Source organism: Actinomadura sp., from assembly GCF_044508335.1.
Lineage (GTDB): Bacteria > Actinomycetota > Actinomycetes > Streptosporangiales > Streptosporangiaceae > Spirillospora.
Genome location: NZ_JBIQHY010000056.1, coordinates 1 through 40,444, shown reverse-complemented (window position 1 = coordinate 40,444; position 40,444 = coordinate 1). Strand labels below are relative to the sequence as shown.

Annotated in this window: 36 protein-coding genes and 1 pseudogene; 20 read left to right on the top strand and 17 right to left on the bottom strand. The window is 71.2% G+C overall.

Annotated features, from left to right (window positions below):
- Positions 1-38 precede the first annotated feature (38 nt).
- Positions 39-1,271, top strand: a complete 1,233-nt coding sequence (locus tag ACIWVC_RS19740) for a TetR/AcrR family transcriptional regulator (RefSeq protein WP_396449646.1) — start codon at positions 39-41, stop codon at positions 1,269-1,271.
- Between the two features lie 178 nt (positions 1,272-1,449).
- Positions 1,450-2,922, top strand: coding sequence for a serine hydrolase domain-containing protein (locus ACIWVC_RS19735; protein WP_396449643.1), 1,473 nt, complete (start codon positions 1,450-1,452; stop codon positions 2,920-2,922).
- A 123-nt stretch (positions 2,923-3,045) separates the two neighbouring features.
- On the opposite strand, the gene ACIWVC_RS19730 is transcribed toward ACIWVC_RS19735, so the two are convergent.
- The gene (locus ACIWVC_RS19730; RefSeq protein WP_396449644.1) at positions 3,046-3,813 is read right to left on the bottom strand and encodes a pyrroline-5-carboxylate reductase family protein; all 768 of its coding nucleotides are present in this window, start codon (positions 3,811-3,813) and stop codon (positions 3,046-3,048) included.
- A gap of 12 nt (positions 3,814-3,825) precedes the next feature.
- Complete coding sequence (locus ACIWVC_RS19725; protein WP_396454410.1) at positions 3,826-4,671, bottom strand: ABC transporter ATP-binding protein; 846 nt, start codon at positions 4,669-4,671, stop codon at positions 3,826-3,828.
- Between ACIWVC_RS19725 and ACIWVC_RS19720 the strand changes: the two genes are divergently transcribed.
- From ACIWVC_RS19720 to def, 4 genes are all read left to right on the top strand, one after another.
- Positions 4,648-6,162, top strand: a complete 1,515-nt coding sequence (locus tag ACIWVC_RS19720) for a prolyl oligopeptidase family serine peptidase (protein ID WP_396454409.1) — start codon at positions 4,648-4,650, stop codon at positions 6,160-6,162. The two genes, ACIWVC_RS19725 and ACIWVC_RS19720, sit on opposite strands and share 24 nt — an antisense overlap.
- 69 nt (positions 6,163-6,231) lie before the next feature.
- Positions 6,232-7,644, top strand: a complete 1,413-nt coding sequence (locus ACIWVC_RS19715) for an amidase (protein WP_396449677.1) — start codon at positions 6,232-6,234, stop codon at positions 7,642-7,644.
- Positions 7,641-8,348, top strand: coding sequence for a pyridoxamine 5'-phosphate oxidase family protein (locus tag ACIWVC_RS19710; RefSeq protein WP_396449678.1), 708 nt, complete (start codon positions 7,641-7,643; stop codon positions 8,346-8,348). Before ACIWVC_RS19715 ends, ACIWVC_RS19710 begins: the two co-directional genes overlap by 4 nt.
- A gap of 29 nt (positions 8,349-8,377) precedes the next feature.
- A complete protein-coding gene (def, locus tag ACIWVC_RS19705; protein WP_396449679.1) occupies positions 8,378-9,037 on the top strand; it encodes a peptide deformylase in 660 nt (219 codons plus the stop codon).
- A 145-nt stretch (positions 9,038-9,182) separates the two neighbouring features.
- On the opposite strand, the gene ACIWVC_RS19700 is transcribed toward def, so the two are convergent.
- Positions 9,183-10,088 carry an alpha/beta hydrolase gene (locus tag ACIWVC_RS19700; protein WP_396449680.1) on the bottom strand — a complete coding sequence of 302 codons (906 nt, stop codon included), beginning with the start codon at positions 10,086-10,088 and terminating at the stop codon, positions 9,183-9,185.
- A gap of 316 nt (positions 10,089-10,404) precedes the next feature.
- Here ACIWVC_RS19700 and ACIWVC_RS19695 point away from each other — a divergent pair, with 316 nt between their 5' ends.
- The 12 genes from ACIWVC_RS19695 to ACIWVC_RS19640 all read left to right on the top strand — a co-directional run bounded on the left by ACIWVC_RS19695 (position 10,405) and on the right by ACIWVC_RS19640 (position 24,745).
- Positions 10,405-11,451, top strand: coding sequence for a hypothetical protein (locus ACIWVC_RS19695; protein WP_396449681.1), 1,047 nt, complete (start codon positions 10,405-10,407; stop codon positions 11,449-11,451).
- An 11-nt stretch (positions 11,452-11,462) separates the two neighbouring features.
- On the top strand, positions 11,463-12,503 hold the full coding sequence (locus tag ACIWVC_RS19690) for a thiamine pyrophosphate-dependent dehydrogenase E1 component subunit alpha (protein ID WP_396449682.1): 1,041 nt from the start codon (positions 11,463-11,465) through the stop codon (positions 12,501-12,503).
- On the top strand, positions 12,496-13,473 hold the full coding sequence (locus ACIWVC_RS19685; RefSeq protein WP_396449683.1) for an alpha-ketoacid dehydrogenase subunit beta: 978 nt from the start codon (positions 12,496-12,498) through the stop codon (positions 13,471-13,473). Before ACIWVC_RS19690 ends, ACIWVC_RS19685 begins: the two co-directional genes overlap by 8 nt.
- Positions 13,474-13,508: 35 nt before the next feature.
- On the top strand, positions 13,509-15,596 hold the full coding sequence (locus tag ACIWVC_RS19680; RefSeq protein WP_396449684.1) for a hydantoinase/oxoprolinase family protein: 2,088 nt from the start codon (positions 13,509-13,511) through the stop codon (positions 15,594-15,596).
- A gap of 2 nt (positions 15,597-15,598) precedes the next feature.
- Entirely contained in the window at positions 15,599-17,350 is a 1,752-nt protein-coding gene (locus ACIWVC_RS19675) for a hydantoinase B/oxoprolinase family protein (RefSeq protein ID WP_396449685.1), read from the top strand.
- A 34-nt stretch (positions 17,351-17,384) separates the two neighbouring features.
- Positions 17,385-18,779 (top strand): 2-oxo acid dehydrogenase subunit E2, encoded by a 1,395-nt coding sequence (locus tag ACIWVC_RS19670; RefSeq protein WP_396449686.1) that lies wholly within the window; start codon positions 17,385-17,387, stop codon positions 18,777-18,779.
- Positions 18,780-18,932: 153 nt separating this feature from the next.
- Positions 18,933-19,799 (top strand): LLM class F420-dependent oxidoreductase, encoded by an 867-nt coding sequence (locus tag ACIWVC_RS19665; RefSeq protein ID WP_396449687.1) that lies wholly within the window; start codon positions 18,933-18,935, stop codon positions 19,797-19,799.
- A gap of 177 nt (positions 19,800-19,976) precedes the next feature.
- Positions 19,977-21,209: an ABC transporter substrate-binding protein gene (locus tag ACIWVC_RS19660; protein ID WP_396449688.1), complete on the top strand. Its 1,233-nt coding sequence runs from the start codon at positions 19,977-19,979 to the stop codon at positions 21,207-21,209.
- A gap of 68 nt (positions 21,210-21,277) precedes the next feature.
- Positions 21,278-21,970 carry an ABC transporter ATP-binding protein gene (locus ACIWVC_RS19655; protein WP_396449689.1) on the top strand — a complete coding sequence of 231 codons (693 nt, stop codon included), beginning with the start codon at positions 21,278-21,280 and terminating at the stop codon, positions 21,968-21,970.
- Complete coding sequence (locus tag ACIWVC_RS19650) at positions 21,967-22,725, top strand: ABC transporter ATP-binding protein (RefSeq protein ID WP_396449690.1); 759 nt, start codon at positions 21,967-21,969, stop codon at positions 22,723-22,725. Before ACIWVC_RS19655 ends, ACIWVC_RS19650 begins: the two co-directional genes overlap by 4 nt.
- Positions 22,722-23,606, top strand: coding sequence for a branched-chain amino acid ABC transporter permease (locus ACIWVC_RS19645; protein ID WP_396449691.1), 885 nt, complete (start codon positions 22,722-22,724; stop codon positions 23,604-23,606). Before ACIWVC_RS19650 ends, ACIWVC_RS19645 begins: the two co-directional genes overlap by 4 nt.
- A complete protein-coding gene (locus ACIWVC_RS19640; RefSeq protein WP_396449692.1) occupies positions 23,606-24,745 on the top strand; it encodes a branched-chain amino acid ABC transporter permease in 1,140 nt (379 codons plus the stop codon). The genes ACIWVC_RS19645 and ACIWVC_RS19640 overlap by 1 nt, the downstream gene beginning before the upstream one ends.
- Before the next feature lie 81 nt (positions 24,746-24,826).
- Here ACIWVC_RS19640 and ACIWVC_RS19635 read toward each other — a convergent pair whose 3' ends face one another.
- Together ACIWVC_RS19635 and ACIWVC_RS19630 are read right to left on the bottom strand one after the other, a co-directional pair.
- On the bottom strand, positions 24,827-25,768 hold the full coding sequence (locus ACIWVC_RS19635) for a PDR/VanB family oxidoreductase (protein ID WP_396449693.1): 942 nt from the start codon (positions 25,766-25,768) through the stop codon (positions 24,827-24,829).
- 1 nt (position 25,769) lies between these two features.
- Complete coding sequence (locus tag ACIWVC_RS19630) at positions 25,770-26,495, bottom strand: MSMEG_1061 family FMN-dependent PPOX-type flavoprotein (RefSeq protein ID WP_396449694.1); 726 nt, start codon at positions 26,493-26,495, stop codon at positions 25,770-25,772.
- A 215-nt stretch (positions 26,496-26,710) separates the two neighbouring features.
- On the opposite strand from ACIWVC_RS19630, the gene ACIWVC_RS19625 reads away from it, so the two are divergent.
- Positions 26,711-27,535, top strand: a complete 825-nt coding sequence (locus ACIWVC_RS19625) for an IclR family transcriptional regulator (RefSeq protein ID WP_396449695.1) — start codon at positions 26,711-26,713, stop codon at positions 27,533-27,535.
- On the opposite strand, the pseudogene ACIWVC_RS19620 reads toward ACIWVC_RS19625, so the two are convergent.
- The 10 genes and pseudogenes from ACIWVC_RS19620 to ACIWVC_RS19575 form a co-directional block, all read right to left on the bottom strand.
- A pseudogene (locus tag ACIWVC_RS19620) lies at positions 27,535-27,842 on the bottom strand (CoA-transferase); the annotation flags it as partial. The gene ACIWVC_RS19625 and the pseudogene ACIWVC_RS19620 sit on opposite strands and share 1 nt — an antisense overlap.
- Before the next feature lie 129 nt (positions 27,843-27,971).
- The gene (locus ACIWVC_RS19615; RefSeq protein ID WP_396449696.1) at positions 27,972-29,099 is read right to left on the bottom strand and encodes a glycerate kinase; all 1,128 of its coding nucleotides are present in this window, start codon (positions 29,097-29,099) and stop codon (positions 27,972-27,974) included.
- A gap of 67 nt (positions 29,100-29,166) precedes the next feature.
- Positions 29,167-30,858, bottom strand: coding sequence for a glyoxylate carboligase (gene gcl / locus ACIWVC_RS19610; RefSeq protein ID WP_396449697.1), 1,692 nt, complete (start codon positions 30,856-30,858; stop codon positions 29,167-29,169).
- Positions 30,851-31,747, bottom strand: coding sequence for a 2-hydroxy-3-oxopropionate reductase (locus ACIWVC_RS19605; protein ID WP_396449698.1), 897 nt, complete (start codon positions 31,745-31,747; stop codon positions 30,851-30,853). The genes gcl and ACIWVC_RS19605 overlap by 8 nt, the downstream gene beginning before the upstream one ends.
- A gap of 14 nt (positions 31,748-31,761) precedes the next feature.
- The gene (locus ACIWVC_RS19600; protein WP_396449705.1) at positions 31,762-32,577 is read right to left on the bottom strand and encodes a hydroxypyruvate isomerase family protein; all 816 of its coding nucleotides are present in this window, start codon (positions 32,575-32,577) and stop codon (positions 31,762-31,764) included.
- An 8-nt stretch (positions 32,578-32,585) separates the two neighbouring features.
- Positions 32,586-33,503 carry an NAD-dependent epimerase/dehydratase family protein gene (locus ACIWVC_RS19595; protein WP_396449699.1) on the bottom strand — a complete coding sequence of 306 codons (918 nt, stop codon included), beginning with the start codon at positions 33,501-33,503 and terminating at the stop codon, positions 32,586-32,588.
- Positions 33,500-34,303 (bottom strand): SDR family NAD(P)-dependent oxidoreductase, encoded by an 804-nt coding sequence (locus ACIWVC_RS19590; protein ID WP_396449700.1) that lies wholly within the window; start codon positions 34,301-34,303, stop codon positions 33,500-33,502. Before ACIWVC_RS19590 ends, ACIWVC_RS19595 begins: the two co-directional genes overlap by 4 nt.
- A 24-nt stretch (positions 34,304-34,327) precedes the next feature.
- On the bottom strand, positions 34,328-35,185 hold the full coding sequence (locus tag ACIWVC_RS19585) for a polysaccharide deacetylase (RefSeq protein WP_396449701.1): 858 nt from the start codon (positions 35,183-35,185) through the stop codon (positions 34,328-34,330).
- Between the two features lie 15 nt (positions 35,186-35,200).
- The gene (locus ACIWVC_RS19580; protein ID WP_396449702.1) at positions 35,201-36,097 is read right to left on the bottom strand and encodes a polysaccharide deacetylase family protein; all 897 of its coding nucleotides are present in this window, start codon (positions 36,095-36,097) and stop codon (positions 35,201-35,203) included.
- Positions 36,094-37,530, bottom strand: a complete 1,437-nt coding sequence (locus ACIWVC_RS19575; protein WP_396449703.1) for an APC family permease — start codon at positions 37,528-37,530, stop codon at positions 36,094-36,096. The genes ACIWVC_RS19580 and ACIWVC_RS19575 overlap by 4 nt, the downstream gene beginning before the upstream one ends.
- 100 nt (positions 37,531-37,630) lie before the next feature.
- Here ACIWVC_RS19575 and ACIWVC_RS19570 point away from each other — a divergent pair, with 100 nt between their 5' ends.
- A complete protein-coding gene (locus ACIWVC_RS19570; protein WP_396449704.1) occupies positions 37,631-38,329 on the top strand; it encodes a GntR family transcriptional regulator in 699 nt (232 codons plus the stop codon).
- A gap of 265 nt (positions 38,330-38,594) precedes the next feature.
- On the opposite strand, the gene ACIWVC_RS19565 is transcribed toward ACIWVC_RS19570, so the two are convergent.
- Together ACIWVC_RS19565 and ACIWVC_RS19560 are read right to left on the bottom strand one after the other, a co-directional pair.
- Positions 38,595-39,392: a hypothetical protein gene (locus ACIWVC_RS19565; RefSeq protein ID WP_396454408.1), complete on the bottom strand. Its 798-nt coding sequence runs from the start codon at positions 39,390-39,392 to the stop codon at positions 38,595-38,597.
- Between the two features lie 2 nt (positions 39,393-39,394).
- Positions 39,395-40,444: hypothetical protein (locus ACIWVC_RS19560; RefSeq protein ID WP_396454407.1), on the bottom strand; the 1,050-nt coding region annotated here is incomplete at its 5' end.

The following is a 40,444-nucleotide window of genomic DNA, read 5'->3' as shown; positions in this document are numbered from 1 at the left end:
GGCGGCTACTCCTGAACGGACCTAACATTCCCCACGTGATGCCGACCGAGGACAAAGCCGAGATGACCCCGGCCACACCGGCGGACACCTCTCCCGCACGGGCCAGGCGCCCCCGCGACCGCAAAGCGCAGATCGTGTCCGCTGCCGCGGATCTGTTCCACCGCTCCGGCTACCACACCGTGACGATGGAACAGATCGCCGGCGCGGTCGGCATCACGGCCGGAGGCCTGTACCGCCACTTCCGCAACAAGGAGCAACTGCTCGCCCGCACCGTCGACGACGGCCTGGCGGCCTTCGAGACCGCCGTCACCGACACATCGCCCGGAGACATCGACGCCCTCCTGGACGTCATGGCCACGATCACACTGGACCGACGTGACCTGGGCGTACTGTGGCAACGCGAATCCCGGAACCTGCCCGCGGCAGACCGGGACCTGCTCCGCGCCCGCTTCCGCCACATCGCACGACGCACCGCGGCGGTCATCCACGCGGCCAGGCCCGAACTCGCCCCCGCCGACGCCGACCTGCTGACCTGGGCGCTGTTCGCCGTCTTCGCCAGCCCCTCGCACCACGCGGTACAGCTTCCCCGCACCCGCTTCCACGCCCTGCTGCGCCGCCTGGGCGGCACCGTCGTCGGCGCCGAACTCCCCGCCGCCCGCGACACCGGCGCACCGAGACCCGGCCCCAACGCCGGGCTTCCCCGCGCCTCACGCAGGGAATCGGTCCTGGACGCCGCCGCACGCCTGTTCGGAGAACACGGCTACCAGGCCGTCAGCATGGACGACATCGGCGCCGCCGCCGGCATCAGCGGCGCCGCAATCTACAAGCACGTGACGGGCAAACCCGAACTCCTGGTCGCCGCCCTCACCCGCGCCGCCGACGCCCTGCACATGGACGCCTCGCGGATCTTCGCCGCCGCGTCCACCCCCGGCCAGGCCCTCAGCAGCCTCCTGCGGTCCTACATCGACCTGACCCTGACCTCCAGCCACCTCACCGGCGCCCTGATCACCGAACTCGTCCACCTGCCCGACGACCAGCGCCACACCATCCGCCGCCTGCAACACGACTACGTCGGCGAATGGGTCCAGCTCCTCACCACCCGGACACCCGGCCTCACCGAACCCGAAGCCCGCGTGATCACCCAGGCCGTCCTCGCCATCGTCAACGACCTGGCCCGCATCCAGCACCTGCGCCGGCGCCCCGACCTCGCCGACGACCTCGCCGCCCTCGGCCAAGCCGTCCTCACACCGCCACGACCAGCCACGCCCTGACCCTGGGGTCGGCCGGCCATATCTCGCTCGCCTCGCGGAAGGAGGCCGCTTTCATGACTGCCCGCACCGATGACCCGCAGGTGGCGCTCGCGACCGGCGAGGCCACCGTCAACCGGCTGCTCGACGCCAAGCTAGGCGGCTGACCGCCGTGCCCAGGCCGCCCCTCCGGACACGTGCGGTGCGGTGGACCGCCGCGCTCGCCGCGGCGACGATCCTCGGCCTGGTCTGCGCTCCCGCCGGGCACGCCGAGGACGGTCCCGACACCGCGGCCATCGACCACTTCGTCCGCGAACGCCTGGCCTCGACCAGGCTGCCGGGGCTGGCGCTGGCCGTCACCCGCGGCACCACGACCGTCATGCTGCGCGGCTACGGCCACGACGGGCGCGGCGATCCCCTCACCCCCGACCCGCAGCTGCACATCGCCTCGCTGAGCAAGTCCTTCACCGCGTTCGCCGTCATGCGCCTGGCCGAAGCGGGACGGATCGACCTGGACCGGCCCGTCCGCCGGTCGCTGCCCGGGTTCCGCCTCGCCGACCCGGCCGGCGACCGCATCACCGTCCGGGAACTGCTGAACCAGACCAGCGGGCTCGGCGACCGAGGCTTCCCCCAGATCGCGCGCGACGAAGTCACCAGCCTCGCCGGACGAGTCGCCGACCTCAGGCACGCGCACCTGGTGGACGCCCCCGGCCGCGCGTTCCACTACAGCGACCTGAACTACCAGGTCCTCGGCAGGCTGCTGGAGGTCGTGACCGGGCGGCCGCTGTCGGCGGTGCTGCGCGACGAAGTGTTCGCACCGCTCGGCATGAGCGCCACCCTCGCCGTCCCCACCAGCCAGGACGGCCCCCGCGCCGCCCCGCGCCTCGCCCAGGGCGGCATCCTGCTGTACGGGTTCCCCGTCGGCCGGCCCGAACTCCACGGCCTGCTCGCCGGGTCCAGCGGAGTCATCACCACCGCACGCGACATGACGGCCTGGCTCGTCCAGCACGCCACCGGCACCGCACCCGACGGGCGGCGGCTCCTCAGCGCGGCGGCGATCCGTACCCTGCACACCCCGCCGTCCGGCGTGGACGGCGGCTACGCGATGGGCTGGCTGGCGCGCACGCCCCACCGGATCGAGCACCACGGCGTGCTGGCCACCTACAGCGCCGACCAGGTCGTCCTGCCCGGCAGCCGCACCGGCATCGCCCTGCTGTACCCCGCCCAGAACGCGCTCGCCGACACCGAGGGCATCAAGGAGGGGATCGTCGCGCTGGCCACGGGACGCCACCCACCGGGCGCCCGCTTCCCCGACGGGCGCGTCACCGCCGTGCTGCTCGGCGCCCTCACCATCGGCTCCGCCGCCCTGCGCGTCCGGGCCCTGACCCGGATCCCCCGCTGGACGGCCACGGCACGCGCCAGGAGCAGGTGGCGGACACTCGCACTGACCGTGCCCCAGATCGCCTGGCCACCGGCCGTCGCCGCCCTGGCCGCCGCGCTCCCCTGGCTGATCGGGCGCACCGCCGGCCGCGTGTTCTCCCACACCCAGCTGTTCCTGGCCATGCCCGCGATCGAGATCTGGCTGATCTCCGCCGGAATCCTCGGCATCGTCCTCAGCACGGCCAGAATCGCCGCCCTCGCGCGCCGCCCACAGCGGGACGACCGCGGAGACTAGCGGCGAGGAACCCGGTCATGGACTTGGAGGACGCCGCCTGCCGGGCACGGTTCCTCAGACCTGCCGCCGCGAGCTCCTCGACCGCGTGTTGATCCGGAACCAGCGTCACCTGCTCCTCGGTACTCAGGTCGAAGAGATGACTGCCTCGCCTGTGTAAGGAAGGCTGAGCCGTTCGAGGACATTGCGCGCCGCGTCGTTGAACGCGCTGCGGATGCCGTGCCGTTCGAGGGTCGCCACACCGCGTACCGTCGACTCTCCGGGCGAGCCCACCTCGCGCCGGACGGCGCCGGTGTCGCCGCGCCGCTCGATGAGCAGTTCCGCCGTGCCGGCCAGCGTGTCGAGGAACATGTCGGTGGCCTGCTGCAGCGGCAGGCCGTAGCAGACCGCCGCGTCGATGGCGGCCTCCGCGATGAGCGCGATGTAGGCGGGCATGACGCCGCTGGTCGCCGTCGCGAGGTCCATCTGGTGCTCCGGCAGGACGACGACCCGCCCGAGCCGGCTGAGCAGCGGCATGGCCGCCTCGCCGCCTGCCGCGACCGCGACAACGCCGCGGCGGACCTCGACCGGCGTGTTGGGCATCGTCCGTACGACGGTCGCTCCGGGGTAGGCATGGCGCAGCTGGGCGACGGTCGTCGGGCCGAGTACGGAAATGATCATCTTTCCGGTCGCATCGACCCCTCGGGCGATCTCCTCGAGCTGGTCCGGCCGGTGGGCCAGGACCACGGTGTCCGCCTGGTCGAACAGCTCCTCGTTGTCGCGGAGCGCCGCACCGCCCAGCTCGGCGACGAGCGCGGCCGCGCGGCCCGAACCGGAGTCCGTGGCCAACACCGGCTCGCCCCAGCCGCGGGCCATCGCCCGCGCCATGTTTCCCGCACCGACGAAACCAATCATGGAAACTCCCTGTCACTCCGTTGAGATGGTCGTTCCTGGGGCGGCGGCCACGAGCTTCTTCGTGTACCAGTGAGTCGGGCTGGACAAGAGTTCCGCTGTCTCACCGCTCTCTACGATCTTGCCTTCGCGGAGGACGATGGCGCGGTCGGTCATCTGGCGGGCGACCGCCAGGTCGTGGGTGATGAACAGCATGGTGATCCCGTTCTGCCGCCTCAGGTTCCGGAACAGTTCGAGAACCTGCGCTTGGACCGAGACGTCGAGCGCGGCGACGGGCTCGTCGCAGATGAGCAGATCAGGGTCCGTGGCGATCGCCCGGGCGATCGCCACGCGCTGCCGCTCCCCTCCGGACAGGTCCGATGGGCGGCGGCCGGCGTAGCCGACGGGGAGGCCGACCAAGGCGAGAAGGTCGGTGTGGTCGGGTACGGGGCGGCCGTCCGCGCGGAGTGCGCGGTGCTTGATCGCTTCCCGCAGGGTCGAGCCGATGCTCAGGGACGGGTTGAGGGAAGAGTAGGGATCCTGGAAGACGATCTGCACCCTTGGGGGGTTTCTTCGCGCGCCCTTAGGGCTCATGCCGGAGCCGAAGCGTATCTCTCCGGAATCTGCGCTTTCGAGGCCGAGAAGAATACGTGCGATGGTCGTCTTTCCGGAACCGGATTCTCCGAGTAGGCCGAGGGATTCGCCGGTGCGTATCTGGAATGACACGCCGTCCAGCGCGACCGTAGTGCGGGACGACCCGATGATGGGCCGAGTCCGGAAGGTCTTGCGGAGGTTGCGAACCGTGAGGAGTTCGTCCCGCCGGTTTCGCGCTTCGGCCTGCTCTGTTCGTCCGCGGTCGTGCGTTGCGCGGGTGGCGTCCATCTCGTCGGCGATGTCCCCTTCGAGCCCGCGACCGCGTTCGGACGCACCTGGTGGTCGGCGGACTGCCGCCGGCTCTACTGGCACGCCGGAGACCGCGGCGACAGGCACGTCCGGCTGTTCCGCATGGACGCCGCCACCGGGAAGGTCGAGTGCCTTCTGGAAGAACGGTCCGACACCCACGTCCAGACGCACCCGATCCGCTACCACGCACCCAACGTCCTGGAACTGTCGAGCGGCGACATCGTCTGGTGGTCGCAGCGCGACGACTGGGGCCACGCCTACCTGCGCGCCGCCGACGGCACCCTCCGGCAACTGACCCGCGGTCCCTGGCTGGTGCGCGAGACGCTGGCCGTGGACGAGCGGCGCCGGGAGCTGATCTTCACGGCCTCCGGCCGCGAACCCGGCCTCGACCCCTACCTGCGGCAGATCTACCGGGTCGGCCTCGACGACGGCCAGATCAGCAGGCTCACCGATGACGAACTCGACCACGAGGTGACCGTCTCACCCGCGGGAACCTACCTGCTCGATGTGGCGTCCGGCCTCGACCGGCCGGCCGTCAGCCGCGTCCTCGACACCTCCGGCGAGGTCGTCGCCGACCTGGAGACGGCCGACGCCGACGATCTGTACGCGGCGGGTTGGCGGCCGCCCGAGCGCTTCTGTGTGAAGGCGGCCGACGGAACGACCGACATCTACGGGGTCCTGTATCCGCCGCACGACCTCGACCCCGCCGCCGGCTATCCCGTTCTCGACAACTTCTACCCGGGGCCGCAGGTCAAGGCCGCGCCCGTCAGGTTCCCCCAGTCGGGCGAGTTCGTCCCGACCGGCGAAGCCGCCGCGATGGCCGCGCTCGGCTTCGTCACCGTGGTCATCGACGGGCGGGGCACGCCCTACCGCTCCAAATCGTTCCAGGAGCATCAGCGGCGCGACCCGCGGCGGACGGCGTTCATCGATGACCATGTCGCCGCGATCGAACAACTGGCCGCCACCCGGCCGTGGATGGACCTCGACCGGGTCGGGGCGTTCGGCACGTCCGGCGGCGGATACGCCTCGGCGCGGGCGATGCTGCACCGGCCGGACTTCTACAAGGCGGCGGTGTCCACCGCGGGCGACCATGACGACCTCGTCTACCAGCCGGCATGGGGGGAGAAATACTTCGGTCTCCCCGCCGAGACCGACTACCGCGCCCGGTCGAACGCGGCCCTCGCGGAACGGCTCGAAGGCCGTCTCCTGCTGATCCACGGCGAACTCGACGACAACGTCCTGCCCGCCCAGACGCTCAGGTTCGCCGAAGCCCTCATCCGCGCCGACCGCGACTTCGACCTCCTGCTGGTGCCGAACGCCGATCACACGATGGTGGTCCACGGCGCCTACACCACCCGGCGGCGCTGGGACTACCTGGTGCGCCACCTCATGGGAGCCGAACCGCCGGCCTACCGGATCACCCCGTTCCCGCTCGACTTCGGCGCGCTCGCCGACCTTCTCGGCGGCTGACGCCCTCTCCCGGCGGCCCTCATGCATCGGACCGCCCGAACGCCCTAGCGCAAGGGACGACCACTGATCATGACCGTACCTTCTCTCATCTCGCTCACCATCACCGAAGCGGCCCGGCTGATCCGCGATCGCGAACTGTCCCCGGTCGAGCTCACCGAGGCGTATCTGACCAGGATCGACGAGGTCGAGCCCATCGTCCGCGGCTTCGCCTTCATCGACCGCGATCACGCGATCGCGGAGGCACATCGCGTCGCGGACGAACTCGCCCGCGGCGGATGGAAGGGTCCGCTGCACGGCATCCCGGTCGGCGTCAAGGACATCATCGACACCGCCGACCTCCCGACGCGTTACGGCTCGAAGGCGTTCGACGACAGGCGCCCGCAGCGCGACGCCTTCGCCGTGACCCGCCTGCGGCAGGCCGGAGCCGTTCTCATCGGCAAGAACACCACGCAGGAATGCGCCGTCGGCATCGCCTGCGCGCCGACGACCAACCCGTGGGACACGGGCCGCGTGGCGGGCGGATCCAGCGGCGGATCGGCCGCTGCGGTGGCCGCCGGCGAGTGCGCCGTCTCGGTCGGTTCCGACACCGGCGGCTCGATCCGCATCCCGGCCGCCTTCTGCGGCGTGGTGGGCCTGCGTCCCACGGGCGGAGTCGTCTCCCGGAGCGGTGTGCTGCCCGCGGCCACGTCCTTCGACCGGGTCGGGCCGATCGCCCGGACCGCCGGGGACGCCGGCATCCTGCTCGACGCGCTCACCGGACACGACCCGGCGGATCCGGCGAGCGACACGGCGGCCCTCGCCCACCAGCGGCGCGGCGCGTCCGCTCCGCTGCGCGGAGCGCGGATCGGCGTCATCCGCGAGTGGGCCGAGGACGCCGACCCGGCGGTGGCCGAGGCTTTCGCCACCGCTGAGGCGATCATCAGGGAGCACGGCGCCGAACTCGTGGACGTCACCTGCCCGCTGCCTGAGATGGTCATGCCGACCTATCAGGCGGTGGCGTTGCATGAGCTGGCGGCGCAACACATCTCGACGGTCCGGACAAGGTCCCACCTGTACTCGCCGGAGGTTCTGGAGGTCATCCGCGCCGGCGAAGGCGTCGACGCCGACTCCCACGCGCGGGCGAAGGCGGACCTCGGGCGGATCTCTCGAGCTTGGCGAAGCCTGTTCGCCGACCACGATCTCGCGGCCTGCGTCGCGCCGACCGTCCCCATCACCGCCTGCACACCCGAAGAACTGCCGGCGCTCGAAGCGCGGGCCGGTGCCTTCACCATCCCCGTGAGCCTCGCCGACCTGCCCGTGGTGACCCAGCCGATGGGCCGGCCGGGCGGGCTTCCGGCCGGCGTCCAGTGGATCGGCCCGCCCTTCGAGGAGAACCGGCTCCTCGGCTTCGCACGAGAGTACGAACAGTCGACCGACTGGCACCTCACCCCGGCGCCGATCCCCGGAAAGGACGTTTCCTCGCCCATGGAGGCAAGCTCGTGAACGACCCTGGCGAACCGTCCGGCCGCAAGTACCGGCCCGCCAGCGAACGTGTCCGGCTCAAGCGTCGTCCCGCCCGTGCGGACTACGACCCGGCGGCGGTGCGCGAGGTGTTCGACGAGGCGCTGATGTGCCACGTCGGGTACACCATCGATGCCGTCCCATACGTCATGCCCATGCTCTACGTACGGGTGGGCGACCGCCTCTACCTACATGGCTCGGCCGCCAACCGGACCCTTGAGACCGTCGCGTCCGGAGCACCCATCTGCGCTGAGGCGACGCTGCTCGACGGGCTTGTGATGGGACGCTCGGCCTTCGAGAACTCGGTGAACTACAGATCCGTGATCGCCTTCGGTCACGGATCCCCGGTCGACGACGTGGACGCCAAACGCGACATCCTGATCGCTCTGCTCGGCCGTCTTCTCCCGCCGGGGCGGCTGGAAGAGGTGAGACTTCTGGCCCCCAGGGAACTGGCGCGCACGAAAGTCGTCGAACTGGTTCTCGAGGAGTGCTCCGTCAAAGTGCGGAACGGGCCCGCGGGCGACGGCGAGCAGGACCTGGACGCCCCGGTGTGGGCGGGCGAAATCCCGTTCGGATCGGTCATGGGGCCTCCCGTCCACGACGGCAGGAGGCCGTGGACCGGCGACGCCCCCGCCTACCTCGACGGTTGGGCGGGTCCGCCCAACCGTCGAGCCGGCACGCCGTAGGAGAAGTTCCGCTGGAAAGCAGGTGATCAATGCCGGAGCGGTCCGGTGACGTCGCCGCGGATCGCCGAGTGCGGGTCCAAGGCGAACCCGTGGACTCCTATCCGCGGATCGCACCCGAAACGAAGCGGGGTGCCGTCCGCTCCATCACCCTCGTCGGTGACGAGATCCTGGAGCGTCCGTGCCAGGAGGTCACCCAGTTCGGCACGGGCTGGCTGTCCAAGCTCATCGATGACATGTTCGCCACCAACCACGTGGCCGAGGGCGCGGGGCTCGCCGCCAACCAGGTGGACGTTGGCCTGCGGCTGTTCGTCTGGGACATGACCGATGAGTGGGGCGTCCGTCATGTCGGGCACATCGCCAACCCTGTGCTGCAGGACGGGGCGCTCACGCGAAGTGCCCTGATCGAGGAACGGGAAGGGTGCCTGTCCGTCCCCGGCCCCTACCGCGTGGTACCCCGCCTCGATCATGCCGTCGTCGCAGGCCGTGACAAGAACGGTGACCCACTGGTGATCGAGGGCCGCGGCTACTTCGCCCGCTGCCTTCAGCATGAGATGGACCACCTCCAGGGGCGCCTCTATCTGAGCCGACTGTCCAAGCGAGAGCGAAGGTCCGCCATGCGGGAGATGGCCGAATCCAAGGACGAGGTCCTTGCAAGACGTGCCGCATCGGCCGCCGCAATCGGCAAATGACCGCCCGACCATCGACGATGACGGGCTTCCACCGTTCCACGGACACCCGATCTGTCAATACACGAGTTCGCTGAACGATACGCCGCAAGTGAGGTCGTGGCGCCATCCCCACGTGATGGCGCCACGGTCGTATGCGTCGCGGCCGCTACAGGTGCTCGGTGAACCACTCGGCGGCCACGGCGGCCGTCTGCCGACGGACGTCGACGTCCTCGTAGAGGGTCAGGTGGGTGGAGCGGGGCACGACGTGGAACTTCTTGCGCGGCCCGGGGATCTGCTCGAACGCTTCGGCGGCCAGGTCCCAGTGGGTGTGGTCGTCCCCCTCGGCGACGCACATGAGGGTGGGGGTGGAGACGAGCCGGGTGAGGAAGGGACGGACGCTGTAGGCGAGGAGCATCTCGGTCGACTGGGCGGTCGCGCTCCCCTCGTATCCCGGGGCCTCCGACGCCTTGATACGGGCGAAGGTCTCGCGGCTGGCCGGGAAGGGGAACGTGCCGACGGCGCCGAGTTCGACGGGCTGGTGGTCGATGTAGGTGTGCTCGCCGGTCCGGTACAGCTTGGCGCGGGCCTGGTCCAGGGCCTGCTGAAGGACGCGCAAGCTCACGGTGCCGTGGGAGAGACGCAGGTTGTCCCAGCCGTCGATGACCGGGACCACTGAGCACACGGCGCGCACGCGCGGGTCGATGGCGCCGAGGATCAGGACATGGCCGCCGCTGTAGGAGATGCCCCAGGCGCCGATCCGGTTCTCGTCGACGGTGTCGAGGGCTTGGAGGTAGGAGACCGCGTTGCGGTAGTCCTCGATCTGCCGCCACGGGTCGATGTGGCGTCGCGGCTCGCCGGTACTGCCGCCGAAGTGGCGGTAGTCGATGACCAGGGCGGCCACGCCCGCCTGCGCGAAGACCTCGGCGAACAGCGGCTGGGCCACCTCCTTGACGTAGCACCATCCGCCGGCGAGCACCACGGCGGGGTGGGGTCCGGGGCCGTCCGGCATGTAGAGCAGCCCGCTCATGCGCTCGCCCTCGCTGGGGACGGTGACCTCCTGCGGCTCTGGCATTCCGACTCCTCGATCGTCTGTATGGCATGCTTCTGGTCTATGCGGGCAGGTGCACGAATTATGAACATATCCCATGTTCGGCGATCCGGTCGCCTGGGCCCCCGGGCGACCGGATCGCCCGGGTGGTCGGTTCCCGGGGCGGCGCCTTGCCGAATCTTTGCTGTTGGTCATGCTCATTTGAGCGGGCGATCCGTCGGCGCAGCCGGGTCGGGGGTGCCCTGCGGCGGCCGCGGACGGCCGTCGCACCCTTGACACTCCCTGCGGGATGTTTTCATAATGCGTGCATGAGTTCACAAATCGCGCAGAGGATACTGTCGTGAACGGCCCACCGATCCGGATCGGCCTGTGCGGGCTCGGCAGCATCGGCCGCGCGGCCGCGCGCCTTCTGCTTGAGCATCGAACGGGATTCGAGATCGTCGGAGCTGCGACCAAGGAGCCCGAGGCCCTGGGCCGTCCGCTCCACGAGGTCGTCGGGTCGTCCGTCCCCGGCGGGCCCGCGGTCGTGGCCGACATGGAGGAGGTGCTGGCCGCGGCCCCGCACGTGATGGTCTACGCGACGGGCTCGTTCCTGAAGGAGACCGAGGACGACATCGTCGACTGCGCGTGGGCCGGCGTCAACGTCGTCTCCCCCTGCGAAGAGCTGGCGTTCCCGTTCAACCGCTGCACCGAGGCGGCGGCGCGGATCGACGCGGCGGCGCGGAAGGGGGGCGCGTCCGTCCTCGGCACCGGGGTGAACCCGGGCTTCCTGTTCGACTCGTTGGTCGTGGCGGCGACCGGCGTGTCCTGGGACGTGCGCGCGATCCGCGGGCGGCGCGCCGTGAACGTGGCCGGCTTCGGGGAGAACATCCACCGCCGTCTGGGCATCGGCTACACCCCTGAGGAGTTCGACGAGGGCCACCGGGCCGGCACGATCGCCGGCCATGTCGGGTTCCCCGAGTCGATCGAGCTCGTCTGCGAGCGCCTCGGCCTGTGGTTGGACGGGCCGGTCTCCGAGACGTTCGAACCGTTCGTCGCCGCGACCCCCGCCCCGACCCGGTACGGGCACGTGGAGGCGGGGCGCACCGAGGGCTTCCTCCAGCGGGCCACCGGGCACATCGGCGGCGACCTCTTCATCGAGATCGAGCTGATCCTGCACCTGCGGCCGGAGGAGGCCGGGTTCGCGACCGTCGACACCCTCACCATCGACGGCCTGCACACCGTCAACCTCACGCTGTCGCCCGGCATGGACGCCATCCCGGCCACCTCGGCGCAGCTGGTCAACAGCATTCCCGGGGTCCTGCACGCGGCGCCCGGCCTGAGGACCGTGAAGGATCTGCCGGTCGCCGCCGCCTGGCACGACCTGCAAAACCACCCGTTTCGCTGAAGTGAGCTCTCATGACCCAAATCGCCTCGCCCCCGCACCCGCCGGAAGGGTCCTTCAGCGGCCTTCCGATCGATGAGGCGGACCTTCCCACCGCCCATGAGCTCTACCGCGGCATGTCGATCGTGCGCGCCGTCGAGCTGGAGATCGAGAAGATGCACCGGCTCGGACGCATGTCGGGGTCGTTCCATTCCTCGCTGGGACAGGAGGCGGCGGCCGTCGGAGTCTGCTCGGTGCTGCGCGTCGGCGACATGGTCACCAGCACGCACCGCGGACACGGGCACGCGCTCGCCAAGGGCGTGCCGATCGAGGGCGTCTTCGCCGAGCTCTTCGGCCGCTCGGCCGGCGTGAGCGGGGGACGCGGCGGCTCTATGCACCTGCACCACCGGGCCAGCGGGTTCCTCGGTGAGAACGCCATCGTCGCGGGCGGGCTGCCATGGGCGGCCGGCGCGGCGTGGGCCCGCAGGCGCCGGGGCGGCGATGACATCGCGGTGGCGTTCATCGGCGACGGCGGCTTCGCGCAGGGCGTGACCCACGAGACGCTGCTGCTCGCGCGGTTCTGGAAGAGCCCGTGCCTGATCGTCTGTGAGAACAACGGGCTGGCCCACTCGATGCCGTCCGACCGCCTGTTCGGCGCCCCGGGGACCATCGCCCGCACCGTCGAGGGCGCCGGGATCACCTCGCGCTACGTCGACGGCCGGGACGTGGTCGCCGTCGCGAAGGTGGCCCGGGAGCTGGTCGCCCATGTGCGGGCGGGATCCCCGGCCTTCCTGGAGTGCGGGGTGTTCCGCGTCCGACCGCACAGCCTCTCCGACCCCGACTACCGGTACCGGCCCAAGACGGCCGGGCGGGACTGGCTGGCGCTCAACGACCCGATGGCCAACCTGCGGACAAGGCTGGAGCGGTTCCCCGGCAATGAGGTCGCGCGGATCGACGCCGAGGTGGCCGCGGACGTCAACGCGGCGCTGGCTCGCGCGGAGGCCGGTCCGCGACCCCCCGTGACCGACGCGAAGTCATTCGTCTACACCTCCCCGGAGCTGCAGAACCGTGCGTGAGCTCAAGTACGCCGAGGCGGTCCGTGCCGCCCTGGAGGCCGAGATGGAAGCCGACGAGAGCGTCGTGATCATGGGGGAGGAGGTCGGGGCGCTGGGCGGGGTGTTCACCGTGACCCAGGGGCTGGTCGAACGGTTCGGGGAGCACCGGGTGCTGGACTCGCCCATCTCCGAGGCGGGCATGGTGGGCTTCGCGATCGGGGCCGCGGCCGAGGGCATGCGGCCGGTCGTCGAGATCATGTTCTCCGACTTCGTCCTGCTGGCGCTCGACCAGATCGTCAACCTCGGAGCGAAGATCCGCTACATGAGCAACGGGCAGTTCAGCGTGCCGCTGACCATCCGGATGCCGGGGGGCGGGGGGACCAACCACGGCCCGCAGCACTCGCAGAGCCTGGAGAGCCTGTTCGCGCACGTCCCGGGCCTGGTGGTGGCGATGCCGAGCAACCCGTCGGACGCCTACTGGATGCTCCGGGAGGCTGTGCGTTCCGACGATCCCGTGATTTTCTTGGAGAGTAAGAACCTATATTTCCGCACGTCGGGTGACATCGACACCCGCACCGGACCGGAAGGATTCGCGGCGAGCGTCGTGCGGCCGGGGGACGACCTGACCGTGGTGACCGCCGGCCGGATGGTCGAACGCTGCGTGCTGGCGGCGGAGGAACTCGCCGCCGAGAACGTGGCGTGCGAGGTCGTCGACCTGCGCTACCTGTGGCCCATGGACACGGCCTCGATCGAGGCCTCGCTGCGGCGCACGGGGAAGCTCGCCGTGGTCTCCGAGGCTGTCGAGTTCTGCGGCTGGGGCGGCGAGGTGGCCGCCTGGGCCGGCGAGCACTGCTTCGAGAGCCTGGACGGGCCCATCGTGCGCGTCGGGTCCGAGCGGGTGCCCATCCCGTACGGCCACGAGCTGGAGGACCAGGTCGTGCCCACCACCGAACGCATCGTTGCCGAGCTGCGCAAGCTCGCCGATTACTGATCGTCGCCGCGGCGACCTATGAGCAGGAACAGACCATGAGGTTTGCAGTCGATACCGGTGGCACCTTCACCGACCTCGTCGTCGAGGACGAGGGCCACCTGAGCGTCCACAAGAGCTCGACCGTGCCGTCCGACCCGGTCCAGGGCATCCTCGACGCCTTCGACGTCGCCGCCGCCGAGCGGGGCTGTTCGCGGCGCGAGCTGCTGGGCCGGGGGAGCATGCTCGTCCACGGCACGACCCGGGGGTTGAACGCCGTCCTGACGAAGAGGGTCGCACGCACGGCGTTCCTCACCACCGAAGGGCATCCGGACATCCTGCTGCTGCGCGAGGGCGGCAGGCACGACATCTTCAACCAGCGGCAGCCCTATCCCGACCCCTACGTCCCGCGTTCGCTGACCTTCGAGGTGCCCGAACGCGTCGGCGCCCAGGGGGAGGTGGTCCGCGCACTGGACGAGGAGGCGGTGGCGGTCCTCGCCGAGCGGATGCGGCGGGAGAACGTCGAGGCCGTCGCCGTCTGCCTGCTGTGGTCGATCGTCAACCCCGTCCACGAGCTGCGCGTGGGCGAGCTGCTGGACGAGCTGCTGCCGGGTGTACCGGTGACGCTGTCGCACCAGGTCAATCCGTGCGTGCGCGAGTACCGCCGGGCCTCGGCGACCGCGATCGACGCCTCGCTGAAACCGCTGATGACCGCGTACATCAGCGGGTTGCAGGGGCGGCTGCGCGACGCGGGCTTCGCCGGGAGGGTGCTCATGGTGACCTCCGCGGGCGGCGCGCTGGACGCCGAGGACGTGGCCCGGGCGCCGATCCACTCGCTCAACTCCGGCCCCGCGATGGCGCCGGTGGCGGGGCGCTTCTTCGCCGACCTGGACGCCGCGGCCCCGATGGCGATCGTCGCCGACACCGGCGGGACCAGCTACGACGTCAGCGTCGTCCGGAACGGACGGATCCCGTGGACGCGCGAGTCCTGGATCGGCGAGCCGTTCCGCGGCCACATGACCGGCTTCCCGTCCGTCGACGTGCGCAGCGTCGGCGCGGGCGGCGGCAGCATCGCCTGGGTGGACGGGGGCGGGCTGCTGCACGTCGGCCCGCAGAGCGCCGGCGCCGTTCCCGGCCCGGTCTGCTACGGGCGGGGCGGCACCCGTCCCACGATGACCGACGCCTGCCTCGTCCTCGGCTACCTGGACCCCGGCTACTTCCTGGGCGGGCGCTCGGCGCTCGACCTGGACGCGGCGCGCGAGGCGATCAGGGAGCAGATCGCCGAGCCGCTCGGGCTGGACGTGCTGGAGGCGGCGGCCGCCGTCTACCGGCTCGCGACCGAGCGGATGGTCGGCGCCATCGAGGAGATCACCGGGCAGAAGGGCATCGACCCGGCGCAGGCCGTCCTCGTCGGGGGCGGCGGTGCGGCCGGGTTCAACACCGTGGCCATCGCGCGCCGGCTCGGCTGCCGCGAGGTCATCGTCCCGGTCATGGGCCCGGCCCTCAGCGCGGCCGGGGCGCTGATCTCCGAGCTGTCGCGCGGCTTCGAGAGGACCTTCCGGACCACCTCGGAGGACTTCGACTTCGCGGGCGTCAACGCGGTGCTGGAGGAACTGGCGGCCGAGGCCCGCGGCTTCGTCGACGGCCCCGGCGCCGGGGCCGTCGAGACGTCCGTCGAGTTCTCCGTCGAGGCGCGGTACCCGAGCCAGGTCTGGGAGCTGGAAGTGCAGCTCGGCGAGCAGGGCTCCCTGGACGGCGAAGGGCTCGAACGGCTGAAGAAGGCGTTCCACGAGGTTCACCGGGACACCTTCGCGGTCGACGATCCCGGCTCGCCGATCGAGTTCGAGAGCTGGCACGCCAGGGCGCGCTGCCGCATCACCGACCCGGTCCTGCCGGAGGCCGGCACGGGCGACGCCGTCCGGCGCGAACGCGACATCCACCTGCCGGGCACCGGGCTCGTCCGGGCGGACGTCTGGCGCCTGGACTCGGTGCCCGTCGGCCTGGAGCTGCGGGGCCCGGCGGTCGTCGAGTCGGAGACCACGACGATCGTCATCGACGACGGTGCCACATTCACCCGCCGCGGCAGCGGAACGATCCATGTCGTGCCCGGGGCGCCCGCCGCCGCGGCCGAGCGAGGGGGGAAGTGACGATGGACGGCGTCCGCATGGCGGTGATCAGCAACCGCCTGAACGTGGTCGTGGAAGGCATGATGAACACGGTCTTCCGCTCCAGCCGGTCGGGGGTGCTGAACAGCGCCCACGACTTCTCCTGCTGCATCGTGAGCGCCGACCACGAGCTGGTGATGGGCGCCGAGAGCCTGCCCATCCACATGATGAGCGGGCCCGACCTGATCTCGAAGGCCGTCCTGCGCTTCCATCCCGAGATGCGGCGCGGGGACGCGTATCTGCACAACTCGCCGTACAACGGCAACTCGCATGCCGCCGACCACGCGATGCTGGTCCCGGTCGTCGACGATGACGGCGTCCACCGGTTCTCCGTCCTCGCCAAGGCGCACCAGGCCGACTGCGGCAACTCCCAGCCGACGACCTACATGGCCGGCGCCCGGGACGTCTACGAGGAGGGCACCCTCCTGTTCGACGCCTGCCGCGTCCAGACCGACTACCAGGACAACGACGACATCCTGCGCATGCTGCGGCTGCGGGTCCGGGTGCCCGAGCAGTGGTGGGGCGACTATCTCGCGCTCCTCGGCGCCGTGCGCCTGGGCGAGCGCCGGATCACCGAGCTGGGCGAGGAACTCGGCTGGGACGTCCTCCAGGAGTTCGTGGACGAGTGGCTGGCCTACAGCGAAGGCCGCATGCGGGCGGCCATCGCCGGGCTGCCCGCCGGACGGCTCACCCTGACCACCCGGCACGACCCCTTCCCGGGGATCCCCGAGGGCGTCGACATCAAGATCGACATCGACGTCCGGCCGGAGGAGCAGGAGATCGCCATCGATCTCACCGACAACGTCGACTGCCTGCCGAACGGCCTGAACCTCACCGAGTCGACCGCCGCCACGGCCGCCCTGATCGGCGTCTTCAACTCCATCGGCGAGGACGTCCCGCCGAACGCCGGGAGCCTGCGCCGCATCAGCGTCGCGCTGCGGGACGGCTGCGCGGTGGGCGTCCCCTCCCACCCGCACAGCTGCTCCGCGGCGACCACCAACCTCGCCGACCGGGTGACCAACGCCGTGCAGCGCGGGATGGCGGAGCTCGTCGAGGGCATCGGCCTGGCCGAGTGCGGAGCCGTCATCCCCGCGGCGGCGGCGGTGGTGTCCGGCACCGACCCGAGGTCGGGCGGCAAGCCGTTCGTCAACCAGATCTTCCTCGCCGTCACCGGCGGGGCCGCCACCCCCTGGACCGACGCCTGGCTGACGATCTTCCACGTGGGCTGCGCCGGGATGCTGCGCCGCGACAGCGTGGAGATCGCGGAGATGACGCACCCGATCCGCGTGGAGCGGCAGCGGCTCGTCCCCGACACCGAGGGCGCGGGCCGGTTCCGCGGCGCGCCGTCGGCGGTGGTCGAGTACGGGCCGGTCGGCACGTCGATGACGGTGGCCTACGGGTCCGACGGCGCGGTGTACCCCGCGCGCGGCGTGCGCGGCGGGCTCGCGGGCGGTCTCACCCGGCACCTGCGCCGCGACGGGTCGGGCCGGCTGACCGACCTGCCGTCCCAGGGCCTGGTCGAGCTGGCGGACGGCGAGCGCATCGTGTCGATCACCGCGGGAGGCGGCGGCTACGGGCCGCCCACGGACCGAGAGCCCGAACGGGTCCGCGACGACGTGCGCGAGGGGTGGATCACCGCGGAGCGCGCCCGCGACGTCTACGGCGTCGTCCTGCGCGCGGACCTGTCGATCGACGAGGCGGCGACCGCGCGGCTGCGCGCGGGCTCCGCGTCCTAGCCACCAGGGCCCCGCCTTGAGAGAGGACTCCGCCATGGCGGTCCCCGTCACCATGCCGCAACTGGGTGAGAGCGTCACCGAGGGCACCGTCACCCGCTGGCTGAAGCAGGTGGGCGAGCACGTCGAGGCCGACGAGCCGCTGCTGGAGGTGTCGACCGACAAGGTCGACACCGAGATCCCGGCCCCCGCGTCGGGAGTCCTTCAGTCGATCAGCGTCCACGAGGACGAGACGGTCTCCACCGGCACCGAACTCGCCCGGATCACCGCCCTCGACCGCGCACCGGCGGCGGTCCCCGCCCCGCCCGCATCCAGCCCGAAACCGCCCACCCCACCCGAACCCGTAGAGACGCCCCCGGCTCCGGCGGCCCCTCACCGGACCGGCGCCCCTGGGACGCGGCGGAGCGGCGGCTACATCACACCGTTCGTCCGGCGCCTCGCCTTCGAGCACGGCGTGGACCTGACATCCGTGCGTCCCGCCAGACCCGGCGACCGCATCCGCAGACAGGACGTCCTGGCGGCCCGAAAGAATCAAGACCAAGCCGCCCCGACACCACCCGACGCACCCTCACCGACACTTCCACCCCAGAACCCATCCCCACTCGCCGCGGCACCGAGCCCTGTCGCCTCGGCGACGAGTTCGGCCGCCCCGGTGTCGGGTTCGGCCGCCGCGGTGCCGAGTCCCGTTGCCGGGCGGGTTCCGGAGTTCGAGGAGGGTGTTCGCGGGACGACCGGGGCGTTGAGTCCTGCGCGCCGGGCGATCGCCGCGCGCGTTACGGAGTCGCTGCGTACCAGCGCTCACCTGACCACGGTCGTCGAAGTCGACGTTACGAAGATCGTCGAGCTGTGCGAGTCCGCCGGGGAGCGTTTTCGGGCGCGCGAGGGCGTCGAGCTGACGCCGCGGCCCATCATCGCGATGGCCGCGCTCGCGGCGCTCAAGGAATCACCGGAGATCAACTGCCGGGTGGACCCGGACGCGGGAGTGATCGTCCATCCGGACGGTCAGCATCTCGCGGTCACGGTCGAGGTTCCGGGCGGGACGGTGACGCCGGTCCTGCGGGACGCCGGAAGCCTCAACCTGGCCGGGCTGGCGCACGGGCTGGCGGAGCTGGCGGAGCGGGCGCGGGCCGGCCGCCTCGCCCCCGCGGACTTGGCGGGCGGCACGTTCACCCTGGCGGACGCGGGTGCGGCGGGGACCCTGTTCGCCACGGCGGTCATCGACCAGCCGCAGGTCGCGGTGCTGTGCACCGGCGCCGTCGGCAGGCGGCCCGCGGTCGTCCGAAGCCCGGCGCTGGGCGAGGTCGTGGCGGTGCGGTCGATGATCCATCTCGCCCTGACCTACGACCACCGGATCATCGACGGAGCCGACGCGGCGCGCTTCCTCACCCGGGTGAAGGAGCGGCTGGAGACCGGCGACCTGCCGGACCACTGACGACCCCGCGGCTCCCCGGGCGACGCGGCCCGAGGACCCGCGGGGGGCCAGGCGGACCGCGTCCCGCCCGCTCGGCCCTCTCGTTCGCATTGCACACGGACCATTCGCATAGCGCTGGACACGCTCAACGCCCTCGCGGATCAGGAGTTTCACATGAAGTTCGGTCTCGCCGTCTTCGCCACGGACCAGGGCATGGGACCGGCCGACCTCGCTCGCATGGCCGAGAACGGCGGTTTCGAGTCGCTCTTCTTCCCGGAGCACACCCACATGCCCGTCGAACGCACCGCGCATTTCAAGCCGGAGGGCGGCGACGTGCCCCCCGAGTACTCGCGGACGCTCGACCCCTTCGTGGCGCTCACGGCGGCGGCGTGCGCGACCCGCACGCTGAGGCTGGGCACGGGAATCTGCCTGGTCTCCCAACGGGACCCCATCACCACGGCGAAGGAGGTCGCCACGCTGGACCATCTGTCCGGCGGACGGCTCCTGTTCGGCGTGGCGGCGGGGTGGAACCGCGAGGAGCTGCTGAACCACGGCACCGATCCCCGGCGCCGCCTGGGGGTGCTCGCGGACCGCATCCGGGCCATGCGGACGATCTGGACGCGGGAGGTGGCGTCCTACCGGGGCCCGTACGTCTCGTTCGAACGCATCCAGTCATGGCCCAAGCCCGTCCAGGATCCGCTCCCGATCCTCATCGGCGGAAACGGTCCCACCGTCGTGGACCGGATCCTGTCGTACGGGAACGAATGGCTGCCCGAACCCGCACCCGACCTGCTCGATCGCATCGCCGAGTACCGGGAGAGGGCACGGGAGGCGGGCTGGGCCGACGCGCCGGTCACCGTGTACGGCGCGGACCCGGCGGACGTCCCCCGATACGCCGAGGCCGGCGTGCACCGGTGCGTCTTCTGGCTGCCTCCCGGGGACGCCGAGGCGGCCCGCCGGCGGGCCGCCGAGCTTTCCGACGCCCTCGGCCTGGCGGTGGCGGCATCGGATCCCCGCCCCCCGGAGGCGCTGATCATGTGAACGAACGTTCTTTTGCCGAACATGACGGCGGTGTCGAGCCAACTCAGAACCCCTATATTTTCCCACTACCTGCGGTAATGCCACGGCATTCGAATCTTGACCTGCAAAAACGCGTGCGCTAGTGTGCTTTTCACAAAGCGAACGACTGCACGTATACCGATCAAACCTGGAGGCGGTATGTCGTTCCCACACATGATGAGGCGCCGGTGGCCGGCACTGGTCGCCGCCGGCCTGACCCTGTCCGGAGCGGTAGCGTGCGCCGGCGGCGCCGGATCGTCGGCCGGCGAACGCAAGGGTTCCCTCGCCTGCCGTGACGGCCGGATCCTCGTCGGCATCGCCAAGGCCGACAGCGGCTTCGCCTCCTTCTTCGACGTCGCCGGCAAGCGGGGGCTGCAGGTCGCGATCGAGGAGATCAACGCGCAGGGCGGCATCAAGGGCTGCCCCATCAAGACCATCACCGGCGACACCAAGTCCGATCCCGCGGTCGCCGCCCAGGTGGCGCGCTCGCTCATCGGCAAGGGCGCCCAGATCCTGGTCGTCGCCGACGACTTCGACACCGGCGTCGCCGCGGCCAGGATCGGGCAGCGGCAGGGGGTGCTGACGCTGTCGCTGGCGGCGTCCTCGACCGTCTTCGGCAAGGCCGTCGGCGACCGCTTCTTCAACGGCGGCATCACCACCACCGAACTCGGCCTCGCGCAGGCCAGGTACGCGCTCGACCGCAAGTGGCGCTCGACCTTCCAGGTCCTCGACCCCGGCCTCGCCTACTTCACCGAGCAGGACACCGCCTACCGGAAGCTGTACGAGCCCGGCGGCGGCAAGGTCACCGGCGTGGACCGGGTCGACTCGCTGGCCGGCCAGTCCGACTTCAGCTCCACCATCTCCAAGATCAAGGCCGCGAAGCCCGACGTGGTCCAAGCCCTGGCCGTGTTCCCCGCGGTCGGCACCTTCGTCAAGCAGCTGCGCGCGGCCGGGGTGAACACCCCGGTGCTCGGCAACATCACGCTGCAGACCCGCGAGCTGCCGAAGCTCGTCGGGGCGAACCGCTCCAACGCGATCTCCTTCGCCGCCCAGGTCGCCTTCGACGGCGCGGGTGTCGATCCCGCGATCGCCGCGTTCACCGCGAAGTACGAGAAGATGTTCGGGCACTTCCCCGAGCAGGCCAACGCGCCGGGCGCCTACCAGACCTTCATGGCCGTGAACCAGGCCCTGCAGCGCAAGGACGTCACCGACGCCGCCTCGGCCGCGAACGCGATCCGGGCGCAGCGCGGACTCAAGGTCCCCGGCGGCACCCTGGCCTACTGGCAGGACGGGTACGCCGTCTGGAGCACGACCGTCGTCGGGGTGCAGAAGGGCAAGTTCAAGGTCGTCGCGGACTACGACCCGACCGTGCTGCGGAACGGCGCGTCGTGAGCGCTTCGCCCGCATCCGGCTCCCGCCTTCGGGATCCCGCCCCGGACGCGGACCCGCCGCTGCTCCGCGTGACGGGAGCGGTCAAGCGGTTCGCCGGCGTCACCGCGCTGGACGGGGCCGATCTGACCCTGGCGGCCGGCGAGGTGCTGGGGCTCATCGGACCGAACGGCTCCGGCAAGACCACGCTCGTGAACTGCATCTCCGGGGCGCTGCGGATCGACGGCGGCGACATCCGGCTCCGGGGCCGCGACATCACCCGCGCCTCCCGGGCCCGCCGGGCCCGCGGAGGCGTCGCCAGGACCTTCCAGAACCTCAAGCTCTTCGGCGACCTGACGGTCCGGGAGAACGTGACGGTCGGCGGCAACGCGTCCGCCGGAACGTCCCGGAAGGAGATCGAGCGCCTGCTCGCGAGCCTGCACCTGGACGGGGTCGCCCGCGAGGTCGTCTCCGATCTGCCGTACGGGACGCAGCGCCGCGTGGAGATCGCGCGAGCGCTCGCCGGCAACCCCTCGGTGCTGCTCCTGGACGAACCGGCCGCCGGACTGAACGACGGCGAGACCGGCGAGCTGCGCGAGCTGCTGCGCCGGATACGGGACGAGCGCGGCTGCGGCATCGTGGTCATCGACCACGACATGAACCTCGTCCTCAGCATCAGCGACCGTGTGCAGGTCCTGGACGAGGGCCGCGTCATCTACGAAGGCCCGCCGCAGGAGGCGTTCGACCAGCCCCATGTCGTCGAGGCGTACCTGGGGGCGTCATGACCGCGGAACCGCTGCTGCGGGTCACGGACCTGGTGGTCGGGTACGGGGCGACCAAGGTGCTGAAGGGGGTCTCCCTCGAGGTCCGGCGCGGCGAGGCGGTGGCCGTCCTCGGCGCGAACGGCGCGGGCAAGTCGACCCTGATGAAAGTGATCTCGGGGCTGGTGGCCCCGTGGGAGGGGACCGTCTGGTTCGACGGCGCCGACGTGACGGGCGTGCCCGCCGAGGAACGCGCCGGGCTCGGCATCGCGCTCGTCCCCGAGGGCCGCGGCATCTTCACCACGCTCTCGATCGAGGAGAACCTGCTGATCGGCTCGACCAGCCTGCGGGGGCGCCTGTCGCGGGCGCGGCTGCGCCGGCACAACGACGAGGTGCTCGACCGCGTGTACGGGACGTTCCCCGTGCTGGCCGAGCGGCGGGCGGACAAGGGCTCCAACCTGTCCGGCGGGCAGCAGCAGATGCTGGCCATCGGCCGAGCCCTGATGGCCGACCCGAAGCTGCTCGTCCTGGACGAGCCGTGCCTCGGCCTGGCCCCGAAGATGGGAAACGAGGTCTACAAGGTGCTGCGCACGCTGCGCGAGCAGGGCCAGAGCCTGATCGTGGTGGAGGAGTCGTCCCGGCGTGCGCTCGACTTCGTCGACCGCGCCTGCTGCCTGAAGCTGGGCGAGAAGGTGCTGGACGGCGACGCCGAGGAGATGCGGGCCGACGAGCTGCTCATCGAGGCGTACTTCGGGCTGAAGGGGGCTGAGTCGCCGTGACCGCATTCGTCCAGCACGTGCTCGACGCCCTGAGCGTCGGATCCACCTACGCCCTGCTGGCCCTCGGCCTGACGCTGGTGTTCAGCGTCATGAACCTGATCAATTTCGCCTACGGGCTGCTGCTGGTGTGGGGCGGCTACGGCGCCTGCGTCCTGGTGGACGCCGGAGTGCCGTTCGCCCTGGTCGTGCCGCTGTGCATCCTGTTCGTCACGGTCCTGTCCATGGCGATGGGGCGCGTCGCGTTCCGGCCCTTCATCGGTGCGCCGCCGATCACGCTGCTCATCACGTCGTTCGGCGTGCTCCTGATCGTCCAGTACATCGCGATCCTGGTGTTCGGGGAGAAGCCGAGGGTGCTGGACGTCCCGGGCTTCCTCACCGGGGTCGTCACGACCGGCGGCCTGCGGATCCCGGTGCTCCAGCTGGTCACGATCGCCAGCGGCGCGCTCGTCGTCGCGGCGTTCTACGCATTGCTGAACAGGACCGCGTTCGGGGCGCAGCTGCGCGCCGCCGCCGAGCTGCCGCAGACCGCGCGCCTGATGGGCATCCGGCCCGACCGCGTCCTGATGATCGCGTTCGCGGTGAGCGGTGCGATCGCCGGCGTGGTGGGCCTGCTGTGGTTCGCCAAGGTCGGCGCGGTCACCCCGCGGTCGGACCTGGAGCCCACCCTGAAGGCGTTCATCGCGATCGTCCTCGGCGGTCTCGGCCGGATCTCCGGCGCGATGCTCGGGGGCCTCGCCCTCGGCGCGATCGAGGTCGCCATGAACATCGTCCTGCCCGCCGGGGCGATCACCTATGCGCAGGCGATCGTGTTCGCGGTCGTCATCACCCTGCTGGTCCTGCGCCCGGGAGGGCTCAGCGGCGCCAGAACGGAGGCCACCTGATGCTCAGGCTCGCACTGCGTGCGGACAGGCTGCCGGGCCCCGCGGGCCGGCTCGGGGCGACGGCGGGCGCGGTGCTCGCCGCCGGAGCGGTGACGCTGCTCGGCGCCCTGCTGTTCCTGGCGCCGACGATGCGGGAGATCGTCCTGCTCTTCGGCATCAACGCCATCATGGTGGTCGGCTTCCAGCTGTTCGTCGGCAACACCGGCATCGTCTCCTTCGGCCACGTCGCGTTCATGGCCGTCGGCGCGTACGCGGGCGGCATCGCGGCCATTCCCGTGCTGGACAAGGAGCTCGTCCTGCCCGACCTGCCGGGACCGCTCGCGTCCGTCGAGGTGGGCTTCGTGCCCGCGCTGCTGATCGGCGGCGCGGCGGCCGCGCTGGTCGCGCTGGTCACGGGGCCGGCCCTGATGCGCCTGTCAGGGGCGGCGGCGTCCATCGCCACCCTCGGACTGCTGATCATCGTCACCAACGTGCTCGCCCAGGCGACCCCGCTGACGCGGGGCCCGCAGTCGCTCTTCGGCGTCCCGGAGAACACCACGTTCACCGGTGTGTACGCGACCCTCGTGGCGACGGTGGCGGTGAGCGCGCTGTTCAAGTGGTCGGGGGCCGGGCTGCGGGCGCGGGCCGTCCGCGACCAGCCCATGGCGGCCGAGTCGGCGGGGGTGTCAGTGCTGCGCTCCCGGCTGTGGGCGTTCGCGCTGTCGGCGTTCGTCACCGGCGTGGCCGGGGCGCTGTACGCGCAGCTCCTCACCGCGTTCTCACCCGCGTCGTTCTACATCGCCCAGCTCGTCCTGGTGATCGCCATGGCGATCGTCGGCGGGATCGGCGGGATCAGCGGCGCGCTGCTCGGGGCCGCGGTCATCACCGTCCTGAACGAGCTGCTGCGCCGGGTCGAGAGCGGGATGTCGGTCGCCGGAACCGAAATCCACGCCCCGACGGGGATCTCCTCCGCCGTCCTCGGCGTCGCCCTGATCGTCATGCTCCGATGGCGCCCGCACGGGCTGCTCGGCTCGGCGGAGCTCCAGTTCGAGGGGTCGGCTCCGGCCCGCGCGGAACCGGAGGCGCCGCGAACGGTTCCCGAGGACTCGCCGGAAGCGGTCGGCCGGACGGCCGGTGCGGCCCGAGCCGACGACGGCTGACCTCAGCTTCGCGTCCTCGGCCGAGAGATGCGGCCGGTGTCCCGGACACCGGCCGCATCTCTTTTCGCCCGGACCCGGGTCTCAGAGGTCGAGGACGATCTCCGGTGTCGCGGACCGCGACACGCAGGGGTGAATGCGGTCCATGGTGTCCGGGGGGAGGATCGCGTCGCGGTGCTGGGGGACGCCCGCGAGCACCTTGACGCAACACGAGCCGCAGGTACCGCGCAGGCAGGCGCCGGGGACCGGCACCTTCGCGCGTCGCAGCGCGGTCATCAGGCTGACGTCGGCGTCGACCCGCACCCGTTTGCCCGTACTGGCGCATACGGCGGTGAACGGTTGGCCGGGCCCGAAATCCACAGGGGCAGGCACGAACCGTTCGACCCGGAGGGCGCCGTCCGGCCAGCCGGCCATGGCGTCCTGGACGGCGTCGACGAAGGCGGGGGGACCGCAGCAGTAGACGGCCGTCCCCACTTCCCCCGGTCCGAGATAGGTGGGGAGGTCCAGCCGTCCTTCCGTGCTCGTGGCCTGGACGGTCACGTCGCCGTCCAGCGCGGCCAGCTCGTCGCTGAACGCGGCGTCTTCACGGGTCCGGACGCTGTAGGCGAGTTTCCAGGGGACGCCCGTCCGGTCGGCTTGGACGACCATGGGCAGAATCGGCGTGATCCCGACTCCCCCCGCAAGGAACACGTAGCGTTCGGCGGGTTCCAGGGCGAAGTGGTTGCGCGGCTCCCAGACGCGCACCCGCTTGCCGACGCGCAGGAACGAGTGCACATAGGCCGAGGCGCCGCGCGACAGCCTTTCCCGGAGGACGGCGATACGGTACCGGCTCCTGTCACCGGGATCGCCGCACAGCGAGTACTGGCGCAGATGCCGTGTGACCAGCTGGACGTCGATGTGCGCTCCCGGCTCCCACGCGGGAAGCGGTTCGCCGGCCGGGTCGGTGAGGTCGAGTGCCACGATGTCGCGGGCCTGCCGCTCCGTTCTCACCACGGTCAGGAGGCGGCCTCCCTCACGGAGCATCATCTCAGTAGAGCTCCTGGTAGCCGGCCTCGAACAGGCGGTCGAGGCGCTCCGCGTCCAGGCCGGCCGCCTCCGCAGCGCCCGCCGCTTTCGCCGCGTCCGCCCAGAACGTTCCGGGGGACGGGATCTCGTCGGCCAGGTCCTTCATGTCCGGTTCCCAGAGCCTGGACCTCAGGAGCGCCCGGCCGCAGTGCAGGTAGGCCGCCTCCACCTCGACGACGGTGGCCATCTGCGGGCGCACCCCGTCCTGTTCGAGCATCGTCCGCAGATCGCGGTCGTCGGTGACGTAGGCGCGTCCGTTCACGCGCAGCGTCTCCACCGCTCCGGGGACGAAGAACAGCATTCCGATGTGCGGATTCTCGACGATGTTGGTGAAGGAGTCACCGAGTTTGTTGCCGAGCCGGTCGGGGACGGCGAGGGTGTTCTCGTCCAGCACTCGCGCGAATCCCGGATAGTCGCCGCGTGGCGAGCAGTCCGCCTCACCGGCGCCGTTCGACGTGGCGAGGCAGCAGAATGGCGCATGGGCGATGAAGGCGCGGCAATTGCGGTCGAGATGATCCAGGATCTTCAGCCGCGTCTCCGGGTCCGGCTCGCCGAGCAGGTCGCGCACCTGCGCGCCGCCGAGCCGCCGGAAGCGAGTCTTCCACGGCGCCGCGGCGTCGTCGCGAGCTGGGGCGGCGGACCCGCTAGATGCCATACAAGGTCGCTCATATTCCGACGCACCGTTCATATGATGAGCATACCGCCCCGGGGCTGTCCGGTGAAGATGCGTCCCGGCTCCATCGCGGGCACTGGTTCGGGCGTCGCCCCAGAGTCCCTTGGGCATCCCTGAAGCCCGTGTTACGCCTTGTAGAGGGTGATGCAGGGGTGTCAGGCACCGGCTCCTGGGCTTCCGAGCCGATCGCCGGCGTGAAGCGGTCGCCGTCGTGCGATAGCATCGACGTTGTGGCTCGCAAATCGAACTCTCATTCGCTTGATGACGGCGACATCGGTAAAAAGGACGGCATCCAGTCCGTCTCGCGCGCCCTCGGGATCCTAGAGCTGTTCGATGAGAGACGCCCGGCGCTGACCACGAGTGACATCGCGACGCTCACCGGTCTCAACCGCGCGACGGCGTACCGCTTCTGCCGGACGCTGCTGAACCTCGGCTATCTCGAAGAGACCAGCTCCCGCACATTCCGCCCAGGACTCAAGGCGATCTCGCTGGCGCGCGCCGCGCTGAGCAGCCGGGAGCTCCCCGAAATGGCGCGGCCCTATCTTCAGAGACTGCGCGAGACCACCGGTGAAACGGTCAACATGGCGCTGCTGGATGGTGCCGAGGTGGTCTATGTCGCGCGACTGCTCAATGACGACCTGCTCGCGCTGCGGCTCTTCGTCGGGAGCCGCCTGCCAGTGCACGCCACCTCGCTGGGGCGCGCGATCCTGGCCTTCCTGCCCCGCGAGGAGATCGAGGAAATCCTCGGAGACCGGGTGCTGGAGGCCGTCACCCAGTACACCATCACTGACCGCGACAAGCTGATGCGCGAACTCGACCTGATCCGCAGCCGCGGTTACTCTTTCAACGACGAGGAGATGGTCCTCGGCATCCGCGGGATCGGTGCCCCGGTCTTCAACGCCGCGGGTCGTCCCATCGCCGCGATCAACGTCTCCATCGCCCGTCCGCTGGACAAGGCCGAGCTGCGGGCTGTGATCGCCCCCCAGGTCGTCGAGACCGCCCGCGCGATCAGCACACTCGTGACCGAACTGGCCATCGACTCCGACCATCACTGACGGTCGAGCTGGGCCGCGCCGAGGAACCCGACGTCAACCGCCCGCCTTGCAGCCGGCAGTTGAACACCTCCGGTACCGAGACCACGGCGTCGGTCGTCTCGGCGAGCTCGACATCTCCGATCGACAGCGGCAGGTCATAGATCACGTCCGAGGTCATGCGGACCAGCGTGAGATCCGTGATGCCCTGGCGGATCACCTCGCGGGCGACGGCGAACGGGATGAGACGGGTGAACCCCTCCATGGCCACTGTGTCGCCGTCGTGGATCAACTCCGCCACCGCCCCGGGCAGCGGCAAGATGTCGGTCATGTTCCGCGGCTGGGTCTCCGAACGCCGTCAACATTATTCACATAGTGAACATATTTTCACTATGTGAACCCTCCAGCTTTTGGCGCTGATTGTCAATGGATTTGAGGCGAACGCTCGCCGGCCATGCGACTACCGCGCGTCGGCCGCCAGCCAGTCGCGGGCGATGTGGGCGGCGAGCTTCTCCAGGAGCGGGCCGGCGTTCTCGTGGCAGGCGCGCGGGTCAGGCTCGATGCCGGAGAGGGTGTAGGCGGCCGCCAGCCCCAGCCGGCGCAGCTGCCGGTCGGAGAGCGCGCACGAGCCGGCGACGGCCACGGTCGGGACTCCCGCCCGTGCGGCGGCGCGCGCCACCCCGGCCGGGGCCTTGCCGTGCGCGGTCTGCGCATCGATCCTCCCCTCACCGGTGACCACCAGGGAGGCGCCGTGCAGTGCGGAGCGGAATCCCGTGAGATCCAGGACCAGGTCGATCCCGCTGAGGCGCTCCGCACCGAGCGCGGCGAGTGCGGCGAAGCCGATGCCGCCTGCGGCTCCGGCGCCCGGAGCCGCCGCGCACGCGACCATGGTGCGGCTTTCCAGGACCTCGGCCCATCGCGTGAGGCCCGCCTCGAGGACGGCGACGTCCTCCGGGCCGGCGCCCTTCTGGGGGCCGTACACGGGCGCCGCCCCCTCCGGACCGAGCAAGGGGGCGGTGACGTCGGTCGCGAGCAGCACGGTGACGCCGGTCATGTCGAGCAGACCGGAAAGATCGAGATCGTGGAGCCGGCGCAGCGCCGCGCCACCGGGCGGGAGCTCGGTGCCATCGATGTCGCGGAGCCGGGCACCGAGCGCCTGGAGCATGCCGGCCCCGCCGTCGGTGCAGGCGCTTCCCCCCACTCCGAGGATCACGCGCCGGCAGCCCATGCGGACCACCGCGTCGATGAGCTGCCCCGTCCCGAAACTCGACGCCGCCAGTGGTTCCGGTCCGTCCTGCAGCCGCAGGAGCCCGGAAGCCTGAGCCGACTCCACCACCGCCGTCTCGCCGCGTACGGCGAGGGACGCCTCCACCGGTCGCCCTGTCGGTCCCTCGACGACGCGGGTGACCCGTTCGAACCCGGCGGCGAGGACGGCGTCGACGGTGCCGTCCCCGCCGTCGGCGACGGGGATGCCGATCAGCTCGGCGTCCTCGGCGGCCCTGCGCAGGCCCGTCATCAGATGGCGCGTGGCCTCGGCCGCGGTGAGGGACCCCTTGAACTTGTCGAGAGCCAGGAGGACGCGGCTCATGACGCGGCCCCCGGAAGGGAGAGGCCCGCTCCCGCGGCCTCTCCCCTCTGAGCGACGGCGGGGCCCATCACACCGGTTCGGGTTCGATGAGGCGGTCGATGGCCGTGCCCCGCACGGAGTTCGCCTCCCGCTCGATCATGATCTCGACCAGGACCGGGCGCCCGATCCGTACGGCCTCCTCGCGGGCCCAGGCCAGCGCGCCGGCGATATCGTCCGGACGATGTACGCGGCGGCCGGAGCACCCGTACGCCTCCATGATCTTGATGTTGTCCGAGCCGAACTCGTCGTAGTGGATGTCCACCTCGAAGTTCATGTCGTACTCGATCTCGGCCTGGCGGATCAGGCCCAGGTACTCGTTGTTCAGCATCACCAGAACGAAGGGCACCCGGTACTGGGCGGCGACGGCGAGCTCTTCCACGAGGAACTGGAACGAGTAGTCCCCGACGATGCCGACCACCTCGGCGTCCGGTCTGGCCTTCTTCACGCCGATCGCCGCGGGGATCTCCCAGCCGAGCGGCCCCGCCTGTCCGCAGACCTGGTAGTGGCGCGGTTTGAACACCCGCTGGAACATGCCGGACCAGATCTGGTAGAGCCCGATCGCCGTGACGAAATAGGTGTCCGGCCCGAAGGCGGTATTGATCTCCTTGAAGACGCGGGCCGGCTTGATCGGGACGTCGTCGTAGTCGTCCCTGCGCGTCAGCGTGGACCTCAGTTCGGCGACGCGTGCGGTCCATTCCGAGCGGTCCGGGTGGCTGCTCCGCTCCCCGGCGGCGTCGCGAAGCGCCTCCAGGAACAACCGGGCGTCGGAGACCACCCCCAGGTCCGGACCGAACACCTTGCCGATCTGCGTGGGCTCGATGTCGACGTGAATGAACGTGCGGTCCCCGCGGTAGACGTCGATATCACCGGTGTGCCGGTCACCGAACCGGGCGCCGACGGCCAGGACGAGATCGGCCTGGAGGAACGCGGCGTTGCCGTGGCGCTGTGTGGTCTGGATGCCGGTCATTCCGGCGTGCAGCGGGTGGCCGTCCGGCAGCGCTCCCTTGCCCATCAGGGTCACCTGGACGGGGATCTGCAGCATCTCGGCGACCTCGCGGAGCGCGTCGGACGCCTCGGCGAGGATGACCCCGCCGCCCGCGAGGATGAGGGGTCGCTCGGCCGCCGCGAGCATGTCGAGGGCACGCCGGACCCGGAGCGGATGGGGCGCCACGGGCGTGACGGGAAGCGGTGCGTCCACCGACGGGTCCCAGGCGATCGTCTGCTTCTGCACGTCGAGCGGCAGGTCGATGAGCACCGGCCCCGGCCGGCCGGACCGGGCCACCCGGAACGCCTCCCGGAAGATCCACGGTGCCTGGGCGGCCTCTTTGACCTGGACGGCCCATTTGGTGACCGGCTTGGCGATCTGCACGATGTCGACCGCCTGGAACGCTTCCTGGTGGAGCTTGGTGGACGGGGCCTGGCCGGTGACGCAAATGATCGGGATCGAGTCGGCCATCGCGGTGTACAGGCCGGTGATCATGTTGGTTCCGGCGGGGCCCGAGGTGCCGATCGCGACGCCCACCCCGCCCGAGGTCCGCGCCCAGCCGTCAGCCATGTGCGTGGCGCCCTCCTCGTGCCGGACGATCAGATGTTCGATGCCGCTGGTCCGCAACGCCGCGTACAGCGGGAGGATCGCCGCGCCCGGGCACCCGAAAACGGTGTCGACCCCCTCGGACTTCAGGACGCCGGCGACGGCCTCCATGGCGGGCAGTTCAGGCATGTGCGTTCTCCTTCGTCCGGCCGTTGAGCCTCTCGATGACCTCGAGCAGTGCCGAGTGGTCCCGCGAACCCATCCCTGCGGCCCGAGCCGCCGCGACGAGCTGGGAGACCTGCCCGGCGAGCGGCAGTCCCACGCCCGCCGCCTCCGCCGCCCGCAGCACGATGCCCATGTCCTTGTGATGGAGGTCGATGCGGAACCCCGGCGTGTAGTCCCGTTTGAGGAACGCGGACATCTTGCGGGTCAGCACCGTGGAACCCGCCAGGCCGCCGTTCAGCACCGTGAGGCCCGGCTCCGGGTCGACGCCGGCCGCCTCCATGAGGACCAGCGCCTCGGCGTTCAGGGCGATGATCCCGGCGACCACGAGCTGGTTGGCGGCCTTGACCACCTGACCCGCGCCGTGCTCGCCGACATGGACGATGGTCCTGCCCAACGCTTCGAGAACCGGCCGAGCGGCCTCGAAATCGTCCTTCTCACCGCCCACCATGATCGACAGCACGCCTTCGACCGCGCCGGTCTCCCCTCCGGACACCGGGGCGTCCAGCACCCGCAGGCCCCGTTCGCGTCCCGCCGCCGCGACCGCCCGGGACGTCTGCGGGCTCACCGTGCTCATGTCGATGAGCAGGGTCCCCGGCCGGGCGTGCATCAGGACTCCGCCCGGCCCGAGGATGACCGCCTCCACGTGCTGGTCGGCGGGGAGCATCGTGATGACGACCTCCGCGTCCCTGACCGCGTCCGCGGACGAGGTGGCGCCGGTGCCGCCGTCCGCCGCCAGCCCGGCCACGGCGTCGGCGTTCACGTCGAAGCCGCGCACGTCATGTCCGGCGCGGATCAGGTGCCGCGCCATGGGCGCGCCCATGATGCCGAGCCCGATGAAACCTATGACCGCCATCTCGCCTCCATGACTCACGGTCCGTCGTTCAGCCAGTCGAAGCTGTCGATGCTCGCCCCGGTGGGCCGGTACTCCAGACCGACCCAGCCGGAATAGCCGTGCGCGCCGAGCGCGCCGAACAGCTCGTCGAAATCGAATCCGCCGGTGCCCGGCTGGTTGCGTCCGGGCACGTCGGCGATCTGCACGTGGCCGATCAGCTCGTGGTGGGCGGCGACGACCTCGGCCGCGGCCTCCCCCGAGATGGCCAGGTGGTAGAAGTCGGCGAGGAACCGTACGTTCCCGGCCGGAAGGACGTCGATGACGCGGGCGACGTCGGCGGCGGTTCGCAGCGGGTAGCGCGGGTTCTCCTTCGCGTTCAGCGCCTCGAGGAGGACCACGGCTTCGGCCGGCTCCGCCGCCCGTGCCGCCAGCGTGAGGTTCTCGACGGCCAGCTCGTCCTGCTCCGCGGGAGAGCACCCCTCGACGCGGTTGCCGTACAGCGCGTTCAGGGCCCGGCATCCAGTGCGCCGGGCGATGTCGACGGCGATGTCAACGCCGTCGGTGAACTCCGCCGTATGGGACGGGTCGGAGAGAAGCCCGCGGTCGCCGGCCGGCATGTTCCCGGCGGCGAAGTTGAGCCCCACCAGGGCGACACCCGCATCGTCGATCGTGCGGACGAAGGCGTCCACCTCCCGGTCGGAGGGGACCGCCCGGTCGAACGGCCACCAGAACTCGACGGCGTCGAACCCGGCGGCCTTCGCCGCCGCCGGACGTTCGAGCAGCGGGAGCTCGGTGAACAGGATCGAGCAGTTGACGTCGAAGCGCAGACCGGCTCCCGCCGGGTTCGCGATGGCCACGGCTAGTACCGCCGATCCCGCAGCCAGTCCGCGTACGAGGCGATGCCGGCCTCCAGGGACTGCTGCGGCACGTACCCCAGCTCGTCCCTCGCGGCCGTGATGTCGTACGGTCCCTGCCGGTCGAGTGTCGGGATGTGGCCGGGGCCGATGGCGAGATCGGCCTTGCCGAGGATCTTCTCGACGAGCGCCGCCGCCTCCCGCAGCGTCACCTGGCGTCCCCCGGTGATGTTGTAGACCGCGCGCCCGTGGTCACCGACCTCCAGAGCCGCCTGCGCGGCGCGCGCCACGTCCTCGGCGTGCACGAACTGGAAGCGGTGCTCGCCGCCCTCGTCCAGCCGGAACGGCCGGCCGTGCACCGCGGCGGCGATCATCTCCCGGAGCACCTCCGGCATGGGGTTGCCGGGGCCGTAGACCTCGGTGATGCGCAGCGAGATGACGTCCACGCCGTAGAGCCGGCCGTAGACCCGCCCCATGAGCTCGGTGGCGACCTTGGTGACCCCGTACGGGGTGTTGGGGAGGAGATGCGCCCCCTCCTCCTGGACCAGGTGGGTCTCCTGGTCGCCGTAGGCGCATTCGGAGGAGAAGTTCACCACCCGGCGGACCCCGGCGAGGCGGGCGGCCTCGAGCACGTGGAGCGTGCCCTCGACGTTGGCCGTGAACGTGGTGATGGGAAGATCGATCGACAGCTCCGGGTGGGACATGGCGGCGGTGTGCGCGATGCGTTCGACCTCGTACTCCTGGAGCGTCCGCAGCAGCCGCGGGACGTCGTACAACTCGCCCTGCACCGCGACCACCGACGGGTCGTCCGATTCGGAGAAGTCGCGGTTGTAGGAGATGACCCGGTGGCCGTCGGCGGCCAGCCGCCGGACGAGGTACCTTCCGACGAAGCCGAGCCCGCCGGTCACGAGCGTGGTCGTCATGCCTGCTCCCCTCCGTCCTCCTGCGGACGCGCCAGGCTGCCGACCGGGAAGCAGCCGGTGCGGCCGCCGTCGACGACGTAGTGGGCGCCGGTGACATAGGCCGCGTCGTCGGACAGGAGGAAGAGCACGGTCTGCGCGATCTCCTCCGGCCTGCCCAGGCGCCCGAGGACGATCGACCGCTCGTTCTCGGCGCGCTCGGCCGCGGGATCGTCGGCCGTGTCGAACTCGGCGCGCAGCAGCGGGGTGTCGATGGCGCCCGGGCAGACCGCGTTCACCCGTACCCCGCTCGCCGCCAGTTCGGCGGCGAGCGCCCGGGTCATGGCGAGGATCCCGCCCTTGGTAGCGGTATAGGCGACATACCCGGCCTGTCCCGTCAGTGCGAGCTCCGAGGCGGTGCTGACGATGGCGCCGCGCCGGCGCGGCGCCATCACCCTCGCCGCCTGCCGCGCCACGAAGAAGCTGCCCGTCAGGTTCACCTGGAGCTGGCGATGCCACTGCTCGTCGGTCGTCTCCGTGACCGGCACGACCATGGAGATGCCGGCGTTGTTGAACACCGCGTCGACCGGTCCGAGCGCCTCCGCGCGGGAGAACGCGTCCGCGACGGCCGCCGAGTCCGCGACGTCCGCCGGGAGGGGCAGCACCCGCGCGCCCGCCGCCCGGCACTCCTCGGCCGCGCGGTCCAGCTCGGCACCCGGCAGCGCGACGAGCGCGACCGCGGCGCCCTCCCGCGCCAGCAGCAGCGCGGTGGCGCGTCCGATCCCCGAGCTCGCGCCGGTGACCAGGGCGGTCCTACCCTTCATACGGCTCATCTGCATGCTTTCCTTTCACTGGGTTTCGGTGACGCCGGCCCGGGGGCGGGCCGGAGGGGCCGCGAGGGCGCGGCGTGCCGCCTCGCCGCAGGTCATGAACTCGACGTCGCCGCAGGAGAGCGCGTATTCGAGCAGCCCGCGCAGCGCCAGCGTCCGGCCGGCCCGGCCGCTGAGGAAGGCGTGGCAGGTCAGCTGGTAGAGCCCGCCGTACCGGCGCAGGCCGTCGAGTTCCGCGCGCCAGATGCCGACGGCGGTCTGCGGCGCCTCGACGTTGCGCCCGATCCGGGGCTGCGGCAGGAACGCGTAGTGGTCGAAGTCGTCGAGGATCCAGTGGCACGGCAGCTCGACCACGTCCCGGTCGCGGCGCCGGACCAGGTACGGGCTGTCGTCGCCCATCAGGCTCGTGTCGTAGCGCAGGCCGTATTCCGCGACGATGTCGAGTGTCCGAGAGCTGGCGGACCAGTACGCCGCCCGGTGACCGGCCGGCGTCACACCGAACGCGGCCATGACCTCCAGCGCGCGTTCGAAGTCGGCGCGCTCCTCGCTCTCGGACATGTCCGTCGGGGGACGGTGGCTGTAGGAGTGGTGGGCCAGTTCGTGGCCGGCGCCGACGATCGGCTCCACCAGTTGCGGATGGCGTTCCAGCGTCCATCCCGGCACGAAGAAGGTGGCTTTGATCCCGAGGGCGTCGAGCATCCCGAGCAGGCGGGGCACGCCGCGCTGGATCTCGTACACCTGGTGGCTCATCGGCAGCGGGTGCTGCGCGAAGCGGCGGCCCTCGGCCAGCACGACGGTCTCGCAGTCCACCGGGATGGTGAGCGCGAACGCGGTGGTCTTGCCCTCCGGGAGCCAGGAGGGGGTCGCGGGTTCCATGGACGCTCCTTATGCTCAGCTCGGGTAGACCGCGGGATCAGGGCGGGGGTCGAGCCGGTCCAGGGACCGGCGCGGCAGCGATTCGTCCGCACGAGCGCGCCGGGCGACCTCCGCGGCGGAGAGGACGGCCACGTCACCGGCGTCCAGCGCGTACTCGATCAGCCCGGCCAGGGCCCGCAGCCGGCTCGCACGCCCGGTCGCGAACGGATGCAGGGTCAGGACGACGAGACCGCCCTCCGCGCGCAGGGCGTCGAGTTCGAGCCGCCAGCCCGCGACCACCTCCGCCGGCGACTTGACCCTGTACGACTCGCCGATGGGCAGGTTCACGTACTGCAGCCAGTCGTCGAGCGCCCACGACGGCGGCAGTTCGACGATGTCCCCGTTCCCGGTGTCCAGCATGTAGGGGCGGTCGTCGTCCATAAGTGTGGACTCGTAGCTCAGCCCGTGCGAGGCGACCAGGCCGGACGTGCGGAGGCTGGCGCTGGACAGCGGCGTCCGGTGACCGGTCACGTGGGCGCCGAGCCGTGCCAGCGTCTCCAGCGCCCGCTCGAAGTCCTCCCGCTCCTCCGCCTCGCTCATCTCGACGTACGGACGATGGTGGTAGGAGTGGTGGCCGATCTCATGCCCCGCGGCGAGGATCGCCTCGACCGTCCGGGGATGCCGTTCCGCCGTCGCACCGGGCACGAAGAACGTGGCGGGCACCTCGTACTCGGCGAGGAGGCGGAGGATCCGGGAGACTCCGACCTCCGGGCCGAACGCCTGGTGCGACATGAGCATCGCGTTCTCGGCGTACCGGGCGTCCTCGGCCAGCAGCGGGGACTCCCCGTCGACGTCGAAGGTGAGGACCATCGCGGCCGCCGCGCCCGCGAGCCACCCGCCGGTGGGCGCTTCGGGCCGTCGGGCGCCGGTCATGACCTCGCGTCCCCGTGCAGCTGGGCCTTCCTGGTCTCGCCGAGGGCGGGCGGGGCGCCGTCCGCGGAGGACGTCCAGAGCTTCGACAGCCCCCACGCGGCCAACGCGAGGACGATCAGGACGGCCTCGGCGAGAATGTACCGGCCTTCCTGCTTGACCAGCGCGATCCCGGTGAACCCGATCACGATGATGGGCGGCACCGGCCACAGGGGCATCCGGTAGACCCGCCGCTGCTCCTTCTGGGTGATCCGGCTGACGAGGGCCGCCCAGCCGATGAAGAAGTAGACGGCCGCGATCACGGTGCCGGCGAAGATGATCAGGAAGTCCAGCGCGGAGGTGAAGACGAGGACGCCGGCCGGCACGGCCAGGACCAGGACGCCCGCCGCCGGCGCCTGGAACCTGTTCAGGCGGCCGAGCCGGCGGCTGACCGGTGCGGGCCACACGACGTCGCGGCCGGTCGTGTAGACGGCGCGGCCGAAGTACATGAGCAGGGACAGCATGGCGTTGAACAGTGCCACCGCCGCCCCGATGTCGATGATCTTGGTGGCGGCCGAACCGAGCGCCGCCTCGACCGAGTACGCGATCGGCGTTTCGGCGGACAGGAACTCCTTCAGGTCCGGCGCGGCGACCACGGCGGCGATCAGCGGAATGATGATCAGCACGCAGGCCAGCGCGGCGGAGACGATGACCGCCTTGGCGACACTGCGCTCCCCGCCCTTGAGCTCTTCGGAGAAGCCGAGCGCCGCGTCGTAGCCGTTGATGACGTTGAAGGCCGGGGCGAAGGTCGCCAGCATGACCACGAACGTCAGCCCGGTCAGCTCGGTCCCGCTCAGGTGCACGGGGTGGACGGCCACGTCGATCACGCTCTGCTGGGGTGCGGTGAGCGCGGCGACCGTGATGATCCCCAGCACCGCCAGCTCGACCACCACCATCACGATGGTGACCCACGCGCCCACGTCGACGCGGGTCAGCGCGATGACCACGGCGATCCCGAGGAAGATCAGCGCCAGTGGCTGGTCGGCCATGCCCAGACCGGGCACCAGGCTCTTCACGAACTGCGCGACGCCGAGAGCGATCGAGGCCGGGATCACGATGCCCTGGATGAGGAAGTTGAACATCGTCACCCAGGTGACCGGCCCGGGAAGCACGTTGCGCACCAGCGAGTACATCCCGCCCGCGATCGGGTACATCGAGGCCAGCTCGGCCAGGCACAGCGCGATCAGTATGACCACCGCGCCCTGGATGATGCTGGCGCCGACGGCGAACGTACCGCCGATGAGGAAGACGCCGGCCGTCAGGAAGACGACGGCCATGGTCGGGGACACATCGGCCATGGCGAGGCCGACGACGTGTCTGATGCTCAGCCTGCGTTCCAGTTCCGGCTCATACCCGAGCTCCTTGAGCCGTTCGCTGCTCGCGTCGTGCTCGCTCACCTGCGGATCCTCTCTCTACTTCCCCGAGTTGCCGCTGACGCTGCCGGACACTAAACTCGTTTTCGGTAAACTGTCAACAGTTCGCAATGGAGCTTCTTCGATGGCAACGCCCGGCGATCTATCCCCCCTCGCGGACCCCACCCCCCTGTCTGACTCCACCGCCGAGCTGCTGCGGGAGAAGATCCTCAACGGGGACTTCGCCCCGGGGCAGCGGCTGAACGAGGCTGCGATGGCCCGGCAGCTCGGCATCAGCCGAGGTCCCGTCCGCGAGGCACTGGCCCAGCTGCGCGCCGAGGGCCTCGTCTACGACGAGCCTCGCCGCGGCTCCTTCGTGGCGGCCCTCACTCCCGCGGACGTCAAGGAGATCTACCAGCTCAGATGCGCTCTGGAGACCTACGCGGCACGCATGATCAGCGAGGCGGGCGACGAGGCCGCCATCGGTCGCCTCCGGGAGGTGGCCCGCCAGTTGAGGGCGGCGGCGGAGGCGATGGACCAGAAGGAGTTCGCCAGGCTCGACATGCTCTTCCACTCGGAACTGTGCCGCCTCACGGAGAACCGCCGCCTGCACCAGGCGTTCGAACGGCACAGCGGCCTGCTGTCCACACTGCTCAGGCTGGAGGTCACCACCCAGTACGAGTCCCTCGACGGGCTGCTCACCAGTCACGAGGAGATCGTCGACGACATCGCGTCCGGCGACGTCGAGCGCGCACAGGCCGCCTGCGAGCGCCACCTCGACCACGCCATCGGCATGGTCCTCGCCATGCTCGAGCACGCCCGATCCGCCGAGGCGGAGAACTAGCTCGATTTTTTGCGAGGTCGGTTGGGCCGCGGAGCGACCCAACCGGCTTTTGGTCTTCTGCGTCGGGTCAGCCGTTGGGCCCGACTGTCGCGTCGGGTGGTCGCAGTTCCACGGGCCCGGGGGTTCTCCTGGTGTTGATGGGACGGTTCGTGCTGGTCAGGGCACCGGGAGCATCTGCAGACGCCCGATCGCGGGTCTGCCTGACGGGCCGCTCGGCTGGGAACGCCGAGCGGCGCCTCGCAGCCCGGCCGCGGGCCGGGTCGGTTCAGTGCGGGGAGGAGGATCGGCGGCGTGGATGCCGGGTGAGGGTGTAGCCCGCCACGGCCGTGACGGCGGCGAGGACACCGCCGCCGATCGTCCACCACCACCGGCTGGACGGCCAGGAGAACCAGTCCTGGCGATCCGCCGGTTTCGGCGCCGAGTCCACGGGACTCGCTGACGGCGCGGCGCCCGGGGCGAGCGTGGTTCCGGGATTGACGGCGGGGGAGAGCGGCGCCTCCAACTTCGCGCCCGCCGGTCGGGCGTCCCCATCCTTCGTGGTGATCCGCACGTCGGCCCTGATCGGCAGGCCGAGGTCCTGCTCGGGCAGGCTGCTCGCCGCGAGCCGCAGGTAGTAGGTGCCGGGCAGCGGGTCGTCGGACCACGGCTCGGCCCACGCGCGGACCTGCCGGAGCGTGCAGCCGAGCCTGACGCTCGCGGCGCCGGCCGCCGCAGTCGCGTTCTGCGGGCCGGCCGTGCACGCCTGGCGGCGGCGCAGCCCGTCGAAGACGTCGATGGTGTACGTCGCGGCGCCGTGGCGGCTCGCCGCCGGGGGCAGCGCGACCGTCACCGTGATCCGCCCGGTCTGCCCGGCCGCGGCGGCGAAGGACCAGTACAAGTAGTCGCCGGTCGAGGCGGGCACGCGGACCGGCTGCCCCGGTTCCACGGTGGTCGCGGTCAGGAAGGACGTCCCCGCGGTGCTGATCGTCGGCCGCGGGCTCGGGGAGGGGGCCGCGGCGGCCGGTGCGGCGATGGCCGGCAGGGCGGCGCAGGCGGACCCGGCGGCGAGGAGGAGGGCGCGCATCGTCAGTTCTCCTTCCAGACGGCCACCCGCCACCGGGCGAGCCACCCGGTGACCAGGCCGGCGACCAGGCCGGTCCCGGCGAGCACGACCAGCAGCAGCCAGCCGCGGCCGAGGTCGGGTCCGCTCGGCGCGTCCGAGGACGGCACGAGATCGACGGTCAGCTCCAGCGGCATGCCGGGCGCCGTCCGGGCCGCCGCCGGGGCCGAGAAGGAGTTGCCGACCACCAGGCAGACCGGTGTGCCGCCGGCATCGCCGTCCGGTGCGGGGGAGGCAGAGGCGCCGGCCCCGGCTTGCCGTTGCGGCCAGCGCAGGCCGGTGGACTGTACGTCGGTGCGTCCGCTGCCGGCGTCGGTGCCGCGGACGAGTTCCTGCCCGGCCTCGGACATCGCGCGCAGCACAACGCCGTGGTCGGGGTTCAGGGTCCGGTCGAGCGACACGCTGACCGAAGCGCGGAGCTCCTGGCCCGGAGCCACCGGCACCCGGTACCAGCGGTGCTCGCCGAACCGTTCCCGGTCGGTGTACACGCCGGGCGCGAGCGTGGGCGCGTCGGCGCACCCCGCGGTCCCGGTGACCTTCTCCGGGGCCTTGTTGTAGGTGCTGCCGGCGCGCTGGACGAGCTGGTTGAGGCGGCCGGTCAGCTCCTCTTGGTGCTGGACGGCGGTGTAGGTCCCGCCGGTCGCGGCGGCGATGCAGGTGAGCTGCCGCCGGACCTTGTCGCTGAGGGTGAGCCCGAGGGTGTCCACGACCAGGTGCGTGCCCTGGGCGGCGAGCCGGCGGGCCACCTCGCAGGGGTCGGGGGGCGAGCAGGTGTCCTCGCCGTCGGTGATCAGGATGATCCGCCGGGTCGTCTCGCCGGCGCCCAGGTCCTTTGCCGCGGCGCGGAGCGCGAGCCCGATCGGCGTCCAGCCGGTGGGCCGCAGCGTCGCGATCGCCGCCTTCGCCCGGGCTTTGTCCATCGGGCCGACTGGGTAGAGCTGCTGGGTATCGGTGCATCCGACGGCCTTGGGGCTGCCGGGGAACCGGTAGCGCGCCCCCAGCACGCGGATGCCCAG

What these genes read in the sequence shown, in the direction of transcription:
- ACIWVC_RS19740 (WP_396449646.1), top strand. Translation starts at nt 39, where the DNA reads ATGCCGACCGAGGACAAAGCCGAGATGACCCCGGCCACACCGGCGGAC.
- ACIWVC_RS19730 (WP_396449644.1), bottom strand. Translation starts at nt 3,813, where the DNA reads ATGATTGGTTTCGTCGGTGCGGGAAACATGGCGCGGGCGATGGCCCGC.
- ACIWVC_RS19725 (WP_396454410.1), bottom strand. Translation starts at nt 4,671, where the DNA reads ATGGACGCCACCCGCGCAACGCACGACCGCGGACGAACAGAGCAGGCC.
- ACIWVC_RS19715 (WP_396449677.1), top strand. Translation starts at nt 6,232, where the DNA reads ATGACCGTACCTTCTCTCATCTCGCTCACCATCACCGAAGCGGCCCGG.
- def (WP_396449679.1), top strand. Translation starts at nt 8,378, where the DNA reads ATGCCGGAGCGGTCCGGTGACGTCGCCGCGGATCGCCGAGTGCGGGTC.
- ACIWVC_RS19700 (WP_396449680.1), bottom strand. Translation starts at nt 10,088, where the DNA reads ATGCCAGAGCCGCAGGAGGTCACCGTCCCCAGCGAGGGCGAGCGCATG.
- ACIWVC_RS19690 (WP_396449682.1), top strand. Translation starts at nt 11,463, where the DNA reads ATGACCCAAATCGCCTCGCCCCCGCACCCGCCGGAAGGGTCCTTCAGC.
- ACIWVC_RS19680 (WP_396449684.1), top strand. Translation starts at nt 13,509, where the DNA reads ATGAGGTTTGCAGTCGATACCGGTGGCACCTTCACCGACCTCGTCGTC.
- ACIWVC_RS19675 (WP_396449685.1), top strand. Translation starts at nt 15,599, where the DNA reads ATGGACGGCGTCCGCATGGCGGTGATCAGCAACCGCCTGAACGTGGTC.
- ACIWVC_RS19670 (WP_396449686.1), top strand. Translation starts at nt 17,385, where the DNA reads ATGGCGGTCCCCGTCACCATGCCGCAACTGGGTGAGAGCGTCACCGAG.
- ACIWVC_RS19665 (WP_396449687.1), top strand. Translation starts at nt 18,933, where the DNA reads ATGAAGTTCGGTCTCGCCGTCTTCGCCACGGACCAGGGCATGGGACCG.
- ACIWVC_RS19660 (WP_396449688.1), top strand. Translation starts at nt 19,977, where the DNA reads ATGTCGTTCCCACACATGATGAGGCGCCGGTGGCCGGCACTGGTCGCC.
- ACIWVC_RS19650 (WP_396449690.1), top strand. Translation starts at nt 21,967, where the DNA reads ATGACCGCGGAACCGCTGCTGCGGGTCACGGACCTGGTGGTCGGGTAC.
- ACIWVC_RS19640 (WP_396449692.1), top strand. Translation starts at nt 23,606, where the DNA reads ATGCTCAGGCTCGCACTGCGTGCGGACAGGCTGCCGGGCCCCGCGGGC.
- ACIWVC_RS19635 (WP_396449693.1), bottom strand. Translation starts at nt 25,768, where the DNA reads ATGATGCTCCGTGAGGGAGGCCGCCTCCTGACCGTGGTGAGAACGGAG.
- ACIWVC_RS19630 (WP_396449694.1), bottom strand. Translation starts at nt 26,495, where the DNA reads ATGAACGGTGCGTCGGAATATGAGCGACCTTGTATGGCATCTAGCGGG.
- ACIWVC_RS19615 (WP_396449696.1), bottom strand. Translation starts at nt 29,099, where the DNA reads ATGAGCCGCGTCCTCCTGGCTCTCGACAAGTTCAAGGGGTCCCTCACC.
- gcl (WP_396449697.1), bottom strand. Translation starts at nt 30,858, where the DNA reads ATGCCTGAACTGCCCGCCATGGAGGCCGTCGCCGGCGTCCTGAAGTCC.
- ACIWVC_RS19605 (WP_396449698.1), bottom strand. Translation starts at nt 31,747, where the DNA reads ATGGCGGTCATAGGTTTCATCGGGCTCGGCATCATGGGCGCGCCCATG.
- ACIWVC_RS19595 (WP_396449699.1), bottom strand. Translation starts at nt 33,503, where the DNA reads ATGACGACCACGCTCGTGACCGGCGGGCTCGGCTTCGTCGGAAGGTAC.
- ACIWVC_RS19590 (WP_396449700.1), bottom strand. Translation starts at nt 34,303, where the DNA reads ATGAAGGGTAGGACCGCCCTGGTCACCGGCGCGAGCTCGGGGATCGGA.
- ACIWVC_RS19585 (WP_396449701.1), bottom strand. Translation starts at nt 35,185, where the DNA reads ATGGAACCCGCGACCCCCTCCTGGCTCCCGGAGGGCAAGACCACCGCG.
- ACIWVC_RS19580 (WP_396449702.1), bottom strand. Translation starts at nt 36,097, where the DNA reads ATGACCGGCGCCCGACGGCCCGAAGCGCCCACCGGCGGGTGGCTCGCG.
- ACIWVC_RS19570 (WP_396449704.1), top strand. Translation starts at nt 37,631, where the DNA reads ATGGCAACGCCCGGCGATCTATCCCCCCTCGCGGACCCCACCCCCCTG.
- ACIWVC_RS19565 (WP_396454408.1), bottom strand. Translation starts at nt 39,392, where the DNA reads ATGCGCGCCCTCCTCCTCGCCGCCGGGTCCGCCTGCGCCGCCCTGCCG.